Origin of the sequence: Salmonella sp. A7, from assembly GCF_020181675.1 — a bacterium.
In the GTDB taxonomy this organism is placed as follows: domain Bacteria; phylum Pseudomonadota; class Gammaproteobacteria; order Enterobacterales; family Enterobacteriaceae; genus Salmonella; species Salmonella enterica.
Genome location: NZ_CP084001.1, coordinates 863,400 through 921,070, shown reverse-complemented (window position 1 = coordinate 921,070; position 57,671 = coordinate 863,400). Strand labels below are relative to the sequence as shown.

General features: G+C 53.6%; 45 protein-coding genes and 2 tRNA genes (1 of these 47 only partly in view). 17 read left to right on the top strand and 30 right to left on the bottom strand.

What is annotated here, in order from left to right:
- Positions 1–51: 51 nt before the first annotated feature.
- Positions 52–1,347, bottom strand: coding sequence for a 23S rRNA (uracil(1939)-C(5))-methyltransferase RlmD (rlmD, locus tag LCS67_RS04385; RefSeq protein ID WP_061377585.1), 1,296 nt, complete (start codon positions 1,345–1,347; stop codon positions 52–54).
- A 57-nt stretch (positions 1,348–1,404) separates the two neighbouring features.
- Between rlmD and barA the strand changes: the two genes are divergently transcribed.
- The gene (barA, locus tag LCS67_RS04380; RefSeq protein WP_000186400.1) at positions 1,405–4,161 is read left to right on the top strand and encodes a two-component sensor histidine kinase BarA; all 2,757 of its coding nucleotides are present in this window, start codon (positions 1,405–1,407) and stop codon (positions 4,159–4,161) included.
- Positions 4,162–4,204: 43 nt separating this feature from the next.
- Here barA and LCS67_RS04375 read toward each other — a convergent pair whose 3' ends face one another.
- The 8 genes from LCS67_RS04375 to syd form a co-directional block, all read right to left on the bottom strand.
- The gene (locus LCS67_RS04375; RefSeq protein WP_000706486.1) at positions 4,205–5,347 is read right to left on the bottom strand and encodes a glycerate kinase; all 1,143 of its coding nucleotides are present in this window, start codon (positions 5,345–5,347) and stop codon (positions 4,205–4,207) included.
- A gap of 77 nt (positions 5,348–5,424) precedes the next feature.
- Complete coding sequence (gene gudD, locus LCS67_RS04370) at positions 5,425–6,765, bottom strand: glucarate dehydratase (protein ID WP_000107113.1); 1,341 nt, start codon at positions 6,763–6,765, stop codon at positions 5,425–5,427.
- A 20-nt stretch (positions 6,766–6,785) separates the two neighbouring features.
- Positions 6,786–8,126, bottom strand: coding sequence for an enolase C-terminal domain-like protein (locus LCS67_RS04365; protein WP_000211804.1), 1,341 nt, complete (start codon positions 8,124–8,126; stop codon positions 6,786–6,788).
- The gene (gene gudP, locus LCS67_RS04360; RefSeq protein ID WP_000097015.1) at positions 8,123–9,481 is read right to left on the bottom strand and encodes a galactarate/glucarate/glycerate transporter GudP; all 1,359 of its coding nucleotides are present in this window, start codon (positions 9,479–9,481) and stop codon (positions 8,123–8,125) included. Before gudP ends, LCS67_RS04365 begins: the two co-directional genes overlap by 4 nt.
- 481 nt (positions 9,482–9,962) lie before the next feature.
- Entirely contained in the window at positions 9,963–10,412 is a 450-nt protein-coding gene (locus LCS67_RS04355; RefSeq protein WP_000807739.1) for a flavodoxin, read from the bottom strand.
- Positions 10,413–10,430: 18 nt separating this feature from the next.
- Complete coding sequence (gene truC, locus LCS67_RS04350) at positions 10,431–11,213, bottom strand: tRNA pseudouridine(65) synthase TruC (protein WP_000890034.1); 783 nt, start codon at positions 11,211–11,213, stop codon at positions 10,431–10,433.
- Positions 11,213–11,542 carry a YqcC family protein gene (locus tag LCS67_RS04345; protein WP_000207010.1) on the bottom strand — a complete coding sequence of 110 codons (330 nt, stop codon included), beginning with the start codon at positions 11,540–11,542 and terminating at the stop codon, positions 11,213–11,215. The genes truC and LCS67_RS04345 overlap by 1 nt, the downstream gene beginning before the upstream one ends.
- A gap of 611 nt (positions 11,543–12,153) precedes the next feature.
- Positions 12,154–12,699, bottom strand: a complete 546-nt coding sequence (syd, locus tag LCS67_RS04340; protein WP_000343990.1) for a SecY-interacting protein — start codon at positions 12,697–12,699, stop codon at positions 12,154–12,156.
- Between the two features lie 68 nt (positions 12,700–12,767).
- On the opposite strand from syd, the gene queF reads away from it, so the two are divergent.
- From queF to xni, 5 genes are all read left to right on the top strand, one after another.
- On the top strand, positions 12,768–13,616 hold the full coding sequence (queF, locus tag LCS67_RS04335) for an NADPH-dependent 7-cyano-7-deazaguanine reductase QueF (RefSeq protein ID WP_000100465.1): 849 nt from the start codon (positions 12,768–12,770) through the stop codon (positions 13,614–13,616).
- Between the two features lie 113 nt (positions 13,617–13,729).
- The gene (gene ppnN, locus LCS67_RS04330) at positions 13,730–15,094 is read left to right on the top strand and encodes a nucleotide 5'-monophosphate nucleosidase PpnN (RefSeq protein WP_000627973.1); all 1,365 of its coding nucleotides are present in this window, start codon (positions 13,730–13,732) and stop codon (positions 15,092–15,094) included.
- A 564-nt stretch (positions 15,095–15,658) separates the two neighbouring features.
- A complete protein-coding gene (gene sdaC, locus LCS67_RS04325) occupies positions 15,659–16,948 on the top strand; it encodes an HAAAP family serine/threonine permease SdaC (RefSeq protein ID WP_000450462.1) in 1,290 nt (429 codons plus the stop codon).
- 58 nt (positions 16,949–17,006) lie between these two features.
- Positions 17,007–18,374 (top strand): L-serine ammonia-lyase II, encoded by a 1,368-nt coding sequence (sdaB, locus tag LCS67_RS04320; protein WP_000626384.1) that lies wholly within the window; start codon positions 17,007–17,009, stop codon positions 18,372–18,374.
- Positions 18,375–18,543: 169 nt separating this feature from the next.
- Positions 18,544–19,299 carry a flap endonuclease Xni gene (xni, locus tag LCS67_RS04315; RefSeq protein WP_001530269.1) on the top strand — a complete coding sequence of 252 codons (756 nt, stop codon included), beginning with the start codon at positions 18,544–18,546 and terminating at the stop codon, positions 19,297–19,299.
- Positions 19,300–19,390: 91 nt separating this feature from the next.
- Here xni and fucO read toward each other — a convergent pair whose 3' ends face one another.
- Together fucO and fucA are read right to left on the bottom strand one after the other, a co-directional pair.
- Positions 19,391–20,539 carry a lactaldehyde reductase gene (gene fucO / locus LCS67_RS04310; protein WP_000013562.1) on the bottom strand — a complete coding sequence of 383 codons (1,149 nt, stop codon included), beginning with the start codon at positions 20,537–20,539 and terminating at the stop codon, positions 19,391–19,393.
- A 16-nt stretch (positions 20,540–20,555) separates the two neighbouring features.
- Entirely contained in the window at positions 20,556–21,203 is a 648-nt protein-coding gene (gene fucA, locus LCS67_RS04305; RefSeq protein ID WP_000440828.1) for an L-fuculose-phosphate aldolase, read from the bottom strand.
- A gap of 555 nt (positions 21,204–21,758) precedes the next feature.
- Between fucA and fucP the strand changes: the two genes are divergently transcribed.
- The 5 genes from fucP (at position 21,759) to fucR (ending at position 27,593) form a co-directional block, all read left to right on the top strand.
- Positions 21,759–23,075 carry an L-fucose:H+ symporter permease gene (gene fucP / locus LCS67_RS04300; protein WP_000528622.1) on the top strand — a complete coding sequence of 439 codons (1,317 nt, stop codon included), beginning with the start codon at positions 21,759–21,761 and terminating at the stop codon, positions 23,073–23,075.
- 31 nt (positions 23,076–23,106) lie between these two features.
- A complete protein-coding gene (fucI, locus tag LCS67_RS04295) occupies positions 23,107–24,882 on the top strand; it encodes an L-fucose isomerase (protein ID WP_000724131.1) in 1,776 nt (591 codons plus the stop codon).
- 100 nt (positions 24,883–24,982) lie between these two features.
- Positions 24,983–26,401 carry an L-fuculokinase gene (fucK, locus tag LCS67_RS04290; RefSeq protein ID WP_000806772.1) on the top strand — a complete coding sequence of 473 codons (1,419 nt, stop codon included), beginning with the start codon at positions 24,983–24,985 and terminating at the stop codon, positions 26,399–26,401.
- 1 nt (position 26,402) lies between these two features.
- Positions 26,403–26,825, top strand: a complete 423-nt coding sequence (gene fucU, locus LCS67_RS04285) for an L-fucose mutarotase (protein WP_000920848.1) — start codon at positions 26,403–26,405, stop codon at positions 26,823–26,825.
- A 57-nt stretch (positions 26,826–26,882) separates the two neighbouring features.
- Positions 26,883–27,593, top strand: coding sequence for an L-fucose operon activator (gene fucR / locus LCS67_RS04280; protein WP_000642330.1), 711 nt, complete (start codon positions 26,883–26,885; stop codon positions 27,591–27,593).
- A gap of 58 nt (positions 27,594–27,651) precedes the next feature.
- On the opposite strand, the gene rlmM is transcribed toward fucR, so the two are convergent.
- The 4 genes from rlmM to LCS67_RS04260 all read right to left on the bottom strand — a co-directional run bounded on the left by rlmM (position 27,652) and on the right by LCS67_RS04260 (position 30,650).
- The gene (rlmM, locus tag LCS67_RS04275; RefSeq protein WP_001045494.1) at positions 27,652–28,752 is read right to left on the bottom strand and encodes a 23S rRNA (cytidine(2498)-2'-O)-methyltransferase RlmM; all 1,101 of its coding nucleotides are present in this window, start codon (positions 28,750–28,752) and stop codon (positions 27,652–27,654) included.
- Positions 28,745–29,140, bottom strand: a complete 396-nt coding sequence (locus LCS67_RS04270; protein WP_000203913.1) for a DUF423 domain-containing protein — start codon at positions 29,138–29,140, stop codon at positions 28,745–28,747. The genes rlmM and LCS67_RS04270 overlap by 8 nt, the downstream gene beginning before the upstream one ends.
- An 18-nt stretch (positions 29,141–29,158) precedes the next feature.
- On the bottom strand, positions 29,159–30,076 hold the full coding sequence (gene gcvA, locus LCS67_RS04265) for a glycine cleavage system transcriptional regulator GcvA (protein WP_000044409.1): 918 nt from the start codon (positions 30,074–30,076) through the stop codon (positions 29,159–29,161).
- Between the two features lie 346 nt (positions 30,077–30,422).
- Positions 30,423–30,650, bottom strand: coding sequence for a YgdI/YgdR family lipoprotein (locus LCS67_RS04260; RefSeq protein ID WP_000750393.1), 228 nt, complete (start codon positions 30,648–30,650; stop codon positions 30,423–30,425).
- A 192-nt stretch (positions 30,651–30,842) separates the two neighbouring features.
- Here LCS67_RS04260 and csdA point away from each other — a divergent pair, with 192 nt between their 5' ends.
- The 3 genes from csdA (at position 30,843) to rarD (ending at position 33,678) form a co-directional block, all read left to right on the top strand.
- Entirely contained in the window at positions 30,843–32,048 is a 1,206-nt protein-coding gene (gene csdA, locus LCS67_RS04255; RefSeq protein WP_000991060.1) for a cysteine desulfurase CsdA, read from the top strand.
- Positions 32,048–32,491 carry a cysteine desulfurase sulfur acceptor subunit CsdE gene (gene csdE, locus LCS67_RS04250; RefSeq protein WP_000184198.1) on the top strand — a complete coding sequence of 148 codons (444 nt, stop codon included), beginning with the start codon at positions 32,048–32,050 and terminating at the stop codon, positions 32,489–32,491. The genes csdA and csdE overlap by 1 nt, the downstream gene beginning before the upstream one ends.
- Before the next feature lie 299 nt (positions 32,492–32,790).
- On the top strand, positions 32,791–33,678 hold the full coding sequence (gene rarD, locus LCS67_RS04245) for an EamA family transporter RarD (protein WP_014343890.1): 888 nt from the start codon (positions 32,791–32,793) through the stop codon (positions 33,676–33,678).
- A 51-nt stretch (positions 33,679–33,729) separates the two neighbouring features.
- On the opposite strand, the gene tcdA is transcribed toward rarD, so the two are convergent.
- Positions 33,730–34,536, bottom strand: coding sequence for a tRNA cyclic N6-threonylcarbamoyladenosine(37) synthase TcdA (gene tcdA / locus LCS67_RS04240; protein WP_000117748.1), 807 nt, complete (start codon positions 34,534–34,536; stop codon positions 33,730–33,732).
- 109 nt (positions 34,537–34,645) lie between these two features.
- On the bottom strand, positions 34,646–35,743 hold the full coding sequence (gene mltA / locus LCS67_RS04235; RefSeq protein ID WP_000678621.1) for a murein transglycosylase A: 1,098 nt from the start codon (positions 35,741–35,743) through the stop codon (positions 34,646–34,648).
- A 207-nt stretch (positions 35,744–35,950) separates the two neighbouring features.
- On the opposite strand from mltA, the gene LCS67_RS04230 reads away from it, so the two are divergent.
- Positions 35,951–36,027 (top strand) — tRNA-Met (locus LCS67_RS04230).
- Between the two features lie 29 nt (positions 36,028–36,056).
- Positions 36,057–36,133: transfer RNA gene (locus tag LCS67_RS04225), tRNA-Met, on the top strand.
- A gap of 109 nt (positions 36,134–36,242) precedes the next feature.
- Here the strand turns inward: LCS67_RS04225 and amiC are convergent.
- Positions 36,243–37,496, bottom strand: a complete 1,254-nt coding sequence (gene amiC / locus LCS67_RS04220) for an N-acetylmuramoyl-L-alanine amidase AmiC (RefSeq protein WP_000011919.1) — start codon at positions 37,494–37,496, stop codon at positions 36,243–36,245.
- A 232-nt stretch (positions 37,497–37,728) separates the two neighbouring features.
- Here amiC and argA point away from each other — a divergent pair, with 232 nt between their 5' ends.
- On the top strand, positions 37,729–39,060 hold the full coding sequence (gene argA, locus LCS67_RS04215; protein WP_000588965.1) for an amino-acid N-acetyltransferase: 1,332 nt from the start codon (positions 37,729–37,731) through the stop codon (positions 39,058–39,060).
- A 102-nt stretch (positions 39,061–39,162) separates the two neighbouring features.
- On the opposite strand, the gene recD is transcribed toward argA, so the two are convergent.
- From recD to rppH, 12 genes are all read right to left on the bottom strand, one after another.
- On the bottom strand, positions 39,163–40,998 hold the full coding sequence (gene recD, locus LCS67_RS04210) for an exodeoxyribonuclease V subunit alpha (RefSeq protein WP_000155138.1): 1,836 nt from the start codon (positions 40,996–40,998) through the stop codon (positions 39,163–39,165).
- A complete protein-coding gene (gene recB, locus LCS67_RS04205; RefSeq protein ID WP_031566391.1) occupies positions 40,995–44,540 on the bottom strand; it encodes an exodeoxyribonuclease V subunit beta in 3,546 nt (1,181 codons plus the stop codon). Before recB ends, recD begins: the two co-directional genes overlap by 4 nt.
- Entirely contained in the window at positions 44,533–47,421 is a 2,889-nt protein-coding gene (gene ptrA / locus LCS67_RS04200) for a pitrilysin (RefSeq protein WP_001138230.1), read from the bottom strand. Before ptrA ends, recB begins: the two co-directional genes overlap by 8 nt.
- Before the next feature lie 177 nt (positions 47,422–47,598).
- Positions 47,599–50,970, bottom strand: a complete 3,372-nt coding sequence (gene recC, locus LCS67_RS04195; protein WP_031566396.1) for an exodeoxyribonuclease V subunit gamma — start codon at positions 50,968–50,970, stop codon at positions 47,599–47,601.
- Positions 50,971–50,985: 15 nt separating this feature from the next.
- Positions 50,986–51,306, bottom strand: a complete 321-nt coding sequence (locus LCS67_RS04190) for a prepilin-type N-terminal cleavage/methylation domain-containing protein (protein ID WP_000019292.1) — start codon at positions 51,304–51,306, stop codon at positions 50,986–50,988.
- On the bottom strand, positions 51,291–51,698 hold the full coding sequence (locus tag LCS67_RS04185; RefSeq protein WP_001078523.1) for a DUF2509 family protein: 408 nt from the start codon (positions 51,696–51,698) through the stop codon (positions 51,291–51,293). Before LCS67_RS04185 ends, LCS67_RS04190 begins: the two co-directional genes overlap by 16 nt.
- A complete protein-coding gene (locus LCS67_RS04180) occupies positions 51,695–52,258 on the bottom strand; it encodes a prepilin peptidase-dependent protein (protein ID WP_000029153.1) in 564 nt (187 codons plus the stop codon). Before LCS67_RS04180 ends, LCS67_RS04185 begins: the two co-directional genes overlap by 4 nt.
- Positions 52,249–52,719: a prepilin peptidase-dependent protein gene (locus tag LCS67_RS04175; RefSeq protein ID WP_000744668.1), complete on the bottom strand. Its 471-nt coding sequence runs from the start codon at positions 52,717–52,719 to the stop codon at positions 52,249–52,251. Before LCS67_RS04175 ends, LCS67_RS04180 begins: the two co-directional genes overlap by 10 nt.
- Before the next feature lie 184 nt (positions 52,720–52,903).
- Positions 52,904–53,698: a thymidylate synthase gene (gene thyA / locus LCS67_RS04170; protein WP_000816247.1), complete on the bottom strand. Its 795-nt coding sequence runs from the start codon at positions 53,696–53,698 to the stop codon at positions 52,904–52,906.
- A gap of 6 nt (positions 53,699–53,704) precedes the next feature.
- A complete protein-coding gene (gene lgt, locus LCS67_RS04165; RefSeq protein WP_000204647.1) occupies positions 53,705–54,580 on the bottom strand; it encodes a prolipoprotein diacylglyceryl transferase in 876 nt (291 codons plus the stop codon).
- A gap of 416 nt (positions 54,581–54,996) precedes the next feature.
- Positions 54,997–57,243, bottom strand: coding sequence for a phosphoenolpyruvate--protein phosphotransferase (gene ptsP / locus LCS67_RS04160; protein WP_000957887.1), 2,247 nt, complete (start codon positions 57,241–57,243; stop codon positions 54,997–54,999).
- A gap of 12 nt (positions 57,244–57,255) precedes the next feature.
- Positions 57,256–57,671, bottom strand: partial view of an RNA pyrophosphohydrolase gene (gene rppH, locus LCS67_RS04155; RefSeq protein ID WP_000564481.1) — the 3' portion only. The gene runs 115 nt beyond the window's last position; 416 of the gene's 531 nt are visible here — the last part of the coding sequence; its start codon lies beyond the right edge, outside the window; the stop codon is at positions 57,256–57,258.

Genomic DNA, 57,671 nt, shown 5'->3' with positions numbered 1-57,671 from the left:
CGTCCTCTCCTTAAGGGACCAGGCCTACCGAAGTCGGTAAGCCGGTAATCATTACATGCGCTCGAACAGAACCATTGATTCCAGATGTCCTGTGTGCGGGAACATGTCGAGCATCGCTAAACGCGTAACCTCATATCCCGCATTGACTAGCGCTTCACTATCGCGCGCCAGCGTCGCCGGGTTACAGGATACATAAACAATGCGAATAGGTTTTAATTTTATAATATGTCGCATCACTCCTGTAGCCCCCGCACGCGCAGGATCGAGTAAGACTTTGTCAAAGCCGTTTTTCGCCCACGGCTGCTTCGTGACATCTTCCTCCAGGTTCTCATGGAAGAATGTCACATTATGTAAACCATTGCGGATGGCGTTTTCACGGCCTTTTTCTACCAGCGCCGGAACGCCCTCAACCCCTACCACGCTTGCCGCGCGCGTTGCCAGCGGCAGCGTAAAATTCCCCATTCCGCAGAACAGATCCAGGACACGATCCTCGGCGCGCACATCAAGCCACTCCAGCGCGCGGGCGATCATTTGCTGGTTTACCGCCTCATTAACCTGAATAAAATCTCGCGGACTGAAGGCTAAACGTAAGCCGTGCGAATCATACCAGGGCGCCTCGCCAGATACCGTTTCCAGTATCTCGCTAAACGGCGCCAGAAACAGAGACAATCCCTCAGAATGCGAAAAGCGTTCCAGTTTTTCTTTATCCGCCGCACTCAATGGCGCGGTATGGCGCAGAATCATCAGCGTACCGCTTCCCGCCTGTACCAGCTCAACATGCCCAAGATGTCGGGTGCCGTGTAAACTCGCCAGACACGCCCTGATTCGGGGCAGCAATGCTTCAAGCTGGGGCGCCAAAACAGGGCACTGTTCGACATTGACGATATCGCTGGAACCCGCTTTGCGAAATCCCATTTGCAGCGGTTTATCCGGCAGGCAATTCAGACTTAACCGCGCACGACGCCGATAACTCCAGGGCTCGCCGGCGATGATGTCATTCACCTCGTGTTTCATCAAACGCGCCAGCGCCGCGCTTTTGCTGCGTTGTTGCAGGGCGATGCTGACATGCTGTTGCTGACAACCGCCGCAGACGCCAAAATGCGGGCAGCGCGGCGTTTCTCGTTCCGGGCTATCATTCAAACGGCGCGAAACGCGTGCGCGGGCAAATTGCTTTTTATCTTCTGTAATAATGACTTCTGCGCTTTCCTCAGGCAATAAACCGGGGATAAACAGCGCCTTTCCGTTATGACGGGCTACGCCCTGACCAAATGAATCGAGGTCATTGACTTTAACGGTTATGATCTGACGCGTCGTCACGCGCCGTTTTGCAGAGTAGAATTGCGCCATCGACCAGCTTTTTCTCAATTTAACAGTGTGACCCTAATTGTCCCATAACGGAACTCCATGACCAACTACAGCCTGCGCGCACGCATGATGATTCTGATCCTGGCCCCGACCGTCCTGATAGGTTTGCTGCTCAGTATCTTTTTTGTAGTGCACCGCTATAACGACCTGCAGCGTCAACTGGAAGATGCCGGCGCCAGTATTATTGAACCGCTCGCCGTCTCCAGCGAATATGGTATGAACTTACAAAACCGGGAGTCTATCGGCCAACTTATTAGCGTCCTGCACCGCAGACACTCTGATATTGTGCGGGCGATTTCCGTTTATGACGATCATAACCGCCTGTTTGTAACGTCTAATTTCCATCTGGACCCCTCACAGATGCAGCTTCCCGCCGGAGCGCCGTTTCCACGTCGTCTGAGCGTCGATCGCCACGGCGATATTATGATTCTGCGCACTCCGATTATCTCGGAGAGCTATTCGCCGGACGAGTCAGCCATTGCCGACGCGAAAAATACCAAAAATATGCTGGGGTATGTGGCGCTTGAACTGGATCTCAAGTCGGTAAGGCTACAGCAATACAAAGAGATTTTTATCTCCAGCGTGATGATGCTTTTTTGTATTGGCATTGCGCTGATCTTTGGCTGGCGGCTTATGCGCGATGTCACCGGGCCTATCCGTAATATGGTGAATACCGTTGACCGCATTCGCCGCGGACAACTGGATAGCCGTGTGGAAGGATTTATGCTGGGCGAACTGGATATGCTGAAAAACGGCATTAATTCCATGGCGATGTCGCTTGCCGCCTATCACGAAGAGATGCAGCATAATATCGATCAGGCTACTTCGGACCTGCGTGAAACCCTTGAGCAGATGGAAATCCAAAACGTTGAGCTGGATCTGGCGAAAAAGCGTGCCCAGGAAGCGGCGCGTATTAAGTCGGAGTTCCTGGCGAACATGTCTCACGAACTGCGAACGCCGCTGAACGGCGTCATTGGCTTTACCCGCCTGACATTAAAAACGGAGCTGAATCCCACCCAGCGCGACCATCTGAACACCATTGAGCGTTCCGCGAATAATCTGCTGGCGATCATTAATGACGTGCTTGATTTCTCCAAGCTGGAAGCCGGTAAGCTCATTCTGGAAAGTATCCCTTTTCCACTGCGCAACACGCTGGATGAAGTGGTTACGCTGCTGGCCCACTCGTCGCATGATAAAGGGCTGGAGTTGACGTTAAATATTAAAAACGACGTCCCGGATAATGTGATTGGCGACCCGCTGCGCCTGCAACAGGTCATTACTAATCTGGTGGGCAATGCCATTAAGTTCACCGAGAGTGGCAATATCGACATTCTGGTAGAAAAGCGGGCGCTCAGTAACACCAAAGTACAGATTGAAGTGCAGATCCGCGATACGGGGATCGGCATTCCGGAACGCGACCAGTCGCGACTGTTTCAGGCGTTTCGCCAGGCCGATGCCAGTATTTCTCGCCGTCACGGCGGCACCGGGCTTGGGCTGGTGATTACACAAAAGCTGGTCAACGAAATGGGCGGGGATATCTCTTTCCACAGCCAGCCTAATCGCGGCTCGACCTTCTGGTTTCATATTAATCTTGATCTTAACCCAAATGTCATTATTGACGGGCCGTCGACCGCATGTCTGGCCGGAAAACGGCTGGCTTATGTCGAACCGAATGCTACCGCCGCGCAATGTACCCTGGATCTGCTGAGCGACACGCCGGTGGAGGTGGTTTACAGCCCGACCTTCTCCGCGCTGCCGTTAGCGCACTACGATATTATGATTTTGAGCGTTCCGGTGACCTTCCGCGAGCCGCTCACCATGCAGCATGAACGTCTGGCGAAAGCGGCATCAATGACGGACTTTCTACTGCTGGCGCTACCTTGCCATGCGCAAATTAACGCCGAAAAGCTGAAACAAGGAGGCGCGGCGGCCTGTCTGTTAAAACCATTAACGTCAACGCGCCTGTTGCCAGCGCTGACGGAATATTGCCAGTTGAATCACCATCCTGAACCGCTGCTAATGGATACCAGTAAAATCACCATGACGGTTATGGCGGTTGATGATAATCCCGCCAATCTGAAGCTTATCGGCGCGTTACTGGAAGATAAAGTCCAGCACGTAGAGCTTTGTGATAGCGGACATCAGGCGGTGGATCGGGCGAAACAAATGCAGTTTGATCTGATTTTGATGGACATTCAGATGCCGGATATGGACGGCATACGCGCCTGCGAGTTAATTCACCAGCTTCCTCATCAGCAGCAAACACCGGTTATTGCCGTTACGGCACATGCGATGGCCGGGCAAAAAGAGAAGTTGCTCAGCGCGGGCATGAACGACTATCTGGCTAAACCGATAGAAGAAGAGAAGTTGCATAATCTGTTGCTGCGCTATAAACCTGGCGCCAACGTAGCAGCGCGCCTGATGGCGCCGGAACCGGCTGAGTTTATCTTCAATCCGAATGCAACGCTCGACTGGCAGCTTGCGCTCCGCCAGGCTGCCGGTAAGCCCGATCTGGCACGGGATATGCTGCAAATGCTGATTGATTTTCTGCCGGAAGTGCGCAACAAAATTGAAGAACAACTGGTGGGAGAAAATCCCAACGGTTTGGTCGATCTGGTCCATAAGCTACACGGGAGCTGCGGCTATAGCGGCGTACCGCGGATGAAGAACCTTTGCCAGCTTATTGAGCAACAGCTTCGCAGCGGCGTCCACGAAGAGGAGCTGGAGCCTGAGTTTCTGGAGCTGCTGGATGAGATGGATAATGTTGCGCGTGAAGCGAAGAAGATATTAGGATGATATTCGCCGGATGGCGGCGTGACCGCCTTATCCGGCCTATAACTCAGCGTAACTGTTGCCCCGCTTTCAGCGTTGCAGCCACGTTGCGCGCGGTCATTCGTACGTTTTCACTCGCATTCTTCAGCGCGTCCTCCAGCGTGCAGATGGTATAAATCACGCTGAAAACGGCATCAAGCCCATGTTCATGAACCACGCCAACATCCGCCGTCAGGCTACCCGCAATACCAATTACCGGCTTGTTATACCGTTTGGCGATGTTTGCCACGCCAATAGGGACTTTACCGTGAATGGTCTGGCTGTCGATGCGCCCCTCGCCGGTGATGACTAAATCAGCATCCGCAAGACACGCTTCCAGATGAAGCGCATCGGTGACAATCTCAATACCACGCCGTAGCTGCGCGCCGCAAAACGCGTATAACGCCGCCCCCATGCCGCCTGCCGCGCCGCCGCCTGCCAGATCCAACACATCGACATGCAGATCGCGGGCAATCAAATGCGCATAGCGAGTCAATGCCGTATCCAGGCGTTCAATCATTTCCGGCGTCGCCCCTTTTTGCGGACCAAAAACCGCAGACGCGCCCTCTTTGCCGGTAAGGGGATTCGTGACATCGCAGGCGACCTCTATATGACACGCCGACAAACGCTTATCCAGGCCGCTAATATCAATGCTGGCGAGTGTTTCCAGCCCAATGCCGCCTTGCACAATATCATTGCCCTGCGCATCCCGTAGCCTGGCCCCCAGCGCCTGCACCATCCCCGCGCCGCCATCGTTGGTGGCGCTACCGCCGATACCAATAATGATATGCTCAACGCCCGCATCCAGCGCATGACGGATCAGCTCGCCGGTTCCCCATGATGTGGTCTTCAACGGATCGCGTTGCGCGGGCGGTACCTGCTCCAGCCCACTGGCGGCCGCCATTTCAATGAACGCGGAACGCGCATCGCCGGAAAGCCCATAAAACGCATTGACGCGATGCCCCAACGGCCCGGTGACCTCAACATGCACGATTCGACCCGCCGTCGCTTCAACCATCGCTTCGACAGTACCTTCTCCGCCATCAGCCAGCGGTAATTTCAGGTAATCGGCGTCAGGCCAGATCTCGCGAAATCCTTGTTCAATGGCGGTCGCTACCTCAAGAGCACTCAAACTTTCCTTATACGAGTCTGGTGCGATCACTATTTTCATAAGTCGTCCTTACGCATGTTGATCCTGTTAAGCATACACCCAGAGAAGGACCGGTTCCTTACGGAACCGGCTCTGACTTAACGCACCATGCAAGGACGCTTATTATCAAACGTCCAGCCAGGAATTAAGTACTGCATTCCCATCGCGTCGTCACGCGCGCCTAAGCCATGCTTTTGATAAAGCTCATGCGCTTTCATCACCTGATCCATATCGAGCTCAACGCCCAGCCCCGGTTTGGTCGGTACTTGCACCATGCCGCCTTTAATTTCAAACGGTTCTTTAGTCAGACGTTGGTTGCCTTCCTGCCAGATCCAGTGGGTATCGATCGCGGTGATCTTGCCCGGCGCCGCCGCGGCAACATGGGTAAACATCGCCAACGAAATATCAAAGTGGTTGTTAGAGTGCGAGCCCCAGGTCAGACCGAACTCATGACACATTTGCGCCACGCGTACAGAGCCTTGCATAGTCCAGAAGTGCGGGTCCGCCAGCGGGATATCGACGGATTGCAGCGACAGCGTATGCCCCATTTGACGCCAGTCGGTCGCTATCATATTGGTGGCCGTCGGTAATCCGGTCGCGCGACGGAATTCCGCCATCACTTCACGTCCGGAAAAACCCTGCTCCGCGCCGCACGGATCTTCTGCATAGGCCAGAGAACCTTTCAGGTATTTACCAATGCTGATCGCTTCGTTCAACGACCAGGCGCCGTTTGGATCGAGCGTGACGCGCGCTTGTGGGAAACGTTTCGCCAGCGCCACGATTGACTCGGCCTCTTCTTCGCCCGCCAGCACGCCGCCTTTCAGTTTGAAGTCGTTGAAGCCGTATTTTTCATAGGCGGCTTCCGCCAGACGTACTACCGTTTCCGGCGTCATCGCCTCTTCATGGCGCAGACGATACCAGTCGCATTGCTCATCCGGCTGGCTCTGATACGGCAGCGGCGTGGCCTTGCGATTGCCGACAAAGAACAGATAACCCAGCATTTCGACTTCGCTGCGCTGCTGACCGTCGCCTAACAGCGAAGCGACGTTGACGCCCAGGTGTTGGCCCAAAAGGTCAAGCATTGCCGCTTCAATACCAGTCACCACATGGATAGTGGTACGGAGATCGAACGTTTGTAAACCGCGTCCGCCCGCATCGCGATCGGCAAACTGGTTGCGAACGGCGGTCAGGACATTTTTATATTCACCCAGCGTTTTTCCCACCACCAGTGGGATCGCATCTTCCAGCGTTTTGCGGATTTTTTCGCCGCCCGGAATCTCGCCGACCCCGGTATGACCGGAGTTATCTTTAATAATGACGATGTTGCGCGTGAAGAACGGGGCATGCGCGCCGCTCAGGTTCATCAGCATACTGTCATGGCCCGCAACCGGGATAACCTGCATTTCAGTCACTACAGGCGTCGTAAATTGAGTACTCATAACTGTGTCCTTATTCAGAATTAGTGACGACCAAAAACAGGGCGTTTGCGGTCAAAAGTCCAGCCGGGGATCAGGTATTGCATCGGGCCTGCATCATTACGCGCGCCGCCTGGCAGCGTTTTATACGCGTCATGCGCTTTTCGCACCTGTTCCCAGTCAAGCTCCACGCCCAGTCCTGGCGCATCCGGAACGGCAATTTTGCCGTTTTTAATTTCCAGCGGATTTTTAGTCAGGCGGCAATCGCCCTCCTGCCAGATCCAGTGCGTATCAATAGCGGTGGGTTTGCCTGGCGCCGCCGCGCCGACATGGGTAAACATCGCCAGTGAAATATCAAAATGGTTATTCGAATGGCAGCCCCAGGTTAGCCCCCAGTCATCGCACAGTTGCGCCACGCGAACGGCGCCGGTGAGAGTCCAGAAATGCGGGTCGGCAAGAGGAATGTCTACCGCATTGAGCATCGCCGCGTGTCCCATTTCACGCCAGTTGGTGGCAATCATATTGGTCGCTACCGGCAGTCCTGTAGCACGGCGGAACTCCGCCATGACTTCACGACCAGAGAATCCTTGCTCCGCGCCGCACGGATCTTCCGCGTAGGTCAGTACATCATTCAGCCCTTTGCACAACGCAATGGCTTCATCCAGTAGCCAGGCGCCGTTCGGATCCACGGTAATACGCGCGTCCGGGAAGCGTTTTTTTAGCGCGCGAACGGTATCAATCTCTTGTTCGCCCGGCAGCACGCCGCCCTTGAGTTTAAAATCTTTAAAACCGTAGCGATCCTGAGACGCTTCCGCCAGCCGCACGACCGCGTCGCTGTTCAGCGCTTCCTGATGGCGCAGGCGATACCATTCATGACTGCCCGGCGTGCTTTCCAGATACGGCAGATCGGTTTTAGTGCGATCGCCAATATAGAAGAGATAGCCCAACACGGTGACGGCATCGCGCTGTTTACCGGGTCCTAACAGTTCACAGACCGGCACATTAAGCGCCTGTCCCAGTAGATCAAGCAGCGCCGCTTCCAAAGCCGCCACCGCGTTAACCCGCAGTTCAAACGTCCATGCGCCTTTACCAAAGGTGTCAAAATCAGCGGCTTGGTTGCCTTTATGCACCTGCTGCACCACTTTGTTCAGGCGGGCGACTTCCTGGCCTAATACCATCGGAATAGCATCGACCAGCGTCTGATAAATCACTTCTCCGCCCGGCGCCTCGCCGACGCCAGTATGCCCGGCGTTATCGGTGAGGACGACGATGTTACGGGTGAAGTACGCGTTATGCGCGCCACCGATGTTGAGTAGCATACTGTCATGTCCGGCAACCGGAATGACCTTCATGTCCGTAATAACGGGACTGGATTGCGTTGTCATGATAATTGTCCTGCGACAGGTTTCAGTTCAATACGCTTAATATCGCCTACCAGCACCAGATAGCTGATGATGGCCACCAGGGCATGTACGCCGACATAGATCAACGCGCCGTTGAAGGAACCGGTGGTGCCAACGATGTAACCAATCGCGATTGGCGTCACAATACCGGAAATATTGCCGAACATATTAAACAAGCCGCCGGAAAGACCGCTGATCTCTTTCGGCGCGGTATCCGCCATTACTGCCCAGCCCAACGCGCCGATACCTTTACCGAAGAAGGCCAACGCCATAAAGCCGATGATCATCCATTCCACGTTCACATAGTTACAGAACACCATAACCATTGACAGCAACATCCCCAGCACAATCGGCGTCTTGCGCGCGATATTCAGGGAGCCAGTACGACGCATCAACCAGTCGGAAATGATGCCGCCCAACACGCCGCCGATAAAGCCGCAGACCGCAGGAACCGAGGCGACAAAGCCCGCTTTGAGAATCGACATGCCGCGCGCCTGGACCAAATAGACCGGGAACCAAGTAATAAAGAAATAGGTCAATGCGTTAATACAGTACTGACCGATGTAAACGCCAATCATCATACGAGAGCCCAGCAGCTGTTTGATCTGGCCCCATTTGACGCTAAACGGTACTTTCGCTTTGGTGTCTTTCTGATCCATATTGATCAGCGCGCCGCCTTCTGCGATGTACTCCAACTCTTTCTTATTTACGCCCGGATGGTTATTTGGTTCATGGATAACTTTCAACCAGATAAAGCTGATAATGATCCCTAACCCGCCCATAAAGAAGAAGACATGCGACCAGCCCACTTCGTGCGTCAGCCAGCCCATAATCGGCGCGAAAATAACCGTGGCAAAGTATTGCGCGGAGTTAAAGATGGCCACTGCCGTTCCCCTCTCCTGCGCCGGGAACCAGGCTGCAACGATGCGACTGTTGCCCGGGAAAGAAGGCGATTCCGCCAGACCAACCAGGAAACGAAGCGTAAAGAGGGCGACAATAATGCCGAAACCACTAAAGATATCGACAAAACCCTGCAACAGGGTGAAGACTGACCAAATGAAAATAGACCAGAAATAGACGCGTTTGGAACCAAAGCGGTCCAGCAGCCAGCCGCCCGGGATCTGCCCGATAACATAGGCCCATGAAAAAGCAGAAAAAACATAGCCCATGCCTACCGGATCAAGGCCGATATCTTTGGCCATTTCTGAGCCGGCAATGGACAATGTGGCGCGGTCGCCGTAGTTGAAGGATGTGACGATAAACAGCATCACCACTATCCAGTAGCGGGCGTTCGTGCGTTTCTCCGCACTACTCGCCGCGTGACTTAATGAACTCATTGTTGCACTCCTGAAATTTCGCGTTAGCTACGCTCACTCTGAACTGCACAACCGGTAGGGAATCAGAGATAACGTTTCCTTGTTGCAGCTTTTATTAGGTCGTTTGCTTTGCACGCTGCATGCTTTTATTCACTGGCAGGAGAAGTATAAAAAGCGCGCCACACACACTCACCGTGCAACAACACAGTATTTCGGCGATGAATTACGCCTGTTTATGGCAAAAGCCCAGGACAGTGGAAGCCACTTCACGGAAATGAAATCAGAAGGCGTCAGGCGTCGACGCAGGAGGAATAAAAGGAGAAGAATGTGAAACAGGTCGCTTGATTACATGAAAACGCCCGTAAAAAACTGCCGCTTTTGCGGGCATATGCCCAAAGCTAACACGATTCAGTTACTTTACACTGTGTACAGGTCGTGATTTTGCTTACTGGCAACGCAAGCAAACGAAAAGGTACCCTCCCGTAGGGGGGAGGGATTTACCTCAGGAAAGTAAAGTTCCCCAGTTTTCAACCCAGGGATTGGATTGGCTCTCCGGCTCCGGATGTTCGCTGGCGTCAATGAATAACATCTCCCCCACCCGCTGCGCGCTTTGCTCCTGCAACAGGGCATCAAACTGTTTGCCGCCATTACAGAAATTGGGGTAGCTGCTATCACCTAACGCAATCACCCCGTAACGCAGGTTTGGTTGAAAACCGACGGTATCTTTAATGCCGTGAAAGAGCGGCGCAATGCTATCCGGTAGATCGCCCTGCCCGGTCGTCGAGGTAACGACCAGCGCAACCTTATCCTGATATTGCTGCCAGTCGGACAGTTCAGGATCTTCAAACACGGTCGCGCTGTGGCCCTGTCTGGCGAGGATCGCTTCCGCTTCTTCCGCCACCAGCAGTGAGTTGCCATACATGGTCCCGACAAAAATACCAATTTCCGCCATTATGCGTATCTCCCTGAATTATGCCTGATGAGTCTCATCCTGCCGGGACGCCGCCGTAAACTCAACCCTTTCATTGTCAGGGAGAAGTCCACGCCAGCCAAACTGTGTCAGCGCCTGCATCCAGGTTTCATCCAACCCGGCCTGAATCATCAACGGCTGTCCGGTGAAGGGGTGCGTCAGTTCAAGCCGACTGGCATGAAGCATCAGGCGACGACAGGCAAAATGCTCTGCGGCGCTGCGGTTTTGTCGCAAATCGCCATGCTTGCTGTCGCCGATGATAGGATGACGCAGATGCGCCAGATGACGACGAAGCTGGTGCTTGCGTCCCGTTTTTGGTTCCAGCTCAACCAGACCATAACGCGTGGTGGGATAACGCCCGGTCGGCACCGCCATTTCGACTGTCGCCAGCCCGCGATACTGCGTTACAGCCGGCTGGGGCGCTTTATCTTCGCGGGCGAATTTATCGGCAATTTTATCGCGCTCTTCCACCAGCGGATAATCCAGTACCGCGTCATCCATCAGCCAGCCGCGCACAATGGCATGGTAGCGTTTACGGATGTGGTGCTGCTCGAACTGCTGCGCCAGACGGCGTCCCGCTTCGCTGGACAGCCCCATTAACAGTACGCCCGACGTGGGTCTGTCGAGACGGTGGGCGGTAAAAACATGCTGGCCGATTTGGTCGCGCACCGTTTGCATGACCACGACTTTTTCGTCGCGATCCAGCCAGCTCCGGTGAACAAGCCAGCCTGCGGGTTTATTCACGGCAACCAGCCACTGGTCTTGATAGAGGATCTCCAGCATCAGGATTTATCGCGGACGAATAGCGCATCCAGATCCTGCAAAACCGCCAGGATCGCCTCCCTCTGCGGATGATCCGCCGCCAGCGCCATTTCATAATAAGGGGCGACGGCAAACGCCTCGGGCAGTGGCTGCGCATTATCAAGTAGGGTATGCATACGTGGGATCAATACCCATTGCAGCCATTCCAGCGGTTCCATGGTATCCATAAAAAATGGTTGGGTGCTGGTAAACAGGTGCGCCTGCGGCGCATCCAGCCGCCAGTGGCGATGCTCGCGCAGCAGCGTTTCAAGCGCATGTAACTGCTGACGCACACGGTCATGAGTCGTCATGTTAAAAACCTCAATGATGAAAATCTGGCGCGAAGAATAACAAAAAAAAGGGAGCACTGTATAAACAGTGCTCCCGGTTCGTTTCGCAGCATTCCAGCTACTTTTCGTGCTCCCTGCTCATCCGTGACAACTTTTCCTGTGACCTTACGGCCTGTTCATCCTGAACGTTTGCATCCTGCGCACATCGCCCGATGTGATAGCTTCTTCCTGAAGCGTCCCTGGTCATCCAGACCCGCCGAACATCCTGATCGGCTCTCGTTCTCCGTCCTGGAGGTGTCCTTTAACGCATCCTGCGCTTTCCACTTTGCTTCATCCTGAAGCCTTTCCTTGTAACACCATCCTGGCGTGTCCTGCTGAAGCGTCATCATCCTGACGTTCGCTTCGTTGTACGACTCCCTGTCGACGAAGATAGAATCGCCTGTTTCACCTTGTCTTACAAGACACCTACAGACAATACCTTAAGTAAATTTTCATATGAAAGTGCGCAAAAACATTTTAACAGGTTGTTTTATATAGACTTACATAAGAAAACGGGACTCAGTATCCGCTGATATCCTGGCGATCTCCTACAGACTTTGTAAGAGATCTCTCACACCTGTTAGGGCAAACGATTACAGAAGAGGATTAAGTTGCGTAAGGAATTCCGCAAGCGTTGCGGCAAGAACGGTACGATTGCGGGTGCCCAGCGTTTCTTTAATCACCTCGCCGGACAGATTACAGACCGAAATGACCTCAAGCTCATTTTCCTGCGTCGCAATAAAAAGCGTGGGAGGAAGCTTGAGCCGCTTTTGCGTGACCAGGTGGCCTATCAGATTTTCCTGCACGCGCCGAAAGTCATCCTGACTCCAGGTTTGCAGTAGCGTAAGCTTTTCATCCGCGAACTGCGCGGGCATGTCGCCAGCAAACTGCGTGGTGTAAAACGCGTGGAGCGCAGGTTGTACCATAATATCGAAGGCGCGTTCAACCGCGTTTACATTTTCTTCGCCTTCAAAAGGTTGCGGCTGCCAGTAAACGGCATCGCGGGTTGAAGAAATAATGCACGGAGAAGGTACGCCATACAGTTCTTCGCTCAACGGCCAGCTACCGTGTTTTTCTTGCCACGCGTCGCAGTAACGCGTCGTAAAGGCTTTCAATGCCTGCGCTGTCAGTTCGTCCACCAGTTTCTCTCTTCATAAAAGCCAGGATACACTTGGCGCATAGTGTATCTGGTTTATGACGGTGAAACATGTCTTCTTATGAAAACCATCAGGCTCTCGATGGCCTGACTCTCGGAAAATCAACGGATTACCGGGACAATTATGATGCCAGCCTGCTGCAGGGCGTACCGCGCAGTTTGAATCGCGACCCGCTCGGATTAACAGCCGATAATTTGCCGTTCCACGGCGCGGATATCTGGACGTTGTATGAACTTTCCTGGCTTAACAGCCGTGGTCTTCCGCAGGTCGCCGTCGGGCATGTCGAACTGGATTACACCAGCGTTAATTTAATCGAATCCAAAAGCTTTAAACTGTATCTGAACAGCTTTAACCAGACGCGCTTTGACACCTGGGAGACGGTGCGCCAGACGCTGGAGCGCGATCTGCGCGCCTGCGCGCAGGGCAACGTTAGCGTGAGGCTTCATCGTCTTGATGAGCTGGAAGGACAGCCTGTCGCCCATTTCCACGGCACCTGTATTGACGATCAGGATATCAGTATCGACAACTACCAGTTTACTACCGACTATCTGCAACATGCGGTCAGCGGCGAGAAGCAAGTAGAGGAGACGCTGGTCAGTCATCTGCTGAAATCCAACTGCCTGATCACCCACCAACCGGACTGGGGCTCAATACAAATTCAGTATCGCGGGCGCAAAATCGACAGGGAAAAACTGCTGCGTTATCTGGTCTCCTTCCGTCACCATAATGAATTTCACGAGCAGTGCGTAGAGCGTATTTTTAATGACATTCTGCGCTTCTGTCAGCCGGAAACGTTAAGCGTTTATGCGCGCTATACCCGCCGCGGCGGGCTGGACATTAATCCCTGGCGCAGCAATGCCGATTTTGTGCCCGCCACGGGCAGGCTGGCGCGTCAGTAATCTTTTTTGTCAATTTTGCGTGCCGGATTGCGCATGTAAGGTTGTGAAAGGTCATCAGCCAGGGCTATTGTAATCAACAGGGAATGGCGTGTTGCGTCCCATAAGGAGTTTACTTGATTACACATATTAGCCCGCTTGGCTCAATGGATATGTTGTCGCAACTGGAAGTGGACATGCTGAAACGCACGGCCAGTAGCGACCTGTATCAACTGTTTCGTAACTGTTCACTTGCCGTTCTTAACTCCGGCAGCCTGACCGACAACAGCAAAGAGCTGCTGTCCCGCTTTGAAAATTTCGATATTAACGTGCTGCGCCGCGAGCGCGGCGTGAAGCTGGAATTGATTAATCCGCCTGAAGACGCCTTTGTTGACGGGCGGATTATTCGTGCGCTACAGGCTAACCTGTTCGCGGTGCTGCGCGACATTCTCTTTGTGAATGGGCAGATCCATAATGCCGGTCGTTTCCAGCATCTGGATCTTGAAAGCTCAACACATATCACCAATCTGGTGTTCTCCATTTTGCGCAACGCCCGGGCGCTGCACGTCGGCGAAGCGCCAAACATGGTGGTATGCTGGGGCGGCCACTCAATTAACGAAAACGAGTACCTGTATGCCCGTCGCGTCGGCACACAGTTGGGATTACGCGAGCTGAACATCTGCACCGGCTGCGGCCCTGGGGCGATGGAAGCCCCCATGAAGGGCGCGGCGGTCGGTCACGCGCAGCAGCGTTATAAAGACAGCCGCTTTATCGGCATGACTGAACCTTCCATTATTGCGGCTGAACCGCCTAACCCGCTGGTGAACGAACTGATCATCATGCCGGATATCGAAAAACGCCTGGAAGCGTTCGTCCGTATCGCACACGGTATCATCATCTTCCCGGGCGGCGTGGGTACGGCGGAAGAGCTGCTTTATTTGCTGGGGATTCTGATGAATCCAGCCAATAAAAATCAGGTGCTGCCGCTGATCCTGACCGGACCAAAAGAGAGCGCCGATTACTTCCGCGTGCTGGATGAGTTTATTACCCATACGCTGGGCGAAGCGGCCCGCCGTCATTACCGCATCATCATTGACGATGCGGCGGAGGTAGCGCGGCTGATGAAGAAAGCGATGCCGCAAGTGAAAGAGAATCGCCGCGATACCGGCGACGCCTATAGTTTTAACTGGTCGATGCGTATTGCACCGGATCTGCAGGTGCCGTTTGAGCCGTCGCATGAGAATATGGCCAACCTGAAACTGTACCCGGATCAACCGGTTGAGATTCTGGCGGCGGATCTGCGGCGCGCCTTCTCCGGTATTGTCGCGGGGAACGTGAAGGAGGTCGGGATACGCGCCATTGAAGCTAATGGTCCGTATAAAATCCACGGCGATCGAGAGATGATGCGTCGCATGGACGATCTGCTGCAGGGATTCGTCGCGCAGCATCGTATGAAATTGCCAGGTTCCGCCTACATCCCCTGTTACGAGATCTGCGCTTAGCGCTTATGCCCGGTTGCCGCCAGCAGCCGGGCGCTTCTCCCATTCCTTTCATTGCGGTATGGCGATTAACGTATGCCTTCATTTTTTATGATGATCATCAGAGGCATAGCCCGCATTGTTTTATAAACACCATTTATAATTCACCATAAATAGATTGCCAGGCAAACGTTTACCTCACTCCTCTTACCGTGATTTATCGGTTCAAACTCTTATTCTTCGTCAGAATTCACTAAAAACCTTGATTTTTATAGTCAAACCTCCGTATCTTGCGCCCCAATCTTTCCGGCCTTATATCGTTAATGGTAGCCTTCGCGCCCGGAAATTCGTTATGACGTTTTTTTAATAGATTAATGGTCCAAATTTATCCATGTAAGAAGCGGATTATTGCATTTGAGATCGGGATCACTGATAGATTCATCACTTAAATGTATCTTTCCGCCCGAAAATTATTACGGCGAAAAATTATATAAAAAGCGTCCCTAAGCAGATTTCATTTTACGATCAGGTCTTTTTTCATTGGATTAGACCAGCAACCTGATTTTTAGCATCCTCCAGGAGAAATAGATGGAAACCACTCAGACCAGCACTATTGCTTCGATTGACTCTCGAAGCGCATGGCGCAAAACGGATACCATGTGGATGCTGGGCCTTTACGGCACGGCAATCGGCGCGGGCGTTCTGTTCCTGCCGATCAACGCAGGCGTCGGCGGCATGATTCCGCTCATCATCATGGCAATTCTCGCTTTCCCGATGACCTTTTTCGCACACCGTGGTTTAACCCGCTTCGTGCTGTCCGGTAAAAACCCGGGTGAAGACATCACTGAAGTCGTTGAGGAACACTTCGGTATCGGCGCAGGTAAACTGATTACCCTGCTCTACTTCTTCGCGATTTACCCCATCCTGCTGGTTTACAGCGTGGCGATTACTAATACCGTGGAAAGCTTCCTGACCCACCAGTTAGCGATTAATCCGCCGCCGCGGGCGATTCTTTCCCTGATCCTGATTGTTGGCATGATGACCATCGTGCGCTTCGGCGAGCAAATGATCGTTAAGGCGATGAGTATCCTGGTATTCCCGTTCGTCGCTGCGCTGATGCTGCTGGCCTTGTACCTGATCCCGCAGTGGAACGGCGCGGCGCTGGAAACGCTGTCCTTTGATTCCGCCGCGTCTACCGGTAACGGTCTGTGGATGACGCTGTGGCTGGCGATTCCGGTGATGGTTTTCTCTTTCAACCACTCCCCGATCATCTCCTCCTTCGCGGTTGCGAAGCGTGAAGAGTACGGTGAAGGCGCTGAGAAGAAATGTTCTAAAATTCTGGCCTTCGCCCACATCATGATGGTGCTAACCGTGATGTTCTTCGTCTTCAGTTGCGTGCTGAGCCTGACGCCGGCAGATCTGGCGGCAGCAAAAGAGCAGAACATCTCTATTCTGTCTTACCTGGCGAACCACTTTAACGCGCCGATCATCGCCTGGATGGCGCCGATCATTGCGATGATTGCTATCACCAAATCCTTCCTCGGCCACTACCTGGGCGCGCGTGAAGGCTTTAACGGTATGGTGATTAAATCGCTGCGTGGTAAAGGTAAATCCATCGAAATCAACAAACTGAATAAAATTACCGCGCTGTTCATGCTGGTCACCACCTGGATTGTGGCGACGCTGAACCCCAGCATCCTGGGCATGATTGAAACCCTGGGCGGCCCGATCATCGCGATGATTCTGTTCCTGATGCCGATGTATGCCATCCAGAAAGTACCGGCAATGCGTAAGTACAGCGGTCATATCAGCAACGTATTCGTTGTGATTATGGGCCTGATTGCCATCTCCGCTATTTTCTACTCACTGTTCAGCTAAGTCCTTTAGCGCCGCTTACCGCGGCGCTTCTCTATGATACAACCGCAATGGATGCCCTATGATTAGCGTATTCGATATTTTTAAAATCGGCATTGGCCCTTCCAGTTCTCACACCGTCGGACCAATGAAAGCAGGCAAGCAGTTCACGGACGATCTGATTGCCCGCCATATCCTTACAGATGTCACCCGCGTCGTGGTGGATGTCTACGGCTCTCTGTCATTGACGGGTAAAGGCCACCACACTGATATCGCCATTATTATGGGCCTGGCGGGGAATCTGCCGGACACCGTCGATATCGACGCCATTCCGTCCTTTATCCAGGATGTGAACACCCATGGGCGTTTACTACTGGCCAATGGGCAGCATGAAGTCGAATTTCCGGTCGATAAGTGCATGAATTTCCACGCCGACAACCTGTCTCTGCATGAAAACGGGATGCGTATTACCGCGCTGGCGGGCGATAAGGTGCTCTACAGCCAAACCTACTACTCCATTGGCGGCGGCTTTATCGTCGATGAAGAGCACTTTGGTTTGACGAATAGCGAACCTGTTAACGTGCCGTACCCTTACAAAACCGCCGCGGATTTACAGCGCCACTGCCAGGAGACGGGTCTGTCGCTCTCCGGTCTGATGATGCAAAACGAACTGGCCCTGCACAGTAAAGAAGCGCTGGAGCAGCACTTCGCCAGGGTCTGGGAGGTAATGCGCAGCGGTATCGAGCGCGGTATCACCACCGAGGGCGTATTGCCGGGCAAACTGCGCGTTCCGCGTCGCGCGGCGGCGCTGCGTCGGGTGCTGGTCAGTCAGGATAAGACCACCACCGATCCGATGGCGGTCGTCGACTGGATCAATATGTTCGCGCTGGCGGTGAACGAAGAGAATGCCGCAGGCGGACGAGTAGTCACTGCGCCGACTAACGGCGCATGTGGTATTGTTCCGGCGGTGCTGGCGTACTATGACAAGTTTATCCGCGAAGTAAATGCTAACTCACTTGCTCGCTATATGCTGGTCGCCAGCGCGATTGGCTCGCTGTATAAGATGAACGCCTCTATTTCCGGCGCCGAAGTGGGTTGTCAGGGAGAGGTCGGCGTGGCCTGTTCCATGGCGGCAGCGGGTCTGGCCGAGCTGCTGGGCGGTAGTCCGGCGCAGGTGTGTATCGCCGCAGAAATCGCCATGGAGCATAATCTGGGGTTAACTTGCGATCCGGTTGCCGGTCAGGTACAGGTTCCCTGCATTGAGCGTAACGCGATTGCTTCAGTCAAAGCAGTCAACGCCGCGCGTATGGCGCTGCGCCGTACCAGCGAACCGCGTGTATGCCTCGATAAAGTGATTGAGACCATGTACGAAACCGGTAAAGACATGAACGCTAAGTACCGCGAAACTTCGCGCGGCGGCCTGGCGATGAAGATCGTTACCTGCGATTAATTCTCAGCACATTTTAGGATCTGTAGGCCGGATAAGGCGCTCGTCGCCATCCGGCTTTGTTGCCTGATGTCGCTTCGCTTATCAGGCCTACGGATAGCGCTATTTCGCAATGCTCGCCTCCCCCCGCCGTGAATGTTACCCTACGCGCAGGTTTGTAAGGGAGAACACCGTGGCTGCTCATCTGCTTATCGTCGACGCGCTCAATTTGATTCGCCGTATTCACGCCGTTCAGGGATCGCCCTGTGTGGAAACCTGCCAACACGCGCTCGATCAATTGATTATCCACAGCCAGCCAACCCATGCCGTAGCGGTATTTGATGACGACGCGCGCAGCAGCGGCTGGCGTCACCAGCGTTTGCCGGACTACAAAGCAGGACGTCCGCCGATGCCTGACGATTTACATAATGAAATGCCCGCCCTACGCGCCGCGTTTGAACAGCGCGGCGTACGCTGTTGGGCATCAGATGGTAATGAAGCGGACGATCTGGCGGCGACGCTGGCGCTAAAAGTTACCGAAGCCGGACACCAGGCAACCATTGTGTCAACCGATAAAGGCTATTGCCAGTTGCTCTCTCCGGGATTGCGCATTCGCGACTACTTCCAGAAACGCTGGCTGGACGCGCCGTTTATTGAAAAAGAGTTTGGCGTACTTCCCCGACAGTTGCCGGATTACTGGGGTCTGGCAGGAATCAGCAGTTCGAAAGTCCCCGGCGTTGCCGGTATCGGCCCCAAAAGCGCGACCCAGCTATTGATTCAGTTTCAAAATCTGGAGGGAATTTACGCCCATCTGGACGAGGTGCCGGAAAAGTGGCGCAAAAAGCTTGAGATGCATAAAGAAATGGCATTTCTCTGCCGCGATATTGCACGTCTGCAAACCGATTTACATATCGACGGAAACTTACAGCAGCTACGGCTGGCGCGGTAGTTTTGTTGCCGGATGGCGGCGTGAACGCCTTATCCTGCCTACAGGACTGCACGAAATGTAGAGCGGATAAGCGCAGCGCCATCCGGCAAAATTACCAGGCGATATGATACAGTTCGACAATGTCCGCCAGACTCGCTTCACGCGGATTGCCGCCCGTACAGACATCATCGAACGCCGCCTGCGCCAGCGCCGGGATATCCTCTTTTCGAACGCCGACATCACGCAAATGCAGCGGAATTCCCACATCGCGATTTAACGCAAATACGGCTTCCACTGCGGCATTACGCGCCTCTTCAAGGCTCAATCCTTCTACCTTCACCCCCATCGCCCGGGCGATATCACGGAATTTCTCGTTGGTAGACCCGGCATTGAAACGCATCACATGCGGAAGCAAAATAGCATTCGCGACGCCGTGCGGCGTGTTGTAAAACGCGCCCAGCGGATGCGCCATCCCATGCACCAGTCCCAGCCCCACATTGGAAAACCCCATCCCGGCAACGTATTGCCCCAGCGCCATCGCCTCACCGGCCTCTTTTTCTCCGGCTACGGCGCCGCGCAGCGCGCCAGCAATAATCTCAATGGCTTTGATATGTAATGCATCCGTCAGCGCCCATGCGGCCCGGGTAATATAGCCTTCAATAGCATGGGTTAGCGCATCCACGCCCGTTGCCGCTTTCAGCGCGGGCGGCATACCGTCCATCATATCGGCATCGATAAATGCCGCCTGCGGAATATCATGTGGATCGACACAAACGAATTTGCGCCGTTTCTCTTCATCGGTAATCACATAATTGATAGTGACTTCCGCCGCGGTTCCCGCCGTTGTCGGGATCGCCATAATCGGCACGCTGGGTTTACGGGTCGGCGATAGCCCTTCCAGACTGCGCACATCGGCAAATTCCGGATTGTTACTGATAATACCGATCGCTTTGCAGGTATCCTGCGGAGAACCGCCGCCAATGGCGATGAGATAGTCCGCGCCGCTTTGGGTAAAGACCTTAAGCCCTTCCTGGACAACGGAAATCGTAGGATTAGGGATCACGCCCGCATAGATTTCCCACGCCAGCCCTGCGGCATCCATTCTGCTTGTCACTTTATCGACCACACCGCATTGCACCAGCGTTTTATCCGTAACAATCAGCGCTTTATGATAACCGCGGCGCGTCACCTCATCGGTTAATGCGTCCACCGCTCCCCGGCCAAACCATGCCGTTTCATTCAGAATCATTCTGTTCGCCATCGCCTGTCTCCTGACATCACTCTTCAATACGTAACCCGTAAGTTTTAAATTTCTCCAGTACGATAGCGATCGCCTCGTCATCCAGCACCGGTACCGGATCGACAATGGCCAGCGTACTTAAATAGAGCTGCGCCAGCACTTCCACTTCATGCGCCAGCCACAATGCTTTGTCTAAATTTTCTTCACAAGCGATAAGCCCGTGATGCTGTAACAGCGTCGCTTTACGATTTTTAAGCGCCACAGCAACATGGTCAGAAAGTTCGCGGGTGCCAAAAGTGGCGTAGGGCGCGCAGGGAATAGAGTTTCCCCCTGCGGCGGCAATCATGTAGTGAATTGCCGGAATCGGGCGATTCAGGATCGAGACTGCCGTACAATGGACAGCGTGGTTATGTACCACGGCATTGGCGTCAGGGCGCGTCTGGTATGCCGCCATATGAAAACGCCACTCGCTGGAAGGCAGCTTGCCCTGCTCATGCTGACCGTCAGCATCAATAAAAACAATGTGCGACTCTGTCAGCTTCTCGTAGGGGATCCCCGTCGGCGTAATCAGCATTCCGCCCTGATAACGTACGCTCACGTTACCTGCCGTCCCCTGATTTAACCCTAACCGCGTCATTTCCAGACAGGTATCAATAATCTGCCGCGCCAGTCTATTTCGTTCCATTATTTACCTCTCTCTGTGATTCAAAATGAGACAACAAAACCGCCTTTCGCATCGCGCTGCTGTCCTGTTGAAATAATCGAATAGTTAGCAACTATCATCATACTGAATAAAGAGAAGGGAATTTAAATAACGATATTTTGTGATTCACATCAATTAATTCGCCACGATAAACCAGACGACTACCGTTTCTCTCGCCGATAAATGCCCGCTCTTAATAATATTTTTTAAAACGGGCAAAAATGAAGAATAAGTTACTACTGCCCGTTTTCGTGGCAATAATTTAATTCGGGCATTCAGTCTGTGGTTTTTTAAATTAAACATCTCAAACGGTCATTTTTTTATGGAAATTAAAGTGATGATAATCACAGAACGCTCTGCTCTCAGGTATAAATGTGACCGCCATCATATTAAAAGGCCTTTTTTATTTGAAAATGAATCCATGAGTTCATTCCGGACGCCAATTTATTACCGGAAAGAAAAGCGAACTCACCTAATTTTACGGTCTGGTGACCAGAACCGACCGCACGCAAAAGCTTCTGAACCGATGAGGATGCTATGGGAAACACAACAATACAAACGCAGAGTTTTCGTGCTGTGGATGCAGAGCAAAGCAAGAGCAAGCGCTACATTATTCCATTCGCCTTACTTTGCTCGCTATTTTTTCTGTGGGCTGTCGCCAATAATCTGAATGACATTTTACTACCGCAGTTTCAACAAGCTTTTACGCTAACTAACTTTCAGGCCGGACTTATTCAGTCAGCCTTTTATTTCGGTTATTTCGTCATTCCAATTCCTGCTGGGATTTTGATGAAAAAACTCAGTTATAAAGCAGGGATTATCACCGGGCTTTTTTTGTATGCTGTTGGCGCCGCATTATTCTGGCCTGCCGCCGAGATAATGAATTACACATTATTTTTAATTGGCCTGTTTATCATCGCCGCCGGTTTAGGCTGTCTTGAAACTGCAGCCAACCCTTTTGTTACGGTATTAGGTCCAGAAAGCGGCGGACATTTCCGGCTTAATCTGGCGCAAACTTTTAACTCCTTTGGCGCTATTATCGCCGTTGTGTTTGGGCAAAGCCTTATTTTGTCTAACGTGCCGCATCAATCGCAAGAAGCGCTTGATAAAATGACGCCGGATCAGCTTAGCGCCTATAAACACAGCCTGGTGTTATCGGTACAAACGCCATACATGATTATCGTCGCCATCGTATTAGTAGTTGCGCTGCTGATTATGCTGACCAAATTTCCGGCCCTGCAAAGTGACGATCATAGCGATGCTAAACAAAGCTCTTTCTTATCTTCTCTCTCCCGACTCATCCGTATCCGCCACTGGCGCTGGGCGGTGCTGGCGCAGTTCTGCTACGTGGGGGCGCAAACCGCCTGCTGGAGCTATCTGATCCGCTACGCCATTGAGGAGATCCCTGGAATGACGCCCGGTTTCGCCGCCAATTACCTGACCGGCACTATGGTGTGCTTCTTTATCGGCCGTTTCACCGGGACCTGGCTTATCAGCCGCTTCGCGCCGCATAAAGTGCTGGCCGCCTACGCCCTGTTTGCCATGCTCCTGTGTCTGATTTCCGCCTTTAGCGGCGGACATATCGGCCTGCTGGCGCTGACGTTGTGTAGCGCATTTATGTCAATCCAGTACCCAACCATCTTCTCGCTGGGTATCAAAAATCTGGGACAGGACACTAAGTACGGCTCGTCTTTTATCGTCATGACCATTATTGGCGGCGGTATTGTCACGCCAGTAATGGGCTTCGTTAGCGACGCCGCAGGCAAAATCCCGACCGCCGAACTGGTTCCGGCATTGTGCTTTGCCGTCATCTTCATTTTTGCCCGTTTCCGTTCACAAGCGGCGACAAACTGAACATTTATCCGAATAACGTGAGGAATCTGTCATGAAAAAAATCAGCTTACCGAAAATCGGTATCCGCCCGGTGATTGATGGACGTCGTATGGGCGTACGCGAGTCGCTCGAAGAGCAAACCATGAACATGGCGAAAGCGACGGCGGCGCTCATTACCGAGAAAATCCGCCACGCCTGTGGGACACAGGTGGAGTGCGTCATTGCGGATACCTGTATTGCCGGAATGGCGGAATCCGCCGCCTGTGAAGAAAAATTCAGTAGCCAGAACGTGGGCGTGACCATTACCGTTACGCCGTGTTGGTGCTATGGCAGCGAAACCATTGATATGGACCCGATGCGTCCGAAAGCCATCTGGGGCTTTAACGGCACAGAGCGTCCTGGGGCGGTTTACCTTGCCGCGGCGCTGGCGGCGCACAGCCAGAAAGGCATTCCGGCGTTCTCCATTTATGGCCATGACGTGCAGGATGCCGACGATACCTCCATTCCCGCCGACGTCGAAGAAAAACTGCTGCGTTTTGCGCGGGCAGGGTTAGCGGTAGCCAGCATGAAAGGCAAAAGCTACCTCTCCGTCGGCGGCGTGTCGATGGGGATCGCGGGTTCCATTGTCGATCATAACTTCTTTGAATCCTGGCTGGGCATGAAGGTGCAAGCGGTAGATATGACCGAACTGCGCCGCCGTATCGATCAAAAAATTTATGATGAGGCCGAACTGGAGATGGCGCTGGCGTGGGCGGATAAAAACTTCCGCTACGGCGAAGATCAGAACGCCTCGCAGTATAAGCGCAATGAAGCCCAGAACCGCGCGGTGCTAAAAGAGAGCCTGCTGATGGCGATGTGTATTCGCGATATGATGCAGGGCAACAAGACGCTGGCGGACAAAGGGTTAGTTGAAGAATCGCTGGGCTACAACGCTATTGCCGCCGGCTTCCAGGGCCAGCGCCACTGGACCGATCAATACCCGAACGGCGATACCGCCGAAGCGCTGCTCAATAGCTCTTTTGACTGGAACGGCGTACGCGAACCGTTTGTCGTCGCCACCGAAAATGACAGTCTGAACGGCGTAGCGATGCTGTTTGGCCATCAACTCACCGGTACCGCGCAGATATTCGCCGACGTGCGAACCTACTGGTCGCCGGAAGCCGTAGAACGCGTCACCGGCCAGGCGCTCAGCGGCCTGGCGGAACACGGCATTATTCACCTGATTAACTCCGGTTCTGCCGCTCTGGACGGTGCCTGTAAACAGCGCGACAGCGAAGGCAAGCCGACCATGAAACCACACTGGGAAATCAGCCAACAAGAGGCGGATGCGTGTCTGGCGGCCACTGAATGGTGCCCGGCGATTCACGAATACTTCCGCGGCGGCGGCTACTCATCCCGTTTCCTGACCGAAGGCGGCGTGCCATTCACCATGACCCGCGTGAATATCATCAAAGGCCTGGGACCAGTACTGCAAATCGCCGAGGGCTGGAGCGTCGAACTGCCGAAAGCGATGCACGATCAGCTCGATGCCCGCACCAACTCTACCTGGCCTACCACCTGGTTTGCGCCGCGTCTTACCGGCAAAGGCCCGTTTACCGATGTCTATTCGGTGATGGCGAACTGGGGCGCTAACCACGGCGTACTCACCATCGGCCATGTAGGGGCGGACTTTATTACTCTCGCCGCGATGCTGCGTATCCCGGTATGTATGCACAACGTGGAGGAGGCGAAGATCTACCGTCCTTCCGCCTGGGCGGCTCACGGTATGGATATCGAAGGCCAGGATTATCGTGCCTGCCAGAATTATGGCCCGCTGTATAAACGTTAATGCGGCTTAGCCCGGTGGCGCAGGCTTACCGGGCCTACGGGCGCGTGAACCGTAGGCCGGATAAGCGTAGCGCCATCGGGCGGCGTTTATGGAGTTATCTATGAAACAAGACGTTATCCTGGTTCTCGACTGCGGTGCGACTAACGTTCGGGCGATCGCCGTTGATCGCCTGGGGAAAATTGTCGCCCGCGCCTCAACCGCTAACGCCAGCGACATTGCCGCAGAAAATAGCACCTGGCATCAGTGGTCGCTGGACGCCATCCTGCAACGTTTCGCCGATTGTTGCAGGTCACTTTCCAGCGCCCTGTCGGAGTGTGTTGTTCGCGGTATTACGGTGACTACGTTCGGCGTCGATGGCGCGCTGGTCGATGCGCAGGGCGAGCTGCTCTACCCGGTCATCAGTTGGAAATGCCCGCGAACCGCTGCCGTGATGGAAACGATTGGGCGCTTTATCTCGCCCCGGCAATTGCAGACGCTCTCCGGCGTCGGCGCGTTCAGCTTTAACACGCTGTATAAACTGGTCTGGCTTAAAGAGAATCATCCGCGCCTGCTGGAACAAGCTCACTGCTGGCTGTTTATCTCGTCGCTGATTAACCACCGTCTGACCGGCGAGTTTACGACCGATATCACTATGGCAGGCACCAGCCAGCTACTGGATATCCATCAGCGCGACTTTAGTCCGGAAATCCTGCAGGCGACGGGCCTGGCGCGCCGCCTGTTCCCGCGTATCGTGGAAGCGGGCGCCCAGATAGGCACGCTACAGACAGACGCGGCCAGGCTACTCGGTCTCCCGGCGGGTGTGCCGGTGATCTCTGCCGGACACGATACTCAGTTCGCGTTATTCGGCGCTGGCGCGCAGCAAGGTGAACCGGTGCTCTCCTCAGGAACATGGGAGATTCTGATGGTGCGCAGCGGTCAGGTGGATACCTCGCTGCTCAGCCAGTATCCAGGCTCGACCTGTGAACTGGACAGTCAGTCGGGGCTTTATAACCCCGGAATGCAGTGGCTGGCCTCCGGCGTACTCGAATGGGTACGAAAACTGCTGTGGACGCCGGAAACGCCATGGCAAACGCTGATCGACGAAGCGCGCGCTATTCCCGCTGGCGCGGAAGGCGTGCGGATGCAGTGCGATCTGCTCGCCTGCCAAAATGCAGGCTGGCAGGGCGTGACGCTCAATACCACCCGCGGCCATTTCTATCGCGCCGCGCTGGAAGGCCTGACGGCGCAACTTCAGCGTAATCTGCGCACGCTGGAGAAAATCGGCCATTTTAACGCCACAGAACTGTTACTGGTTGGCGGCGGCAGTCGCAACGCTTTATGGAATCAAATTAAAGCGAATCAGCTTGATATCCCTATCAAAGTGCTGGACGACGCGGAAACCACCGTGGCCGGCGCTGCCATGTTTGGCTGGTACGGCGTAGGCGAATTTAATAGCCCGGAACAGGCGCGTGCGCAGGTCAATTATCAGTATCGCTATTTCTGGCCGCAAACCGAACCTGAAATTATTGAGGGAGTATGAAATGCTAAAAACCATTTCACCGTTAATTTCCCCGACACTGCTCAAAGTGCTGGCCGAGATGGGCCACGGGGACGAAATCATTTTTTCCGACGCTCACTTTCCCGCGCATAGCCTGGGCCCGCAGGTGATTCGCGCCGATGGTCTTAGCGTCAGCGATCTACTGCGGGCAATTATTCCGCTCTTTGAGCTGGATAGCTACGCCCCGCCGCTGGTGATGATGGCCGCCGTGGAAGGCGACACGCTCGATCCCAGCGTTGAAGCGCGCTATCGCGATGCCTTGTCATTAGAAGCGCCGTGCCCGGATATCGTTCGTATCGACCGCTATGCGTTTTATGAGCGGGCGCAAAAAGCGTTTGCGATCGTTATCACAGGTGAGTGCGCGAAGTACGGAAATATTCTTTTAAAAAAAGGGGTAACGCCGTAATCTCTTGCCGGTGCGCCCGCATAACGCGGGCGTTCATCGAATGATGGGGTGAGAAAAATGAAAGCGGCACGCCAACAAGCGATAGTCGATCTGCTGATCAATCATAAAAGTCTGACCACCGAAGCGCTGGCCACCCGGCTTAACGTCAGTAAAGAGACCATCCGCCGCGATCTCAGTGAACTACAGACGCAGGGAAAAGTGCTGCGTAATCACGGACGAGCTAAATATATTCATCGTGAAAATCAGGACAGCGGCGATCCATTCCATATCCGCCTGAAAAGCCATTATGCGCATAAAGCCGATATTGCCCGTGAAGCGTTAGCGTGGATAGAAGAAGGAATGACGATTGCGCTGGATGCCAGTTCAACCTGCTGGTATCTGGCCCGCCAGTTGCCGGATATTCCCATTCAGGTTTTTACCAATAGCCATCCTATCTGTCAGGAGCTGGGAAAACGCGAACGCATTGCGCTGATAAGTTCCGGCGGCCAGCTTGAACGTAAATATGGCTGTTACGTTAATCCGTCGCTTATCTCACAGCTAAAATCGCTTGATATCGATCTGTTCATCTTTTCCTGCGAGGGGATCGACGGCGGCGGCGATCTGTGGGACTCCAATGCGATCAACGCCGATTTTAAATCTATCCTGCTCAGGCGCGCCTCGCAGTCTTTATTATTGATTGATAAAAGTAAATTTAATCGTTCAGGAGAGGCGCGCATCGGCCATCTGGATGACGTGACGCATATTGTTTCAGATGCGCCGCAGTCATAGGCCGGATAAGCGTGCGCCATCCGGCGCTGATGACGCGCCGGATGACGGCAGCGCGTTTTTACCGCTCGTCGCGACGTCCGCCAACAGCCGCCCACAACCGACGCACGTGTACCGTCACTTCTTCGCGATCGTGATAAAGCTGACGCGCCTGGATCTGCGCATTAACGCCATGCTCATCCAACTGCGCCTGAAGATACGCCAGGTTATGCGACACCTCTTCATAGCGTTTTTTCATCGGCAGTTTAAGGTTAAAAATCGTCTCCCGACACCAGCCGTTCACCAGCCACTGCGCCATTAACGCGGTGACTTTGGCCGGCTTCTCCACCATATCGCAGACCATCCATGAAATATTATTCCGGTTCGGACGGTACCTGAAGCCATCCTCACGCAACCAGGTCACCTGTCCGGTGTCCATCAGGCTTTGCGCCATCGGGCCGTTATCTACGGAGTAGACCCACATATTGCGCTTCACTAACTGGTACGTCCATCCGCCGGGACAGGCGCCCAAATCCACCGCATACATGCCGTTCGCCAGACGTTCATCCCACTCATCTTCCGGGATGAAAACGTGGAGCGCCTCTTCCAGTTTCAGCGTTGAGCGGCTCGGCGCATCAGACGGAAACTTCAAACGCGGGATGCCCATATAAAACGGTGAATTGTTATGCGCGAACGAATAACCGGTATAGCAGCATCCTGGCGCGATAAAAAAGACATGAACGACCGGACGCTTCGGCGTTTCATAATTCGTCAATACGCCCGCATCACGCAAAGCCGCGCGCAGCGGCACCGTAAATTTGCGGCAGAACTTCATCAGTTCTTTACTTTCATTGGTGTCGGCGACTTCAACCCGCAGCTCGCCGCCCTTTTCCACTACGCCCTGCAACATGCCGACAATCGGCGTAATTCTGTCTTCCGGCGGTAAATGTTGCAGCAGTTCACCCACCACAAACCACTGGCGGGCGAAAATCAACGAACTGAACGGCAGTTCTGAAATCAGCTTTTCGCCATCTTCCGGCTGATAGCATTCATAAATGACATAGCCTGCGTTCTCTTTTACGCGTGCAAAACCAAATATTTCCCGTTTTCCCGCCTTATCGGTAATTTCTGCAGCGCACTCTTTTTCAAACCCCGGACGGCAGAGCAATACAACTTTATTCATGGCTCGCGCCCTTACGTTTCATACGAATGGCGCCAATCAGTAATAGCGCCCAGCCCACCAGGAAACTGACGCCGCCGACAGGCGTGATATACGCCCACAAGCGCAGATGCGAAAGCGCAAGGCAGTACAGACTGCCGCTAAACAGCACCGTGCCCAGCGCCAGAAAAACGCTGCTCCAGTAAAACCAGATGCTGATACGGCGCTGCATCGCCACCGCCAGGCCAAAGATCGCCAGCGTATGGAACGCCTGATATTGCAGGCCGGTCTGAATCCAGCCCATTTCAACCACGCCCAGGGTTTTACTCAAAACATGCGCCCCGAACGCGCCCAGAGCAACGTAAATAAAACCGCTGATAGCGGCGACAATCAGCATAAAACGGCTGGTCATGGTCATACCCTAAGTTAATTATTGTTCGTAACGAAAACGGAATTTTTCTTGCTCCGTCGCCGCCTTCGCCAAAATCCACTGACGGAAGGCGGCTATTTTACCCAGTTCTGCCTGGCTGTCATGACAAACCAGATAAAAAGCATTCTTACTCACCAGAACATCGTTAAATGGACACACCAGTCGCCCGGCTTCAATTTCCGACTGCGCCATAACATTATTCGCCAGCGCGATCCCCTGTCCGTGAATAGCGGCCTGTAACACCATCGCGCTGTGGCTAAATATCGGCCCTTGCTGAACGTTAATATGGTTGAGCCCTAACTGACGAGTATAGGCCTGCCAGTCACGCCGGGAAGCATCGTGCAATAACGTGTGTTTCGCCAGATCTTCCGGCGTTTTTAACGGTTTTTCGCCTGTGAGCAATAAAGGAGAACAGACGGGCAGTAAATATTCTGCGTATAATTTTTCGACGCGCAAGCCCGGCCAGTTTCCCCGGCCATAAAAAATCGCGACATCGACATCGTCTGCCAGTTTATCTTCCTGACGGTCAACGGCTTGTATCCGAACGTCAATTCCCGGATAAGCTGAGTTAAAGCTGGAGAGTCTGGGCACCAGCCACTGGATGGCAAAACTGGGCGGTAAACTCACCGTCAGCGCCCCTTTGGCACTGCGCGCCTGGAGCTTACGCGTTGCTTCCGTGAGCTGGGAAAATATCTCTTTAATGTCGAGAAAATAGCTTTGGCCTTCTTCCGTCAGCAGCAGCGAACGATTGCGGCGGCGGAACAGTTTTAGCCCCAAAAAATCCTCAAGTGACTTAATTTGGTGGCTTACTGCGGCCTGCGTCACAAAAAGTTCTTCCGCTGCTCGCGTAAAGCTCAAATGGCGCGCGGCAGCATCAAAAACGCGTAACGCATTTAAAGGAGGTAATCGTTTTGACATGGCCTCTGGACTTAATGTCGAATGAATTTAACAAATAGGTAACAATATGTAACCTATTAGTTTTTTTAATCTGAGACATTATAAATTGTCCGTTGAGGTTCTACCAGCAAATACCTATAGTGGCGGCACTTCCTGAGCCGGAACGAAAAGTTTTATCGGAATGCGTGTTCTGATGGGCTTTTGGCTTACGGTTGTGATGTTGTGTTGTTGTGTTTGCAATTGGTCTGCGATTCAGACCACGGTAGCGAGACTACCCTTTTTCACTTCCTGTACATTTACCCTGTCTGTCCATAGTGATTAATGTAGCACCGCCATATTGCGGTGCTTTTTTTTGTATAACAAACGGTTAGTTTTCCAGAGCCACCATCTCTTTCACGTCAGTACGATTGATCTGCTGTTTGTTGCCATTAGCGTCTTTATACGAAATCATACCGGTATCGTTATCGGTCTGGGGTTTACCGTCGGTCACAATGCTACGTCCATCATTGGTGTGCATAACGTAATTAGGACCGGAACAGGCGCTCAGGGCAAAAGTCAGCATACATGCAGAGATAATTGCGGCAGTCTTTTTCATCTTCTTCTCCTTAAAGCTGTTTGTGCTATTTAAAGCGGACTCCGTAACAGGCTTAAACATTCGCCTAACATTATTCAGCATAACCTCCTTTACATAATTCGCCAGGATATACAGACGATTCCGATGGTTAGGACAAACCTTGTATCAGCCGCGCTTTTACGCCACGATCGGTAAACTGAACCGAGGAATATCATGAACGCTTTTAATCCCACGCAGTTTCGCGCGCAGTTTCCCGCGCTAGCCGATGCGGGTGTTTATCTCGATAGCGCCGCCACGGCATTAAAGCCACAGGCAGTCATTGACGCCACGCACCAGTTTTATTGTTTGAGCGCCGGTAACGTTCATCGTAGCCAGTTTGCGCAGGCGCAGCGCCTGACGGCGCAATATGAAGCGGCCAGAGCAAAAGCGGCGCGACTGTTAAACGCGCCCGATGAAAAAAGTATCGTCTGGACACGCGGCACCACCGAAGCGATCAACATGGTGGCGCAGTGTTACGCCCGTCCTCGTCTGCGCCCCGGCGATGAAATTATCGTTAGCGTCGCCGAGCATCACGCCAACCTTGTGCCCTGGCTGATGGTGGCGCAACAAACCGGCGCGCAGGTCATAAAACTGCCGCTTAATGACCGGCGTCTTCCTGATGTTGAGCGTCTGCCGGAACTGATCACGTCGCGCAGCCGGATTCTGGCGCTGGGGCAAATGTCGAACGTAACGGGCGGCTGTCCGGATCTCACAAGCGCTATCAGCGCCGCTCACGCAGCGGGAATGGTAGTGATGGTAGATGGCGCGCAAGGCGCGGTACACTTCCCGGCGGATGTCCAGCAGCTTGATATCGATTTTTATGCTTTTTCCGCTCACAAACTGTATGGCCCGACCGGTATCGGCGTGCTGTACGGTAAGCCGGAGCTTCTTGAGGCGATGTCGCCCTGGCTCGGCGGCGGCAAGATGATCCGTGACGTTAGCTTTGAAGGCTTCACCACTCAAAGCGCTCCCTGGAAGCTGGAAGCGGGGACGCCGAACGTCGCCGGGGTCATCGGCCTGAGCGCTGCGCTGGAATGGCTGTCCGATATCGATATTGAACAGGCCGAAAACTGGAGCCGGGGGCTGGCGACGCTGGCGGAAGACGCACTGGCGAAACGCCCGGGCTTTCGTTCGTTCCGCAGCCAGGACTCCAGCCTGCTGGCCTTTGATTTTGTCGGCGTGCACCACGGCGATATGGTGACACTACTGGCGGAATACGGTATTGCGCTCCGGGCTGGGCAACATTGCGCCCAGCCATTGCTGGCGGAACTTGGCGTCACAGGGACTCTGCGCGCCTCTTTTGCGCCGTATAATACCCAACATGATGTGGATGCGTTGGTTAACGCCGTTGACCGCGCGCTGGAACTGCTGGTGGATTAATGACAAACCCTCTTTATACCGGACACCCGTTCGGCACAACGGTAACGGAAGAGACGTTACGCGCTATCTTTCTCCCACTGACCCAGTGGGAGGATAAATATCGTCAGTTGATTCTGTTAGGAAAACAGCTCCCCGCTCTGCCGGATGAATGCAAAGCGCAGGCGAAAGAGATAGCCGGCTGCGAGAACCGCGTCTGGCTGGGCTTTACCCGATCAGATAACGGAACGATGCACTTTTTCGGCGACAGTGAGGGGCGGATTGTCCGCGGCCTGCTGGCGGTATTGCTCACCGCGGTGGAAGGAAAAAACGCCGCCGAATTACAGGCTCGTTCACCGCTGGCGCTGTTTGATGAGCTGGGTTTACGCGCCCAGCTTAGCGCCTCACGCAGTCAGGGGCTGAACGCGCTGAGCGAAGCGATTGTTGCCGCAACGCATAAGGGTTGAAATAGCGTAAATATTCTGTCGCCTGACAGCGCCGTCCGCGGCGGTCAGGCGATGCAGATAAAATAATCCAGTCACTTTATTAGTTTCGGCGTCAGATTTCCCTGATAAACATTCTTTTGATTTTTATCAGCTATCACAATGAAATTACAATGTTAGAATCCATGTTAAAACGGCGTGAAGATTTTAGAGTAAATAAAGCCACTCGATGTAGCGTAGCAGGAGAACTGGAAAATTCATACGCATCGGGTGAAGTTATAACAGGATATGGATAAGTGGAAAAATATCTGCGTAGCGGTACCATGTTTGTGGTACTGGCATTTATATTATGGGGGTTAACACCTTTATATTATCAATATTTATCAGGGGGAAATCTCGCACAAATATTGATATACCGGGTGTTCTGGTCAATTCCATTATTACTGGCAGTAAGATTGTTATTTCGGCAGCGAACGCGATTTCATGATGCCTGGAAAGATAAAAAATCTTTTTTCTTCTGCATGATCGCCGGACTTTTGATGATTGTCTCATGGTCATCTTTTATTTATGCGCTAACCCATCATCTGGTACTTGATGCCAGCCTCGGCTATTTTATCAACCCGCTATTTGTTATTGCGCTGGGATGCATTTTTCTTAAAGAAAAACTGTCGTTGTTTCAGGCCATCGCCGTTTTTTCTGGTGTCTGTGGCCTGACTTTTCAAATTATCATGCTACGGCATTTCCCGGCGCTGGCGCTAACCATGGGATTATCATTTGCGCTATATGGTCTGGCGCGAAAGTTTATACATTATGATGTGATGACATCGATAACGATTGAAACATTATGGGCATTGCCTGTCTCACTATTAATTTTTCTCTTTAGCGACACTGGACCAATTATATCCGCTAATACTCCTTTCTTTTTGTATGTTATGACGGCGCCAGTGACAATCATTCCACTGGTATTATTTGCCATCGCGTTAAATCATACCTCGTTGATTGTCACCGGACTGGCGCAATATATAGAGCCGTCTTTACAGTTCTTACTTGCCATTATGATATTTGGCGAGCACATTAATTACGCGGAACTGCTCTGCTTTTGTGCAGTATGGTTCGGGTTGTTTCTATGCATATCTGAAAATTTATATTCCCATTATCTCCGCGCCCGTCTGAAACCGGTGTTCGGCAGGGTACAGCGCTTCTTTCGCTAACAAAGAGCGCAGGGCCGGATACGCGTCTGCGTGACACTCCACCCCGTCCTTTTATTCTTGTCGCGCCGCTTTAGCCATGATCTTCTTCAGCGCATGGGAAACGGCGACAAAACCGAACGTTGCCGTCACCATCGTCGCCGCGCCGAAGCCAGAGGCGCAATCCATCCGTTTTGGCCCTTCTGCGGTAGCTTTCATCGCGCATACGGAACCGTCCGCCTGTGGGTAAACCAGCGCTTCAGTGGAAAAAACGCAGTCCACGCCCAGCTTACCTTTACTGTTCTTCACTACGCCAAAATTATGTTTCAATCTCTCACGCAGTTTTGCCGCCAGCGGATCCTGGATGGTTTTCGCCAAATCAGCGACCTGGATTTGCGTCGGATCGATCTGCCCGCCTGCGCCGCCAGTGGTCACTAAAGGAACCTTATATCGGCGACAGTACGCAATCAGCGCGGCTTTTGGACGAACGCTGTCAATGGCGTCAATGACATAGGTAAAACCCGCGTTCATATAACCCGCCACATTATCCGGCGTGATGAAATCATCGATAACCGTTACCCGGCACTCCGGGTTAATTTGACGAATCCGTTCGGCCATCACTTCCGCTTTCGCCAACCCAACGTTATCACGCAACGCATGGATCTGGCGGTTCGTATTGGTCACGCAGACATCGTCCATATCAATCAGCGTAATCGCGCCGATGCCCGTACGCGCCAGCGCCTCTGCCGCCCATGATCCCACCCCGCCGATTCCCACGACGCAGATATGCGCCTCAGCAAACCGCTGCAGCGCTTTTTCACCGTACAGACGCGCGGTGCCGCCAAAGCGTTGGCGCCAGGCATCACTTATCACCACTGACATATGACCTCAGAATAAAAAAAGGTGAGGTTATTCCTCACCCCTGCTCACTATTTTCAGGCCCGATAGCGATCGCGTTATCGGGCAATCCGGTTGTCGCAGAATACCACAATCAGCCGCTAAACACGTTACCGGCGCCCGGCGCGCTTTTTAACACCCAGACGCGACCATAGTGATTATACCATCCGGCACGATGCCCGGCATCCGGGCCAATCCCCTGGTAAATATCAAAGTGCTGGCCTTTAATCGCTCCGCCGACATCCAGCGCGACCATCAAACGTAGCTCATACTGACCGCTAAATTTACCGTTGTTATCCAGCAACGGTACTTCCGCCAACAAGGTCGTGCCAGGCGGAATGATGCTGCGGTCGGAAGCGACGGATGCTCGCCCAATCAGCGGTACGGCGCTGGCGCCTTTGACCGGCGCAAAAGATTGCGGCTTAAAGAAGACGAACGACGGGTTCTGCTCCAGTAATTCACGCACTTCCGCTTCGCTGTGCTTCTCTCCCCATTCGCGTATAGCCTGCATCGACATATCTTCTTTTTTCACTTCACCGCGATCGATAAGTACTTTACCAATACTGCGATAAGGCCAGCCGTTTTTACCAGCATAACTAAAGAAGTTCAGCGGACTACCATCACCGAAATCAATATAACCGCTGCCCTGGACATCCATAATAAAGTTATCCATCAGCGAATTACTCCAGGCCAGGATGTACTTATCGCTCAGCGCGCCTGCGTAGATCTGAGCGCGGGACGGTAAGCGTCCGCGTTTTGGCGGCATACTATAGATAGGGTACTGGAACGCGCCCTGCCGCGTATGGCGAGCCTGAACGACGGGCGTATAGTAGCCCGTGAACTGGACGTTACCGTAGTTGTCGGTGCCTTCCATCTGCCAGGCATCGATACCAAACTGGCGCATAGTGCGCGTATCGCCTCCGGAACGTAACCAGTTCTGGACAGCGTTATAGACGTTGCTTTGATTGGTGTATAAACGTGGCGACGCGGAACGGATCTGGTCGACCTGCTCGGCAAAGTCACCAGCATTAATCGGCGCGCCCACCGCGTCCGGCTGGTTTACCAGGGAGAAGGGCTGGGTAAATTTCCCGTCCTTATATTGCTGACCGCGATCGGTCGGTTTTGATGAACAGGCAGCCAGCATTGCCAGCATTACGCCTGTCGCCACATATTTTGCCCAACGTCCTTTCATGGTGTCTCGTCTTCTGCGTAATCGAAAGTGCCCGGTGAAGATAACAAACCGTCCGAAGTAATGAAATGCGATCGCGATCTCATTATGTAAATTCGTTTAAAAATCGCGCTATCTGCGGTGTATTTGCGCAATTCATGAGAAATTAGCGATTTATATGAAAAAAGGGTTGCAACAAAAGCTCAGCGGAGTATAGTGCGCATCCACGGACGCGGGGTGGAGCAGCCTGGTAGCTCGTCGGGCTCATAACCCGAAGGTCGTCGGTTCAAATCCGGCCCCCGCAACCAATTACAATGAGAATGCAAGTTTAGACGGACGCGGGGTGGAGCAGCCTGGTAGCTCGTCGGGCTCATAACCCGAAGGTCGTCGGTTCAAATCCGGCCCCCGCAACCAACTTAATGAACACCCTTACGGGTGTTTTTTTGTATCTGTCGTCTGGTCCGCAACGACAGTGCGGGCAGCATCCTACTTACCCGCGTAATAAACTCGCCGTCATCTCAGGTTAACTTCTTCTCGCCAGCGTCGCCCCATCGGCAAAATACGCTTTAATGCCCGCCAGAATCGACTCTGCGACCTGTTGCTGGAACGTCGCGGTCTTGAGCTTGCGTTCTTCTTCAATGTTACTGATAAACGCCGTCTCGACCAGAATAGACGGAATATCGGGCGCCTTTAACACCGCAAACCCCGCCTGCTCGACCTTGTTTTTATGCAGGTCATTAATTTTACCAAGCTGCTTCAACACCGCTTTACCGAATTTCAAACTATCGGCAATGGTCAGCGATTGCACCATATCGAACATCGTATGGTCGACATAACGGTCACCGCTTTTGCTCACGCCGCCAATTAAGTCCGAGGCGTTCTGCGTTTGCGCCAGATATTTCGCCGCGGTACTGGTGGCGCCTTTGGTCGATAGCGCGAATACGGATGAACCGCTAGGCTGCCGGCTGGTGAAGGCATCCGCATGAATAGAGACAAACAGGTCGGCGCGCTGTTTCTGCGCTTTCGCCACCCGGACTTTTAACGGAATGAAGATGTCTTCATTGCGCGTCATATAGACCTTCATGTTGCCTTCTTTTTCGATCAACGCGCGCAGGCGGCGGGCTATCTGGAGCACCACGTCTTTTTCACGCGTTTTGTATTTGCCTATCGCACCGGGGTCTTCGCCGCCGTGTCCCGGATCAAGCATAATGACAATAGGACGATCGCGCCCCGCTTTACCGGGCTGCGGCCCGCTTTGCGAAGGCGGCACCTGTTTATCCAGATCGCCTTTATTGTAGTCTTCCAGCAGCGCCAGCAGCGGATCCTGCATATCCTGCGCATTGGCAGGATAAAGATCCATCACCAGACGTTCTTTAAAGCCTGCCACAGGCGCCAGCGCAAATAGCTGCGGCTTCACGTTTTGTTTTAGCTCAAAGACCATACGCACAGTCTTAGGATCAAACTGCCCTACCCTTGCGGATTTGATATACGGATCGTCGCTGCGAATCTGCGCGCCAATGCCTTTAAGCACCGAGTTCAGATTCACATCCTCAATATCTACTACCACGCGGTCCGGGTTACTTAAGGCAAATTGTTTATATTTCAGCAGACGATTCGACTCTACCGTGACGCGGGTATAGCTGGACGCAGGCCAGATACGCACCGCAACGACCTGGCTTACGGCAGCCAGCCCGACCTGGCTCACGCTTAATAGCCACATGGCGCCCGCGCCTTGTAGTAAACGGCGACGGCTGATTGCTGAATTGGCTCCCGACATGCTTCTCCCGAGCAAAAACTAAATAGAGATCATACAAAGTTCATCCAAATTGACCGGAAACTTTAGCGAATGACGCATAATCTGTCATCTATAAAAGGGTAAACATTCTTTTTATATTCACGGCATTACTAAGAAAAGCGATCGGACCGCATAAAATTTACGCTTGCACAGAGGGCAAAAACAGAATAAAAATACGCTAATTTCGAATAATAATTCACTAGTAGGACGCGCAATGATAAAGGAACGTAAAACCGAACTGGTAGAAGGGTTTCGCCATTCAGTTCCCTATATCAACACCCATCGCGGAAAAACCTTTGTCATTATGCTCGGCGGCGAAGCCATTGAGCATGACAATTTTTCCAGCATCGTTAGCGATATCGGGCTACTGCATAGCCTCGGTATTCGCCTTGTCGTGGTGTATGGCGCGCGACCGCAAATCGACGCCAATCTGGCCGCGCATCATCATGAACCGATTTACCACAAAAACACGCGGGTGACGGACGCCAAAGCACTGGAGCTGGTGAAACAGGCCGCCGGTTTACTCCAGCTTGATATTACCGCCCGTCTGTCGATGAGTCTGAACAATACGCCGCTGCAGGGCGCGCACATTAATGTCGTCAGCGGCAATTTCACCATTGCGCAGCCGCTGGGCGTTGATGATGGCGTGGACTACTGTCATAGCGGCCGTATCCGGCGCATTGATGAAGATGCGATCAACCGCCAGCTGGATAACGGCGCGATCGTTCTGATGGGGCCGGTCGCCGTCTCAGTGACCGGCGAAAGTTTTAATCTGACCTCAGAAGAGATTGCCACTCAACTCGCCGTTAAACTGAAAGCGGAAAAAATGATCGGTTTCTGTTCTTCTCAGGGCGTTACCAATAGCGAGGGCGGCATCATTTCTGAACTCTTCCCGAATGAAGCGCAGGCGCGGGTGGAAGAGTTGGAAGCGCAGGGCGATTACAACTCCGGAACCGTACGTTTTTTGCGCGGCGCGGTAAAAGCCTGTCGTAGCGGCGTTCGTCGTTGCCATCTGATCAGCTATCAGGAAGATGGCTCGCTATTACAGGAACTGTTCTCGCGTGATGGTATCGGTACGCAGATCGTCATGGAGAGCGCCGAGCAGATCCGCCGCGCCACCATCAACGATATTGGCGGTATTCTGGAGCTTATCCGCCCACTGGAACAGCAGGGCATTCTGGTACGCCGTTCCCGTGAACAACTGGAGATGGAGATCGATAAATTTACCATTATTCAGCGCGATAATATGACTATCGCCTGCGCGGCGCTGTATCCTTTTGTGGAAGAGAAAATAGGCGAAATGGCCTGCGTTGCGGTGCATCCGGATTATCGCAGCTCATCGCGTGGAGAAGTGCTTCTGGAGCGGGTTGCCGCCCAGGCGCGGCAAATGGGGCTGAGTAAATTGTTTGTGCTGACGACGCGCAGTATTCACTGGTTCCAGGAGCGCGGTTTCACGCCTGTCGATATTGAGTTACTGCCTGAGAGCAAGAAAAAAATGTATAACTATCAGCGACGTTCAAAGGTGCTGATGGCGGATTTAGGATAACAAGAGGGGCCTGATGGCGCTGCGCTTATCAGGCCTACGCTCGAAAGCATCATTTGGAGGCCGGATAAGACGCTACGCGTCGCCATCCGGCGAGAACTCGTCTTATCCGGTACGACTGACTTCATCAAATAAGGTGGCTAATCCGCTGCGCCGCTCCGTACGTGTCACAATCGCGCTTGCCAGGATCCGTTCATCGGCATACAGAGATAACCGCCGCCGCGCCCGAGTAACAGCGGTATACACCAGCTCCCGCGTCACGACCGGCGAACGCTGGCTGGGTAAAATCAGCGCGGCGTGATCAAATTCAGACCCCTGAGATTTATGTACCGTCATCGCCCAGGTTGTATCATGTTCCGGCAGACGGCTGGGCTGAACGGACTTGATCGTGCCGTCCGGCATCACAAACCAGACGCGTAACCCCTGCCCGCGATCGAGCGCAATACCAATATCGCCGTTAAATAGCCCCAACGCGCTGTCGTTGCGCGCAATCATTACTGGACGCCCTTCATACCAGCGAGAATGCGGATGCCGCTGAATTTTTCGTTGCTGCACCATCGCCTGCTCAATGCGGTCATTCAGTCCCCTCACGCCAAATGGGCCTTCGCGCAGCGCGCAAAGCAGTTGATACTCATTGAAAGCCTGAAGGATTGCCTCCGGCGTCGCTTTCTCATGCAGCAACCGCAGGTAGCGACCATAGCCCGCCAGCGCTTCATCCAGCATCCCGGCATAATCGTCGCTGCTTTGCAATGTACGCTTCTCTATATCGCTAAACCCCTGCTGAAAAACAGCCTGGATTGCCGACCTGTCGCCGCAGTTAATCGCCGCCGCCAGCTTGCCGATGCCAGAATCGCTGCCGAAACGGTAGCTCTTTTGCAACAAACAGAGGCTATCGCGTAAAGACGCGGCTTGCGTTCCGGCCCCCGCCGGAATGGCGCTCCCTGTTAGTCGACTTAGCTGTCGGGCGCGTTCCGCCGTAAACCCTGCGTTGACATAGGCGCAAATATCGCCCAACACAGCGCCCGCCTCCACGGATGCCAACTGATCGCGATCGCCAAGAAAAATGACCCGCCCGTGCGGCGGCAGAGCGTCAATCAAACGTGACATCATCGGCAAATCAATCATTGATGCTTCATCGACCACCAGCACGTCCAGATGCAGCGGGTTGCCCGCATGATGGCGTAATCGCTGGCTGCCGGGCTGTGCGCCCAGCAGTCGGTGCAGCGTACTGGCGTCCTCCGGTATACGCTTTTTCTGCGCATCGGTAAGAGGAAGCTGACGCAACGCCGCGCCGAGCGACTCCGTCAGGCGTGCGGCCGCTTTCCCGGTCGGCGCCGCCAGCCGGATACGGCAACGTTCGCCATCCGCCATTTGAATTAATGCCGCCAGCAGCTTCGCGACGGTGGTGGTTTTACCGGTGCCGGGACCGCCTGAAATCACGGAGATACGGCGAGTTAGCGCTACGGCGGCGGCCACCTTTTGCCAGTTCACCTCGTCTGTCGGAGGGAATAGCGCGTCCAGAATACGGGATAACTGATCTTCATCTACGGCGATGGCCTGGTTAACCTCGTTAAAAAAGCGCGCAACCGTACGCTCGTTGCACCACATGCGATTCAGGTAGAGGCGATCGCCGCACAGAATTAACGGCGCGGGGCTATCGCCGCAGCTAACCGCCGCAGACGCCAGTAACCGCTTTTTCCAGTCAATTGGCGTAGCCGTTTCGCTTATCCAGGCGACCAGTAAGGGATGCGCCTCCTCCGTTAACGTTAAACGCGACAACGGCAGACACACGTGACCTTCACCTGCGTCATGACTAAGCAGCGCTGCCGCCAGCGTCACGGCGGGATCGTCGTTACCGGCGACGGTTAAAGCAAACTGGGCATCAATGGGCCGTAAGAGTTTTTGTTCAACGGCCTCCAGCAACCGCTCCTGGATTGTCATTGCGCCTCCTCACTCATTTCACCTGCAAACATATCATCCAGTTGGTTAATTAACGCCGCCGCAGGACGAGTGGTAAAAATACCCTGCTGCGGACGTTCGCTATCCACCCCGCGTAAAAAGAGATAGATGACGCCGCCGAAATGGCGTTCATAGTCGTAATTCGCCATTCGATGACGAAGGTAACGATGCAATGCCAGCGTATAAAGCTGGTACTGCAAATCATAGCGATGCGCCTGCATCGCCGCAGCCATCGCCGTCTGGGTATAAGCGGCGCTATCCTCGCCCAGCCAGTTAGATTTATAGTCGAGCAGGTAATAGCGCCCCTCATAACGGAACACCAGGTCGATAAAGCCCTTTAACATGCCGCGAACCTGCATGAAATCCAGAGCAGGGCAACCTGCTGAAAGCGGGTCGTATCGACGAATCAACGCATCCAGCTCTCCGGCGGTAAGCGGCTGGGCAATCGGCAGATAAAACTCCATTTCGACCTGTTTTTCACGCTCGGTCAGCACGCTCAGACTAACGCCCGTCTCGTTAAGGGGAACGTGTAACACGGTGTCCAGCCAGCGGGTAAGTACGGGCTCCCATCGCGTTTCAAAACCACTCAGCTCCAGTTTTTCCTGTACCCATTGGGGGTCTATCGGTTGAGTAAAATCAAGCTCTTCAAACAGGCTGTGCAAAAATGTTCCCGGCGATGCCCCGCGAGGAAAGTGATGCGGCGTCATTGCCGGCGCTTCCGCCGCTTCGCCAACGCCTGCGGCGTCAATGTCGAGACGAGGAATAAGATCTTGCGCCACGCTATGTCCCCGCTGCTGCAAACCGGAATAACTGGTAACGCGCCAGCTATCATAAAGCAGACGTTGCAGCGTTCTGGCGCTGAGTTCCGCGTGCGATGCAGCGGCAATTTGCCAGCGGTCGTTATCCGTACTGCCTGGCGTTCGACACACGATATCCTCGTCGCATAGCGCCTCAATACAGGCGCGAAGGCCTGCGGCATCCATCGGTTCGCCTTTTTGCAGGAGTCGCCCAAGCGCGCTTTGGTGCACATCCGTCTCGCCTTTCTTATCGCTGCGACGCCGCACCAGCGGCGCGACGCCGAGGCTGCAATGCCACACTGCACGGGTCAGCGCGACATAAAGTAGGCGCAGGTCTTCCGCCAGGCGTTCGGCTTCCGCCAGTGCTATGCTCTCTTCGGCGTGACTAAGGTCCAGCACCGCCTCGTAGGAGTGCCTGTCGTGATAAAAAGCCTGGTCCTGCACGCGGAAATGGGTGATAAAAGGTAGCCAGACTAGCGGGTATTCCAGACCTTTCGATTTATGAATGGTGACGATTTGCACCAGATGCTTATCGCTTTCCAGACGTAGTTGCTGGCTGGAAGCATTGCTATCGGGTTCAAGGATATGTTGCGTCAGCCAACGCACCAGCGCATGTTCGCTTTCCAGCTGCGAACCGGCTTCCTGTAACAGTTCGCTAATATGCAGAATATCCGTCAGCCGACGTTCGCCTCCCGCTGTCGCCAGCAGGTTTTCAGCAATATTGCGCGCCGACATTAACGCGCGCAGCATAGGCATGACGCCGCGTTTATGCCAAATCTGTCGGTAGCCATCAAACTCTTCAACAACCGCATCCCACGCATTTTCATCATTGTTAAGCGTTTCGATATCCAGCGCGGTAAGGCCCATCATTGATGTCGCCAGAGCGCTACGCAGCGTATTCTCACGTTCGGGCGCCATCACCGCCTGCAACACCCACAGCATTTCCTGCGCTTCGAGCGTTTCGAATACGCTGTCGCGGTTAGAAAGATAGACGGAGGGGATCGCCAGTAAGGTCAGCGCATCCCGTATCAGCGCGGCCTCACGCCTGCTGCGCACCAGCACGCTGATATCCGAGGCGCGAACGGGCCGCGACGAATCGCCATTCGTCAGCAGCGCGTCGCCCGTTTGTCCGGCGCGCAGCCAGTCGCGAATTTGCGTGGCGCACACCTGCGCCATATAACTTTGATAATCACCCGAACCGCAGCTTTCCCCCTCCATTAGCCACAGGGTCATCGCCGGTTGAGGCGCGTCATTCACTTTAAATTGCAGCGACTGGTTTCTGGGCGCAAACTTTACCGGACTGAAGGGAATATCGCGGAACATAAAGGCGTCGTTCATCTGACTGAACAGCTTGTTAACGCTATTCACCATCCCCGGCGCGGAGCGCCAGTTAGTGTCAAGCGTATAGTGCGCGCTCACTTCGCTGCGAGCCTTCATGTAGGTAAAGATATCCGCGCCACGAAACGCATAAATCGCCTGCTTAGGATCGCCAATCAGCAATAGCGCCGTATCGGGTTGATGTCGCCAGATACGGCGAAAAATACGGTACTGTTGTGGGTCGGTATCCTGAAATTCATCGATCATCGCCACCGGAAAACGGGTACGAATCGCCGTAGCCAGCGCCTCGCCGCTTTCACTACGCAGCGCGGTATCTAAACGGCTGAGCATATCGTCAAACCCCAGCTCGCCGCGCCGTCGTTTTTCCTGAGCCACCGTTTCACGGATCTCTGAGAGCGCTCGGGTAAGAACCAGATCTTTAATCGATAGCGGTTCGCCCAACAGGTTATCAATGGCGACAAACAATGGGTGCTGGGGCGTCACGCCGCCAGCTTTGGTGCGCTCAGCTAAAAAACGCTGTGAAAATTTTCCCAACGCCTCGGGTAATTGATAATTTTTGGTCTCTTCTTGCGCCCACGCGGTGATCTTTTCGATCCATTTCGCCTGATTGCCGCGGTTGAATTTTCTGCGATCGATGCCGGATGATTCGATTAGCGCGTCCAGCTCGCTAACCGCCTCACACCACTGCTGCTTCACCTGGTTGATGCGCGCCAGGATCTGTTCATGACGCGATGCCAGCGTCTCCTCCTGCGATGGCGGCGCTTTAATGACCGGCGCTTCGCCCTGCAGATAACGATCGATATCCTTTAAGAGCGTCTTCGGCCCCTTCCATACGTCAAACACCACCTGCGCGATGTCGCGCGGCAGCGGATAGCAATGACGCCGCCAGAAATCGGCGCAGGCCTGATAACGCAACAAAGATTCGTCTTCAATAAGCTGTTGCTCAAACAACATACCGGATTCGAAAGCGTTCAGGCTGAGCATACGCTGGCAAAAACCGTGGATGGTAAAAACCGCGGCCTCATCCATTTGTCGTTCCGCCAGTAATAACCACTGCGCGGCCTGCTTTTTGTCGCTAATTTCTTCCAGCAAGCGGGCATACAGCGGATTATCCGTGCTTTCTCGCAGACAGGCGATGCGCAACTCATGGATATTACTGCGAATTCGCCCACGCAGCTCTTCAGTGGCGGCCTCCGTAAAGGTTACCACCAGCAGTTCTTCAACGGTCAACGGACGGGGAAATGCGGCACTGCCGCCCAGACCGAGCAATAACCGCAGATACAGCGCCGCGATAGTAAACGTTTTGCCTGTGCCCGCTGATGCTTCAATCAGACGCTCGCCTGTCAGGGGCAAGCGCAGAGGATCAAGAGTCTCGGCGACATCATTCATTCTTTTCGCTCATTAGAGGTAACGTTTGCTGCAATGCGCTGACGTTATCCCACACTTTCCAGCCTGTCGGATGCACGTATTCTGCTTTTCCATTCTGGCTACCGGCAATCTGTGACAATATTGCCATACCTTGTGGTTCCACCACCGCCTGGTGGAAGAAGTCGGCAAGCTTTTGTGGCGTCAGCAATTTTATCTGAGCGATGATTTTATCACGCGAGTCAAAGCGCATATTACCCCGATCGAAATCCTTGCTTAAACGGGATGCTTCTTCGCCCAACGTTTGCGGCGCCTGGCGCATTTGCGTAATGATCGCCTGCTGAATTTGGGCGAACTCTTCCGGCTTCATCGCCCTCAGCTTCGCCTCGGCGTCAGGGAAAAATGCCTGATAGCGTTGCCACAGGTAAGAGGGCTGTTTATCGTTGCTCTGTAGCAGGAATCCCATTCCCCACTGACGGCCAACGCTCATCGGAAAGGCGAAAACGGCGTATCCCAGTTGCTCTTCGGTTCGTAGCTGATTGTAAAACCACGGTTGAACAATCTGACCTAACATCGCGCTGTAGGCGGCGCTGACGTACTCGTCGTAGCCGACCGGGACAAAGACCGCTGCTAACGCGGAGTCGGTGCTACTGCCCGCTTTTTCAAATATTACGGACTGCTTTTTCTCAACCACCACGTCTTTGTTGCGACACCACGCCGATCCGTTCGCCGCGAGCTGTTTTTGAACATCTTGCGCCAGAGAGGTCGCCTGGGCTTCGCTCATATTTCCTATAACCAGAAATTCCGGACGAGCGCCCGTTTTTAACGCATTACGATAGGCCATCACCTCTTTCAACGTAATGGACGGCAGCAAAGCGCGACGTTCATCACGGGAAAAATAAGGCACCTGCGAAATCATCTGCACCGGCATAATCGCCTGCTCGTAGGCTTTTCCCTTCTCCGCAGAATCCATCATCTGCGTATACCAGGATTTCGCCTGCGCCAGCTGTTCTTCCGTGGCGTCGTAGCTAAAATATCCTTCCAGCAACGCCAGGAAAAGCTGCGGCAAACGCTGGGTATAACCGTTCGCAGTGACCATCAGACCATTGTTGGCGTTAGTAGAAAAGCTAATGCCGCCCACTGCCGCCTGGTTGCTGAGCTGATCGAGCGCCATTCCCGCCAGATAATCATTAAGGGCGAACAGTACCTGATTGCGGGCGCTGTCCATCGCCTGCGGGTTACGCAATACCACGCTCACGTCAGCTTTTGGCTCGCTGGCGAAATAACGACTCGGCGCATAAACCACGCGCAAATCCGCTTTATCGACAATCAGTTCTGGCCGCACGTAGTTTTTGTCATTCTTAACAAGCGTAAAATCATCAGGAATATAGGGGTTTAACTCCGGCAGCGACAACGCAATGCCCTGTGCTTTTTGCTGCCAGTTTTTAAACGTCTGTTCGCTAATCTTATCGACCTGATAAGGCGCATCCACAAAATACGCAATCTTATTATGGGGTTCCTGGGGACTAATGTACCAGATGCGCGCATTCTGCGGCGTCATCATCGCCAGGCGATTTTTGATAGCGGCAGGATCGTAACGATCGGCGATATTCGCCGCATCCAGCGTATGCGCTACCGGGACGCGGATCATAGTGTCCGCCAGCCATTCGACATAGTCCATATCGCGGGTAATCGACGGATAGCGGAAGTCGAGATCCAGCACATGCGCCAGCTCGTCAAAGTAACGTTTATCTATCCCTTTATCACGTAACGTATTGAGATAGCTAAAGATAGCTGCGACGACTTCATCACGATTGGCCAAACCTTTATCGGTCAGCGTTGCCGAAATGGCAAATACGCCGCTGTTACCATTAACAATTGGATCGGAATCCGCGCTAATACCTTCGACCAGTCCTTGTTTTTGCAGCCAGTCAGAGAGCGTCCCCGGGCTACGATTGCCAATCAGATAAGAGACCAGTTCATCGGTCTTGCTACGGAACTGCGCGCTATTGTTATCAATACGAAACTCCACGCGCAGCACTTTACGCGGTAGCGCCGGCACGTAATGAATAATGATGCCCTTCTGCGCCTCGGTGATGACAGGTACGTTAATTTCCGGTTTTTTAATCTGTTTATTCGGCACGCGACCATAGGTTGCGGCGGCAATACGCGCCAGTTCCGGCAAGGGTTTATTACTGTAAATCACCGCCTTCATCAGATTAGCTGAATAGTATTTTTCATGAAAAGCGATCAGCGCCTGTTGCACCGGATTGCCCGGCTTATCGCTTAGCGTTTCCAGATTGCCGCCAGAAAAGTGCGAGCCTGGATGCGCCGGGTTAATGGTTTCGGCGCTTACCTGCGCCATACGCATACCGTCGCGGGTACGCGCCATCGTCAGCTCGGCATTCACCGCGTTTCGTTCGCGTTCGGCATACTTTTTATCAAGCAATGGCGCGGCAATAGCGTCGGCCAGGCGATCTACGGCGCCTGGAAGCGCATCGTTTTCAACCTCCAGGTAGAAGGCTGTTCGATAAGGCGCAGTGCTGGCGTTATGGCTACCGCCATGTCTTTTAAGGTATTCGGCAAGGCTATCCGCCTGCGGATATTTTTTTGACCCCATCAGGCACATATGCTCAAGATAATGAGCAAGCCCCTGATGAGCCTCAGGATCTTCAAGCGATCCAACGGGCACCACTAACGCTGAAAGAGACTTTACAGCCTGCGGATCGGATACCAGCAACACCACCATGTCATTATCAAGACGTATCGCCTGATACTGCCGAGTATCTTTATCGCTTTTACGGATAGTTTCTTGCAGCGGTTGCCAACCGATATCCGCCTGAACTGCAGGCCCCCAGAGGGCGACCAATAACAATAACGCTTTGAACCAGGTGCTGCGGGGCATTCACGGACCTCATCATTAACTTTCATTCCCACTCATCTGTATGGTCACGTAAACCATCGACCTGAGCAGAACGGGATATTATTGTGCTGAACCAGGCAGCATCTTTTTATCAGTCATCAGTCCGTGACGAAGAGCGCATCATAGTCGAAGCCTTTTAATGGCGCGATTTTCATACAATCAACGAGACTGATTAAAACGAAACAGCGGTAACAGGTAATGCCGGGACTGCGCAATGATAGCCTGCAACGTTTCAGATTCCAGCTGACGCCAAAGACGTTGATACCAGATATCTTCGCCTTCGCCGCTCACCATTATGTTGCCTTCATAAGCCTGTAAAAACTTTGTCCTGGCCTTCTGTAAGGTATCATCGTCGTCTAACATGACATCATTTTCAGCGTCATAACAGGCTTTTATCCATGCGCCGCCGCTTTCCGGCAGTACCAATAGCGGAGAAGACATGCCTTCCCGGTAGCCTTCAATCAGTTGCGCCAGGTAAGCCATTGCCTGCGCTTTATCAAGTGGCGGAAATCGCCACTCTCCCTCTTTGCGCAAAAACAGGCGACTTTCGCCACTCCCGCCGCTGGCACAATAGACAAGGTGTTCCAGCCAAAGTTGCACACCTTGCGCAACGCTGATTAAAGCGGGACGCCAGCGCAATAATCCATCCTCCTGTACCTGCGGTAGCCAGCCGGTTAGCTGAACGCCATTACAAAGCAGATCCACTTCCAGGCTTTGGCTCGGCTTACGGCAGGCGATGACCCGGCTTGCCAGTTGCTGCATCTCCTGACATTGCGCATCCCAGAATATTTCGCCAAACGCGCCGTAAGGCAACTCTCCCGCAGCCCGGAAACGGCGGAACAAGCGTTCGGCGTCGTCTTCTTCAACCAGCGTATTGAGCAACTGTTGGTTAAGTTGATATCGAGTCAATCCCTCTAATTCAAACGGTTCCGCATCAGGAATCTCACTCTCTTCCGAGCGGAAATTAACCTGAAGCCGCATCTGAAAAAATGCGCGTACCGGATGGGCCCAAAAACGCTGCAGACTTTCCAGAGTCAATGTTTCCGGCATCGTAAAAGGAAGCGGCTGCACAAAGTCAGAATGCGCTTTTCCCGACTGACTCGCCGCAGGCAACCACTCTCTGGCATAGCTTTGCTGTTCGCCGGGTTGGTAATTTTGCGCATCAAAAGGCATACGGGTATGCAGACGCGTAATATGCGCTTTGACTCGTGCTTCGCTCTCATCACAGGTCAGCGTTTCGTCGCCCGGCAAATAGTGGCTTTGTCCGATGTAATCCACCAATTCTTGCACCAGTACAGAGGGAAAGCGTTCGCTATTATCCTGGATGGAGCGACCGATGTAGCTGATATACAGCGTCTGCTGCGCCGAGATTAACGCTTCCAGAAACAGATAGCGGTCATCGTCGCGACGGCTTCGATCCCCGCGCATGGGTTTTTGGCTCATCAGGTCAAAGCCCAACGGCGCAAGCTGGCGCGGGTATACGCCGTCGTTCATTCCCAGCAGGCAAACGACTCTGAACGGAATGGAACGCATCGGCATCAGCGTACAAATATTGATGGGGCCCGCCAGGAAGCGCTGGCTAATACGTTCCTGATCCAGACGCTGCGCCAGCTCATCCCGCAGTAGCGAAATCGGTACCGCGTCGCCATATTCCGCCGCGACGCCTTCGGCGATAATGGCCTGCCACTGCTGTTCAATCAATGTCATTGCCGCTTCCGTGTCCGCATCGGGCAGGAAGAAATCATTGAGCATATCGCGACAAACGGGCAACCACTCTTCCAGCGGTCGCTCCTGCGCCAGACCGCGCCGCCAGATATTAAGCTGCATCAGCAGAGAAGCCAGATGCCCGACCAGCTCAGCAATCAGACCGCTGGATTCGTCATAAGGCAGAACCGACTGCCACTCGCCCTGGGCGCTTTCCATCGCATACCCCAGCAGCATACGCGTCAGGCCAAATTGCCATGTATGCTGTCCCGTGGCAGGAAGTTCCAGCTCGCGTACGTTGTCATCGTCAATTCCCCAGCGAATGCCTGACTCATTGACCCACAAGCGCAAATAACGCAGCCCTTCTTCGTTGATCGTAAAGCGGGCAGCCAATACCGGTACGTCTAACAACGCCAGAACATCCTCGGAGACGAAGCGGCTGTCCGGTAACGAAAGTAGGCTGATAAATGCCTGTAACACCGGATGTGACTGACGCGCCCGCCGATCGGAAATGGCATAAGGCAGATAGCGCTCCGTTGGCGCGCTACCAAATACCGCCTGGATAAACGGGCTATAGCTGTCAATATCAGCCACCATAACGATAATGTCGCGCGGCGTTAGCGTCGGATCGGCTTCCAGCATCGCCAGAAGGCGATCGTGCAGTATCTCCACCTCGCGCTGCGGGCTGTGACAAACGTGAAAAGAGAGGCTGTTATCTTCGGGATCGAGCAGACGCTTATTGTCGCTGCGCGAATACTCCTCAAGGTTTACGCCCGCCACCGCATGGCTTTCCAGTTCAAGAATATCCGCCTGAATCCGATGCAAAAGATTATCTGGCGTAATATCAACAAACGCATCCAGCTCCTGGCTGTTTTCCAGTTCAGATAGCAGGTAGATATAATCCCGCCCCAGTTTTCCCCATGAGGCCAGTAGCGGATTACCGATATCCTGTTCACCGTCGCTGTTAAATAAGGCTTCCGGATTCTGGTTTTCACGGAACAACGGTAAATGACGGTCTTCAAAACTGTGACGACGCTGGCGAGCCATGAGTTTTGCCAGCCAGGCTGGGTCTTTAATGTCCCCCCAGTAATACCGACACGGATTAGTAAAAAGGAGATGAATTTCAATATGTTTGCCCAGCGCCTGCAACGCTCTGAGATACACTGGCGGTAACGCGGAAATGCCGCAAATAAAAACGCGGGACGGCAACCCTGGCGGGCAGGCGGTCGCGCTTTCCAGCGTTTGAATAAAGCGTTGGTAGAGATTGGCGCGATGCCAGCGCGGCTGCCCCAGCGCGGCGGTATATTCCACCAATGCTTTCCACAGCGGCGCCTGCCAGTTTTGCGCCTCCCCCAGACCTTCCACGGTTTCTCCCGCCTCCCACTGCGTAAGCCAGTCAGGCCGATAAACCAGATACTGATCGAACAGGTCGGCGGCGCGCGCGGAAAGCTGAAAGAGTTTGCGTTTATCAGTGTCGTCGGTCAGATAATGGCGCAGCAGTACAAACTCATCCTTATCCAGCAACTGCGGCAGCAAGGTCATCAGTTTCCAGCTCATGCTTTGTTTGCTGAAAGCGCTTTCTTTGGGGATATCCGGCAACACGCGGACAAACATCTCCCAGATAAAACTCGCCGGTAACGGAAAAGCGATATTCGCCGCAATACCAAACTTTTGTGAAAGGGTCATCTGCAGCCACTGCGCCATACCCGTGCTTTGTACCAGAATCATTTCTGGTTCAAAGGGATCATCCAGCCGCTCGCGTTCGACGATGAACTCCATCAACGCTTCCAGCACATCCAGACGATTGGAGTGGTAGACCCTTAACATAATTACTCCTGACGATTAACGATTTGGACAATGCAAGCGCGTCATCTGCCCCTGCTTGCCAGAGGGTGAAACCATCGTGACGCTGATGCTGACACATCCCGATTGCATTGTCTGCATCCGGTTGGCCTTCCACCCTTCAGCAGGCGAAAATGGATACAGCGCCGTTTGCTGCCACGCCTGCCGCCAGATCTGGAGATACTGGTGTCGTAATGCAAAACTGTGCATTAATACCCGCTGATAGCCTGACAGCGCGGTGACGATCATTACCATTAGAACCATCGCCACTAAAACTTCCGGGAGGCTAAACCCGCGTTGTAAATTCAGGGGATGCGACATAACGCCACCTCTTTTAACGGACAAAAATCACTCCAGCCGTGGGGAGAAAAGACAATACTTCCCTGAATGACGTTGCCCAAACGCCATAACGTCATGCCGTCATCTTGCGCCGCCATCACCACCTCATCCCCCGATAATCTCCGCAAACAGACTCTTGCTCCTGAAGAGGAATAGCGCCGACATTCCATTTCGGTTACGCCTGACCATAGCTGCCCCCGCCCCCATTCCAGCGCCGACTGTACGAGCGCCTGGCGTTGTATCGCCATGCTCTGCGTCGTCACGCGGGCGGCATAGCTGGCCTGCTGCTGATTTACGCCTTGCAGTAGCAGACTACCCAGAATCAGTATTAAAAGCGCCAGTATTATCGAAGAAGCGCCACGTTCCCGATTCACAGATTAAATCCCGTTACGCTGTATTGCGCGTCAATAACCGTCTGAGGCTCGGCTTTGCTGGCGCCGCGCAGATGCAGCATGAGCACTGGCGAGAATCCCGTTATATCCCGGCGCTCAACGGTAAACGCCGTGATGAGTACCGTATTGGGATCGGTCATTTTTTCCCATCCCTTACCCTGGCAAGATGTTGCTCCGCGTAATGTCTCCAGAACGTTATCCTTCACACGAAACCCGGTCTGGTCGGCCTCTTTCGCCGGTATGGTATCCCAGACACCGTTATTATTCCCGTCCCACTGAACGATGACACATTGCCCCTGTTCAGCAAGATGTAACCCTTCGCCAATACAGTGGCCATGACAGTAACCCGCACGTTGAAGATGCTTCGCTACGGTATAGGTTCGCTGCCAGATTTCATCTTCCAGCGATAACTGTCGCGTGTTGTGCCAGATCTCACGCTGTAGCGCCGGTAAAAATCGTGCGGACCCAAGCAGTAAAATGGAACCTATCGCCATCGCCAGCACAACCTCCAGTAGCGAGAACCCCCGCGTGGTTATTGACACGTGGCGGCCTCGTTACGCTCGCATAGCCTGATTCGCCCCCAGGAGGAGACGACCAGACGCCACTCTCCGGCAGCGTTTTTCAGTACGATGTGCCCTGCCCATGCCGTATTGCGCAGGCCAAAGAAGGCTAACGACGGCGTGATATCGGCAAGGACGACATCACGCCAGTCGGGCGTAAACACAAAGGGGGAAGATGGCGTACACGATGTTTGCGTAGCAACAGAGCTGACAAAGCACCATGAACCACCTTCGCTGACCACGCGAAGAATGTGATCGCGGTTATGCCAGTGAGCGTCCTCACGAAGTTGCAGCAGGTAATCCCGCACCTGACATGCGGTTTGCCACAGGCGCTGTTGCTGCTGCCAGCGTTGCCAGCCATAAAGTCCTGTGGCGCTGAGAATGATAATGAGCGACATCGCGACCACCGTTTCAATGAGCGTATAGCCCTGTTGTTTTTTCATGTCGGCAGTATGGCGGGCGGAAGAAAAATAACGAGCGCCAAATACAGATTGTTCGGCGCGTTACGGAAAAAAGTTCATGTCTTGCAGCGCGTTGCAAAATTTCAGGAATCCGCGCCGAAGATTGAGACAAAGGGTAAAAAAAACCGACGCGCGATGACGTCGGTTATGGCAGGATCGTCAGCGCTTAGATAGCGACCGGCGCTTTAATACCGGGGTGCGGATCATAGCCTTCAATTTCGAAATCATCGAACCGGTAGTCAAAAAGCGAATCAGGTTTACGCTTAATGACCAACTTCGGCAGCGCGCGCGGTTCACGGCTTAATTGCAGGTGCGTCTGCTCCATATGGTTGCTGTACAGGTGCGTGTCGCCGCCGGTCCAGACAAAATCGCCGACGTCCAGGTCGCACTGTTGCGCCATCATATGCACCAGTAACGCGTAGCTGGCAATGTTGAACGGCAGACCGAGGAACACATCGCAGGAGCGCTGATAAAGCTGACAGGAGAGTTTTCCATCTGCGACATAAAACTGGAAAAAGGCGTGACACGGCGCCAGCGCCATCTTATCCAGCTCGCCGACGTTCCACGCAGAAACGATAATACGACGAGAGTCCGGATCGTTTTTAAGCTGGCTTAAGACCGTGGCGATCTGATCGATATGGCGGCCATCCGGTGTTGGCCATGCACGCCACTGCTTACCATAAACCGGGCCTAAATCGCCGTTCTCATCGGCCCATTCGTCCCAGATGGTGACATTATTTTCGTGCAGGTAAGCGATGTTGGTATCGCCCTGCAAAAACCATAGCAGTTCGTGAATAATTGAACGTAAATGGCAGCGTTTTGTCGTCACCAGCGGAAAGCCTTCCTGCAGGTTAAAACGCATCTGATGGCCAAAAATGGAAAGCGTGCCGGTGCCGGTACGGTCGTTTTTCTGTGTGCCTTCATCCAGCACTTTTTGCATCAGTTCTAAATACTGTTTCATGGTTCCTCAGGAAACGTGTTGCTGCGGGCGGCGGCGATATGCCCAAACCATCATGATCGCGCCAGCGATAATCATCGGGATAGAGAGAATCTGCCCCATGCTGATGTACTGTACCCACGCGCCGGTAAATTGCGCGTCCGGCTGGCGGAAGAATTCAACAATGATACGAAACGCGCCATAGCCAATCAGGAATAATCCGGAGACTGCGCCCATCGGACGCGGTTTGCGAATAAAGAGATTAAGGATGATAAACAGCACCACGCCTTCTAATGCCAGCTCATACAACTGGGAAGGGTGGCGCGGCAATACGCCGTAGGTATCAAAAATAGGCTGCCATTGCGGATGTGACGGCAGCAGCGCAATATCTTCCGCGCGTGAGCCAGGAAAGAGCATGGCAAACCGGAAGTTAGGATCGACGCGCCCCCACAATTCACCGTTGATAAAGTTGCCCAGACGCCCGGCGCCCAGGCCGAACGGAATTAACGGCGCAATAAAATCAGACACCTGAAAGAACGAGCGCTTCGTGCGCCTGGCGAAAATAATCATCACCAGTATCACGCCGATAAGCCCGCCGTGGAAGGACATGCCGCCGTCCCAGACGCGGAATAAATAGAGCGGGTTATCCAGAAACAGAGGGAAGTTATAAAACAGGACATAGCCAATACGCCCCCCCAGGAAGACCCCCAGGAAACCTGCATAGAGTAAATTTTCAACTTCGTTTTTGGTCCAACCGCTTCCCGGACGGTTAGCACGACGCACCGCCAACCACATCGCGAAAACGAACCCCACCAGATACATCAAGCCATACCAGTGAAGCGCGACGGGCCCAATTGAGAAAATGACCGGATCAAAGTCCGGAAAATGCAGATAGCTACTGGTCATCTGTCACCACAATTTCTTGTTATTTCGCTGAAGAGATAGCGATTGATAAGCGCGCCTGCGCGTTGCAGACGCTCCAAAGGTGCGAATAATAGCACAAGGGTTAAAAGCGAGATGCCGATTACCGTTAAAAGATATGTATACCCTTCATACTTCAAGTTGCTTATGTGTTGGCTACGGATTACTCGGCCCATCCATGGGCCTCGCCCTGACGGGCCGTCGCACGCGACGTTCAAATCTGCTCCCGGCAGATTTGTCGCTCACCCCAGTCACATAGTTATCTATGCTCCTGGGGACTCACTCCCTTGCCGCCTTTAAGCAACTCGAATTATTTTGGGTATATACGCATTGTCTTTCATCTTGCAGGCGTGTTGTCTGCGCCGTGAATCCACAGTCACTCTCTTTTCCCGCTCCAGTCGTTACAACCCTCCTCGAATCAATCCCCCCATCCCGCGGCGCTCCATAAACGCCGCCACCTGATGACGCACCTCGGTCGCCATCTGCGCCTCAAGGCTGCGTCTGGCAAGGGTTTGCGCGTCTTCAAAATCGATATGCCGCAGCAGATATTTCACACGCGCTACCGAACGGCCATTCATCGAAAGATGGCGATATCCCAGACCGATAAGAATCGCCACGCACATCGGATCGCCCGCCATCTCGCCGCACAAGCGAAGATCGAGACCATGTTTTTCGGCTTCCTGTGCAATCATGGACAGCGCGCGCAGCATAGCCGGATGCAGACTGTCATAAATACTGGCCACGCGAGTGTTGTTGCGATCTACCGCCAGGATATATTGTGTTAAATCGTTGGTACCGACCGAGATAAAGTCGATCCGGTTAGCCAGATGCGGCAGCATAAATACCATTGACGGTACTTCCAGCATAATGCCGATACGCGGTTTCGGGATCGCATAGCCGATCATCTCCTCGACCTCGCGCCCGGCGCGTTCGATCAGACGCCGCGCTTCATCGACTTCATCAATACTGGTGACCATCGGCAACAAAATACTGAGGTTGCCAGTCGCCGCATTGGCACGCAGCATCGCGCGGACCTGGATCAAAAATATCTCCGGCTGATCCAGCGTAATGCGGATCCCGCGCCAGCCCAGACACGGGTTCTCCTCGCTGATCGGCATATAGGGCAGTTGCTTATCCGCTCCCACATCCAGGGTCCGCAGCGTCACCGGTTTATCGTTAAACATTTGCAGCATCCCTTGATACTGCGCCACCTGCTCTTCTTCCGAGGGAAACCCGCTTTGCAGCATAAAGGGAATTTCAGTACGGTACAGGCCGATACCGTCGATCCGACTGCCTAACTTTTCCTCATGCTCGGGACTGAGCCCGGCATTCAGCATCACTTTGACTCGCTCGCCGCTTTTCAGTTGGGCGGGAAGATTGACGTCGTCCTCCGCCAGACGACTGAGTTCTATCTCTTCACTAATGAGCCGCTGATATTCCTGAATAAGCACGGGTTCAGGATCGACCAGTAATTCACCGCGATAGCCATCCACCACCAACGTACGGCGATGTAGCACCGAAGGTTGGATATCCGCGCCCATGACGGTCGGGATACCGAGCGCGCGCACCATAATCGCCGCATGCGAGTTTGCCGCGCCGTCGCGCACCACAACGCCCGCCAGCCTGTCCTGCGGCAGCTCCGCCAGGGTGGTCGCCGACAGCTCATCCGCGACCAGAATAAAACGTTCCGGCCAGGCGTTTGGCCCCTGAACTGAATCATCAAGGTGGAATAACAGCCGCTGCCCCAGCGTGCGTAAGTCTCCCGCACGTTCTTTGAGGTAGTTATCGGTTAGCGCCGCAAATTGCTCGGCAAATTTTTCGATGATTTTTTTAACGGCCCACTCCGCAACAGCGCCTTTGTCGACCTCGGCGAAGAGTTCGCGACGCAGTCTGGCATCTGAAAGCAGGTGTGAGTACAGATCGAAAATGGCCGCCGTCTCTTTTTGCGCGCCGGCGGCAAAGCGTTTGCTGTATCGTCGGAATTCGTTCGCCGCCTCTTCCAGCGCGCCGGTCAGTCGTTCGCGTTCAAGAGAGGTATCCAGCGTAGACGCTTCGTAAACCTGTTCCATCAGCGGCATGGTCGCGTCTTGCCAGCCCGTTGCGATAGCTACGCCCGGCGCCGCAGGAAGCGCGCGGATTCGCGTCTGCCGGTATTGCCCGAACAGCGCTGTGACCTGCGACTGTGACAGGATAGCCGCCATCTGCGTAGCGAGCGTGACGAGGAAAGACTCTTCGCTTTCATCGTACTGGCGCAATTCGCGCTGCTGTACGACCAGCACGCCGAGAAGTTGGCGACGCTGAATGATCGGCACGCCGAGAAACGCGCGAAAACGTTCCTCTTTTACCGAAGGAATGTATTTAAAGCTGGGATGTTTTTGCGCATCGGCAAGGTTAATGGGTTCCGCCAGCCTGCCCACCAGACCGACGATCCCCTCATCAAACGCAAGCGCAACGGTTCGACCACGCGGTTTTTTCAACCCCCGCGTCGCCATCAGGTAATAACAGCGTCGGTCATGATCGGCCAGGTAAACCGAGCAAACCTCTGTATCCATCGCAAGACAGATATCCGTGACCAGAATATTCAGCGCCTCGTTCAGACGCGGCGCACTGGCCACTTTTTCGACTATTTCGCGCAGGCGAGTGAGCATAATTTGCGTGGCTTAACCTCTTTTACGTCGATAAGCAGGCGCGCTTTGTAGCTTAGGGGGATTATCCTGAAGCGCCATGACAACACTTGCAAACTCTTTCATTACCCTGCGGTAGACATCGCGTTTAAATGACACCACTTGTCGAACCGGATACCAGTAACTTACCCAGCGCCAGCCGTCAAACTCCGGCGTACTGCTGGTTTGCATATTGATTTCGGCGTCGGCGCTCATTAACTGCAAAAGAAACCACTTTTGTTTCTGGCCGATACATACCGGCTTTGTGTCCCAACGCACCAAACGTTTTGGTAACTTGTAACGCAACCAGTTGCGAGTAGAAGCAAGGATCCGCACATCTTTACGGCTTAACCCAACTTCTTCAAACAGTTCCCGGTACATCGCCTGTTCTGCCGACTCCCCTGGATTTATCC

Excerpts from the sequence above, each read along its gene's own strand:
- rlmD (WP_061377585.1), bottom strand. The coding sequence starts at position 1,347 with ATGGCGCAATTCTACTCTGCAAAACGGCGCGTGACGACGCGTCAGATC.
- barA (WP_000186400.1), top strand. The coding sequence starts at position 1,405 with ATGACCAACTACAGCCTGCGCGCACGCATGATGATTCTGATCCTGGCC.
- LCS67_RS04375 (WP_000706486.1), bottom strand. The coding sequence starts at position 5,347 with ATGAAAATAGTGATCGCACCAGACTCGTATAAGGAAAGTTTGAGTGCT.
- gudD (WP_000107113.1), bottom strand. The coding sequence starts at position 6,765 with ATGAGTACTCAATTTACGACGCCTGTAGTGACTGAAATGCAGGTTATC.
- LCS67_RS04365 (WP_000211804.1), bottom strand. The coding sequence starts at position 8,126 with ATGACAACGCAATCCAGTCCCGTTATTACGGACATGAAGGTCATTCCG.
- gudP (WP_000097015.1), bottom strand. The coding sequence starts at position 9,481 with ATGAGTTCATTAAGTCACGCGGCGAGTAGTGCGGAGAAACGCACGAAC.
- LCS67_RS04355 (WP_000807739.1), bottom strand. The coding sequence starts at position 10,412 with ATGGCGGAAATTGGTATTTTTGTCGGGACCATGTATGGCAACTCACTG.
- truC (WP_000890034.1), bottom strand. The coding sequence starts at position 11,213 with ATGCTGGAGATCCTCTATCAAGACCAGTGGCTGGTTGCCGTGAATAAA.
- LCS67_RS04345 (WP_000207010.1), bottom strand. The coding sequence starts at position 11,542 with ATGACGACTCATGACCGTGTGCGTCAGCAGTTACATGCGCTTGAAACG.
- queF (WP_000100465.1), top strand. The coding sequence starts at position 12,768 with ATGTCTTCTTATGAAAACCATCAGGCTCTCGATGGCCTGACTCTCGGA.
- sdaC (WP_000450462.1), top strand. The coding sequence starts at position 15,659 with ATGGAAACCACTCAGACCAGCACTATTGCTTCGATTGACTCTCGAAGC.
- sdaB (WP_000626384.1), top strand. The coding sequence starts at position 17,007 with ATGATTAGCGTATTCGATATTTTTAAAATCGGCATTGGCCCTTCCAGT.
- fucO (WP_000013562.1), bottom strand. The coding sequence starts at position 20,539 with ATGGCGAACAGAATGATTCTGAATGAAACGGCATGGTTTGGCCGGGGA.
- fucA (WP_000440828.1), bottom strand. The coding sequence starts at position 21,203 with ATGGAACGAAATAGACTGGCGCGGCAGATTATTGATACCTGTCTGGAA.
- fucP (WP_000528622.1), top strand. The coding sequence starts at position 21,759 with ATGGGAAACACAACAATACAAACGCAGAGTTTTCGTGCTGTGGATGCA.
- fucI (WP_000724131.1), top strand. The coding sequence starts at position 23,107 with ATGAAAAAAATCAGCTTACCGAAAATCGGTATCCGCCCGGTGATTGAT.
- fucK (WP_000806772.1), top strand. The coding sequence starts at position 24,983 with ATGAAACAAGACGTTATCCTGGTTCTCGACTGCGGTGCGACTAACGTT.
- fucU (WP_000920848.1), top strand. The coding sequence starts at position 26,403 with ATGCTAAAAACCATTTCACCGTTAATTTCCCCGACACTGCTCAAAGTG.
- fucR (WP_000642330.1), top strand. The coding sequence starts at position 26,883 with ATGAAAGCGGCACGCCAACAAGCGATAGTCGATCTGCTGATCAATCAT.
- rlmM (WP_001045494.1), bottom strand. The coding sequence starts at position 28,752 with ATGAATAAAGTTGTATTGCTCTGCCGTCCGGGGTTTGAAAAAGAGTGC.
- LCS67_RS04270 (WP_000203913.1), bottom strand. The coding sequence starts at position 29,140 with ATGACCAGCCGTTTTATGCTGATTGTCGCCGCTATCAGCGGTTTTATT.
- gcvA (WP_000044409.1), bottom strand. The coding sequence starts at position 30,076 with ATGTCAAAACGATTACCTCCTTTAAATGCGTTACGCGTTTTTGATGCT.
- LCS67_RS04260 (WP_000750393.1), bottom strand. The coding sequence starts at position 30,650 with ATGAAAAAGACTGCCGCAATTATCTCTGCATGTATGCTGACTTTTGCC.
- csdA (WP_000991060.1), top strand. The coding sequence starts at position 30,843 with ATGAACGCTTTTAATCCCACGCAGTTTCGCGCGCAGTTTCCCGCGCTA.
- csdE (WP_000184198.1), top strand. The coding sequence starts at position 32,048 with ATGACAAACCCTCTTTATACCGGACACCCGTTCGGCACAACGGTAACG.
- rarD (WP_014343890.1), top strand. The coding sequence starts at position 32,791 with ATGTTTGTGGTACTGGCATTTATATTATGGGGGTTAACACCTTTATAT.
- tcdA (WP_000117748.1), bottom strand. The coding sequence starts at position 34,536 with ATGTCAGTGGTGATAAGTGATGCCTGGCGCCAACGCTTTGGCGGCACC.
- mltA (WP_000678621.1), bottom strand. The coding sequence starts at position 35,743 with ATGAAAGGACGTTGGGCAAAATATGTGGCGACAGGCGTAATGCTGGCA.
- amiC (WP_000011919.1), bottom strand. The coding sequence starts at position 37,496 with ATGTCGGGAGCCAATTCAGCAATCAGCCGTCGCCGTTTACTACAAGGC.
- argA (WP_000588965.1), top strand. The coding sequence starts at position 37,729 with ATGATAAAGGAACGTAAAACCGAACTGGTAGAAGGGTTTCGCCATTCA.
- recD (WP_000155138.1), bottom strand. The coding sequence starts at position 40,998 with ATGACAATCCAGGAGCGGTTGCTGGAGGCCGTTGAACAAAAACTCTTA.
- recB (WP_031566391.1), bottom strand. The coding sequence starts at position 44,540 with ATGAATGATGTCGCCGAGACTCTTGATCCTCTGCGCTTGCCCCTGACA.
- ptrA (WP_001138230.1), bottom strand. The coding sequence starts at position 47,421 with ATGCCCCGCAGCACCTGGTTCAAAGCGTTATTGTTATTGGTCGCCCTC.
- recC (WP_031566396.1), bottom strand. The coding sequence starts at position 50,970 with ATGTTAAGGGTCTACCACTCCAATCGTCTGGATGTGCTGGAAGCGTTG.
- LCS67_RS04190 (WP_000019292.1), bottom strand. The coding sequence starts at position 51,306 with ATGTCGCATCCCCTGAATTTACAACGCGGGTTTAGCCTCCCGGAAGTT.
- LCS67_RS04175 (WP_000744668.1), bottom strand. The coding sequence starts at position 52,719 with ATGAAAAAACAACAGGGCTATACGCTCATTGAAACGGTGGTCGCGATG.
- thyA (WP_000816247.1), bottom strand. The coding sequence starts at position 53,698 with ATGAAACAGTATTTAGAACTGATGCAAAAAGTGCTGGATGAAGGCACA.
- lgt (WP_000204647.1), bottom strand. The coding sequence starts at position 54,580 with ATGACCAGTAGCTATCTGCATTTTCCGGACTTTGATCCGGTCATTTTC.
- ptsP (WP_000957887.1), bottom strand. The coding sequence starts at position 57,243 with ATGCTCACTCGCCTGCGCGAAATAGTCGAAAAAGTGGCCAGTGCGCCG.